Source organism: Winogradskyella ouciana (assembly GCF_965284585.1).
In the GTDB taxonomy this organism is placed as follows: Bacteria; Bacteroidota; Bacteroidia; order Flavobacteriales; family Flavobacteriaceae; genus Winogradskyella; species Winogradskyella ouciana.
Genome location: NZ_OZ260095.1, coordinates 3,114,256 through 3,171,926, shown reverse-complemented (window position 1 = coordinate 3,171,926; position 57,671 = coordinate 3,114,256). Strand labels below are relative to the sequence as shown.

General features: G+C 34.1%; 52 protein-coding genes (2 of these 52 only partly in view). 37 read left to right on the top strand and 15 right to left on the bottom strand.

Features of this window, described 5'->3' with window-relative positions; all coding sequences use genetic code 11:
• A protein-coding gene (locus ACQ65V_RS14135; RefSeq protein WP_430468419.1) for an aminotransferase class V-fold PLP-dependent enzyme crosses the window boundary here: on the top strand, window positions 1-1,147 show its 3' portion. 359 nt of this gene lie to the left of the window's left edge; only the last 1,147 of its 1,506 coding nucleotides appear in the window; the start codon falls outside the window, past its left edge; it ends in the stop codon at window positions 1,145-1,147.
• Between the two features lie 6 nt (window positions 1,148-1,153).
• On the opposite strand, the gene ACQ65V_RS14130 is transcribed toward ACQ65V_RS14135, so the two are convergent.
• Window positions 1,154-2,044: a lysophospholipid acyltransferase family protein gene (locus ACQ65V_RS14130; protein WP_430468418.1), complete on the bottom strand. Its 891-nt coding sequence runs from the start codon at window positions 2,042-2,044 to the stop codon at window positions 1,154-1,156.
• A gap of 58 nt (window positions 2,045-2,102) precedes the next feature.
• Between ACQ65V_RS14130 and ACQ65V_RS14125 the strand changes: the two genes are divergently transcribed.
• Window positions 2,103-2,756, top strand: a complete 654-nt coding sequence (locus tag ACQ65V_RS14125) for a rhomboid family intramembrane serine protease (RefSeq protein ID WP_430468417.1) — start codon at window positions 2,103-2,105, stop codon at window positions 2,754-2,756.
• Window positions 2,757-2,805: 49 nt separating this feature from the next.
• On the opposite strand, the gene ACQ65V_RS14120 is transcribed toward ACQ65V_RS14125, so the two are convergent.
• The gene (locus ACQ65V_RS14120; RefSeq protein ID WP_430468416.1) at window positions 2,806-3,960 is read right to left on the bottom strand and encodes a redoxin domain-containing protein; all 1,155 of its coding nucleotides are present in this window, start codon (window positions 3,958-3,960) and stop codon (window positions 2,806-2,808) included.
• 151 nt (window positions 3,961-4,111) lie between these two features.
• Here ACQ65V_RS14120 and mnmE point away from each other — a divergent pair, with 151 nt between their 5' ends.
• From mnmE to ACQ65V_RS13975, 29 genes are all read left to right on the top strand, one after another.
• Entirely contained in the window at window positions 4,112-5,521 is a 1,410-nt protein-coding gene (gene mnmE / locus ACQ65V_RS14115; RefSeq protein ID WP_430468415.1) for a tRNA uridine-5-carboxymethylaminomethyl(34) synthesis GTPase MnmE, read from the top strand.
• Window positions 5,522-5,642: 121 nt separating this feature from the next.
• The gene (locus ACQ65V_RS14110) at window positions 5,643-6,104 is read left to right on the top strand and encodes a helix-turn-helix domain-containing protein (RefSeq protein WP_430468414.1); all 462 of its coding nucleotides are present in this window, start codon (window positions 5,643-5,645) and stop codon (window positions 6,102-6,104) included.
• Between the two features lie 6 nt (window positions 6,105-6,110).
• Window positions 6,111-7,205: a phage integrase SAM-like domain-containing protein gene (locus ACQ65V_RS14105; RefSeq protein ID WP_430468413.1), complete on the top strand. Its 1,095-nt coding sequence runs from the start codon at window positions 6,111-6,113 to the stop codon at window positions 7,203-7,205.
• Window positions 7,205-8,152: a DUF6617 family protein gene (locus tag ACQ65V_RS14100; protein WP_430468412.1), complete on the top strand. Its 948-nt coding sequence runs from the start codon at window positions 7,205-7,207 to the stop codon at window positions 8,150-8,152. Before ACQ65V_RS14105 ends, ACQ65V_RS14100 begins: the two co-directional genes overlap by 1 nt.
• 160 nt (window positions 8,153-8,312) lie before the next feature.
• Window positions 8,313-8,612 carry a helix-turn-helix domain-containing protein gene (locus ACQ65V_RS14095; RefSeq protein ID WP_155087805.1) on the top strand — a complete coding sequence of 100 codons (300 nt, stop codon included), beginning with the start codon at window positions 8,313-8,315 and terminating at the stop codon, window positions 8,610-8,612.
• Window positions 8,609-8,905, top strand: coding sequence for a helix-turn-helix domain-containing protein (locus ACQ65V_RS14090; RefSeq protein ID WP_430468411.1), 297 nt, complete (start codon window positions 8,609-8,611; stop codon window positions 8,903-8,905). The genes ACQ65V_RS14095 and ACQ65V_RS14090 overlap by 4 nt, the downstream gene beginning before the upstream one ends.
• Entirely contained in the window at window positions 8,892-9,800 is a 909-nt protein-coding gene (locus ACQ65V_RS14085; protein WP_430468410.1) for a BT4734/BF3469 family protein, read from the top strand. The genes ACQ65V_RS14090 and ACQ65V_RS14085 overlap by 14 nt, the downstream gene beginning before the upstream one ends.
• Window positions 9,797-11,548, top strand: a complete 1,752-nt coding sequence (locus ACQ65V_RS14080; RefSeq protein ID WP_430468409.1) for a DUF3987 domain-containing protein — start codon at window positions 9,797-9,799, stop codon at window positions 11,546-11,548. The genes ACQ65V_RS14085 and ACQ65V_RS14080 overlap by 4 nt, the downstream gene beginning before the upstream one ends.
• Window positions 11,549-11,678: 130 nt before the next feature.
• The gene (locus tag ACQ65V_RS14075) at window positions 11,679-11,993 is read left to right on the top strand and encodes a helix-turn-helix domain-containing protein (protein WP_430468408.1); all 315 of its coding nucleotides are present in this window, start codon (window positions 11,679-11,681) and stop codon (window positions 11,991-11,993) included.
• An 8-nt stretch (window positions 11,994-12,001) separates the two neighbouring features.
• A complete protein-coding gene (locus ACQ65V_RS14070) occupies window positions 12,002-12,325 on the top strand; it encodes a hypothetical protein (RefSeq protein WP_430468407.1) in 324 nt (107 codons plus the stop codon).
• A gap of 29 nt (window positions 12,326-12,354) precedes the next feature.
• On the top strand, window positions 12,355-14,466 hold the full coding sequence (locus tag ACQ65V_RS14065; protein ID WP_430468406.1) for a Piwi domain-containing protein: 2,112 nt from the start codon (window positions 12,355-12,357) through the stop codon (window positions 14,464-14,466).
• 63 nt (window positions 14,467-14,529) lie between these two features.
• Entirely contained in the window at window positions 14,530-14,925 is a 396-nt protein-coding gene (locus tag ACQ65V_RS14060; RefSeq protein ID WP_430468405.1) for a hypothetical protein, read from the top strand.
• Window positions 14,926-15,046: 121 nt separating this feature from the next.
• Window positions 15,047-19,381, top strand: a complete 4,335-nt coding sequence (locus tag ACQ65V_RS14055) for a CusA/CzcA family heavy metal efflux RND transporter (protein ID WP_430468404.1) — start codon at window positions 15,047-15,049, stop codon at window positions 19,379-19,381.
• 4 nt (window positions 19,382-19,385) lie between these two features.
• Window positions 19,386-20,591 carry an efflux RND transporter periplasmic adaptor subunit gene (locus ACQ65V_RS14050; RefSeq protein WP_430468403.1) on the top strand — a complete coding sequence of 402 codons (1,206 nt, stop codon included), beginning with the start codon at window positions 19,386-19,388 and terminating at the stop codon, window positions 20,589-20,591.
• Window positions 20,592-20,593: 2 nt separating this feature from the next.
• Window positions 20,594-21,232 carry a cation transporter gene (locus ACQ65V_RS14045; RefSeq protein WP_430468402.1) on the top strand — a complete coding sequence of 213 codons (639 nt, stop codon included), beginning with the start codon at window positions 20,594-20,596 and terminating at the stop codon, window positions 21,230-21,232.
• Window positions 21,229-21,642, top strand: a complete 414-nt coding sequence (locus ACQ65V_RS14040; protein ID WP_430468401.1) for a Fur family transcriptional regulator — start codon at window positions 21,229-21,231, stop codon at window positions 21,640-21,642. Before ACQ65V_RS14045 ends, ACQ65V_RS14040 begins: the two co-directional genes overlap by 4 nt.
• 65 nt (window positions 21,643-21,707) lie before the next feature.
• Window positions 21,708-22,064 (top strand): STAS/SEC14 domain-containing protein, encoded by a 357-nt coding sequence (locus tag ACQ65V_RS14035; RefSeq protein WP_430468400.1) that lies wholly within the window; start codon window positions 21,708-21,710, stop codon window positions 22,062-22,064.
• Window positions 22,065-22,097: 33 nt separating this feature from the next.
• Window positions 22,098-22,475, top strand: a complete 378-nt coding sequence (locus ACQ65V_RS14030; protein WP_430468399.1) for a DUF3703 domain-containing protein — start codon at window positions 22,098-22,100, stop codon at window positions 22,473-22,475.
• A complete protein-coding gene (locus ACQ65V_RS14025) occupies window positions 22,456-24,417 on the top strand; it encodes a heavy metal translocating P-type ATPase (protein WP_430468398.1) in 1,962 nt (653 codons plus the stop codon). The genes ACQ65V_RS14030 and ACQ65V_RS14025 overlap by 20 nt, the downstream gene beginning before the upstream one ends.
• Before the next feature lie 1,052 nt (window positions 24,418-25,469).
• Window positions 25,470-26,198, top strand: coding sequence for a hypothetical protein (locus ACQ65V_RS14020; protein WP_430468397.1), 729 nt, complete (start codon window positions 25,470-25,472; stop codon window positions 26,196-26,198).
• 360 nt (window positions 26,199-26,558) lie between these two features.
• Complete coding sequence (locus tag ACQ65V_RS14015; protein WP_155087789.1) at window positions 26,559-27,200, top strand: DUF6266 family protein; 642 nt, start codon at window positions 26,559-26,561, stop codon at window positions 27,198-27,200.
• Window positions 27,201-27,529: 329 nt separating this feature from the next.
• A complete protein-coding gene (locus ACQ65V_RS14010; protein ID WP_430468396.1) occupies window positions 27,530-29,581 on the top strand; it encodes a PAS domain-containing protein in 2,052 nt (683 codons plus the stop codon).
• A gap of 22 nt (window positions 29,582-29,603) precedes the next feature.
• Window positions 29,604-32,135: a PAS domain-containing protein gene (locus ACQ65V_RS14005; RefSeq protein WP_430468395.1), complete on the top strand. Its 2,532-nt coding sequence runs from the start codon at window positions 29,604-29,606 to the stop codon at window positions 32,133-32,135.
• A 66-nt stretch (window positions 32,136-32,201) separates the two neighbouring features.
• Window positions 32,202-32,573, top strand: a complete 372-nt coding sequence (locus tag ACQ65V_RS14000) for a response regulator (protein WP_430468394.1) — start codon at window positions 32,202-32,204, stop codon at window positions 32,571-32,573.
• Between the two features lie 15 nt (window positions 32,574-32,588).
• Window positions 32,589-36,308: a sigma 54-interacting transcriptional regulator gene (locus ACQ65V_RS13995; protein ID WP_430468393.1), complete on the top strand. Its 3,720-nt coding sequence runs from the start codon at window positions 32,589-32,591 to the stop codon at window positions 36,306-36,308.
• A gap of 183 nt (window positions 36,309-36,491) precedes the next feature.
• The gene (locus ACQ65V_RS13990; RefSeq protein WP_430468392.1) at window positions 36,492-36,905 is read left to right on the top strand and encodes a hypothetical protein; all 414 of its coding nucleotides are present in this window, start codon (window positions 36,492-36,494) and stop codon (window positions 36,903-36,905) included.
• A gap of 10 nt (window positions 36,906-36,915) precedes the next feature.
• Window positions 36,916-37,356, top strand: coding sequence for a hypothetical protein (locus ACQ65V_RS13985; protein WP_430468391.1), 441 nt, complete (start codon window positions 36,916-36,918; stop codon window positions 37,354-37,356).
• Between the two features lie 199 nt (window positions 37,357-37,555).
• Entirely contained in the window at window positions 37,556-37,918 is a 363-nt protein-coding gene (locus tag ACQ65V_RS13980; RefSeq protein ID WP_273291324.1) for a DUF4870 domain-containing protein, read from the top strand.
• A gap of 124 nt (window positions 37,919-38,042) precedes the next feature.
• The gene (locus tag ACQ65V_RS13975; protein WP_430468390.1) at window positions 38,043-38,822 is read left to right on the top strand and encodes a DUF547 domain-containing protein; all 780 of its coding nucleotides are present in this window, start codon (window positions 38,043-38,045) and stop codon (window positions 38,820-38,822) included.
• 2 nt (window positions 38,823-38,824) lie between these two features.
• Here the strand turns inward: ACQ65V_RS13975 and ACQ65V_RS13970 are convergent, their stop codons facing one another.
• The 9 genes from ACQ65V_RS13970 to ACQ65V_RS13930 form a co-directional block, all read right to left on the bottom strand.
• The gene (locus ACQ65V_RS13970) at window positions 38,825-39,574 is read right to left on the bottom strand and encodes a head GIN domain-containing protein (protein WP_430468389.1); all 750 of its coding nucleotides are present in this window, start codon (window positions 39,572-39,574) and stop codon (window positions 38,825-38,827) included.
• Entirely contained in the window at window positions 39,571-40,587 is a 1,017-nt protein-coding gene (locus ACQ65V_RS13965; protein WP_430468388.1) for an acyloxyacyl hydrolase, read from the bottom strand. Before ACQ65V_RS13965 ends, ACQ65V_RS13970 begins: the two co-directional genes overlap by 4 nt.
• Before the next feature lie 218 nt (window positions 40,588-40,805).
• Window positions 40,806-41,924, bottom strand: coding sequence for a DNA polymerase III subunit beta (gene dnaN / locus ACQ65V_RS13960; RefSeq protein WP_155087776.1), 1,119 nt, complete (start codon window positions 41,922-41,924; stop codon window positions 40,806-40,808).
• Between the two features lie 88 nt (window positions 41,925-42,012).
• Window positions 42,013-43,680: a gliding motility-associated ABC transporter substrate-binding protein GldG gene (gene gldG / locus ACQ65V_RS13955; RefSeq protein ID WP_430468387.1), complete on the bottom strand. Its 1,668-nt coding sequence runs from the start codon at window positions 43,678-43,680 to the stop codon at window positions 42,013-42,015.
• On the bottom strand, window positions 43,667-44,164 hold the full coding sequence (locus ACQ65V_RS13950; RefSeq protein WP_430468386.1) for a hypothetical protein: 498 nt from the start codon (window positions 44,162-44,164) through the stop codon (window positions 43,667-43,669). Before ACQ65V_RS13950 ends, gldG begins: the two co-directional genes overlap by 14 nt.
• A complete protein-coding gene (gene gldF / locus ACQ65V_RS13945; protein ID WP_430468385.1) occupies window positions 44,161-44,883 on the bottom strand; it encodes a gliding motility-associated ABC transporter permease subunit GldF in 723 nt (240 codons plus the stop codon). The genes ACQ65V_RS13950 and gldF overlap by 4 nt, the downstream gene beginning before the upstream one ends.
• Window positions 44,884-44,913: 30 nt before the next feature.
• Window positions 44,914-45,210, bottom strand: a complete 297-nt coding sequence (locus tag ACQ65V_RS13940) for a putative quinol monooxygenase (protein WP_430468384.1) — start codon at window positions 45,208-45,210, stop codon at window positions 44,914-44,916.
• A gap of 131 nt (window positions 45,211-45,341) precedes the next feature.
• Window positions 45,342-48,647 carry a reprolysin-like metallopeptidase gene (locus ACQ65V_RS13935; protein WP_430468383.1) on the bottom strand — a complete coding sequence of 1,102 codons (3,306 nt, stop codon included), beginning with the start codon at window positions 48,645-48,647 and terminating at the stop codon, window positions 45,342-45,344.
• Between the two features lie 614 nt (window positions 48,648-49,261).
• A complete protein-coding gene (locus ACQ65V_RS13930) occupies window positions 49,262-50,104 on the bottom strand; it encodes an SAM hydrolase/SAM-dependent halogenase family protein (RefSeq protein WP_430468382.1) in 843 nt (280 codons plus the stop codon).
• 121 nt (window positions 50,105-50,225) lie between these two features.
• On the opposite strand from ACQ65V_RS13930, the gene ACQ65V_RS13925 reads away from it, so the two are divergent.
• Window positions 50,226-51,179 carry a PhoH family protein gene (locus ACQ65V_RS13925; RefSeq protein ID WP_155087771.1) on the top strand — a complete coding sequence of 318 codons (954 nt, stop codon included), beginning with the start codon at window positions 50,226-50,228 and terminating at the stop codon, window positions 51,177-51,179.
• A gap of 113 nt (window positions 51,180-51,292) precedes the next feature.
• Window positions 51,293-52,246, top strand: a complete 954-nt coding sequence (locus ACQ65V_RS13920) for a phosphoribosylaminoimidazolesuccinocarboxamide synthase (protein ID WP_430468381.1) — start codon at window positions 51,293-51,295, stop codon at window positions 52,244-52,246.
• A gap of 135 nt (window positions 52,247-52,381) precedes the next feature.
• Here the strand turns inward: ACQ65V_RS13920 and ACQ65V_RS13915 are convergent, their stop codons facing one another.
• The 4 genes from ACQ65V_RS13915 to rlmD form a co-directional block, all read right to left on the bottom strand.
• Window positions 52,382-52,906: a DinB family protein gene (locus ACQ65V_RS13915; RefSeq protein WP_430468380.1), complete on the bottom strand. Its 525-nt coding sequence runs from the start codon at window positions 52,904-52,906 to the stop codon at window positions 52,382-52,384.
• Window positions 52,907-53,026: 120 nt separating this feature from the next.
• Window positions 53,027-53,770 carry a DUF6048 family protein gene (locus tag ACQ65V_RS13910; protein WP_430468379.1) on the bottom strand — a complete coding sequence of 248 codons (744 nt, stop codon included), beginning with the start codon at window positions 53,768-53,770 and terminating at the stop codon, window positions 53,027-53,029.
• Window positions 53,751-54,290, bottom strand: coding sequence for a DUF6452 family protein (locus tag ACQ65V_RS13905; RefSeq protein WP_430468378.1), 540 nt, complete (start codon window positions 54,288-54,290; stop codon window positions 53,751-53,753). Before ACQ65V_RS13905 ends, ACQ65V_RS13910 begins: the two co-directional genes overlap by 20 nt.
• A gap of 5 nt (window positions 54,291-54,295) precedes the next feature.
• Window positions 54,296-55,777 carry a 23S rRNA (uracil(1939)-C(5))-methyltransferase RlmD gene (gene rlmD, locus ACQ65V_RS13900; protein WP_430468377.1) on the bottom strand — a complete coding sequence of 494 codons (1,482 nt, stop codon included), beginning with the start codon at window positions 55,775-55,777 and terminating at the stop codon, window positions 54,296-54,298.
• A gap of 99 nt (window positions 55,778-55,876) precedes the next feature.
• Between rlmD and ACQ65V_RS13895 the strand changes: the two genes are divergently transcribed.
• The 4 genes from ACQ65V_RS13895 to rocD form a co-directional block, all read left to right on the top strand.
• Complete coding sequence (locus ACQ65V_RS13895; protein ID WP_430468376.1) at window positions 55,877-56,383, top strand: hypothetical protein; 507 nt, start codon at window positions 55,877-55,879, stop codon at window positions 56,381-56,383.
• Entirely contained in the window at window positions 56,384-56,935 is a 552-nt protein-coding gene (locus ACQ65V_RS13890; RefSeq protein ID WP_430468375.1) for an RNA polymerase sigma factor, read from the top strand.
• Window positions 56,925-57,311: a DUF6768 family protein gene (locus tag ACQ65V_RS13885; RefSeq protein ID WP_430468374.1), complete on the top strand. Its 387-nt coding sequence runs from the start codon at window positions 56,925-56,927 to the stop codon at window positions 57,309-57,311. The genes ACQ65V_RS13890 and ACQ65V_RS13885 overlap by 11 nt, the downstream gene beginning before the upstream one ends.
• A 172-nt stretch (window positions 57,312-57,483) precedes the next feature.
• Window positions 57,484-57,671 carry the start of an ornithine--oxo-acid transaminase gene (rocD, locus tag ACQ65V_RS13880; protein ID WP_430468373.1) on the top strand. The gene runs 1,093 nt beyond the window's last position, so only the first 188 of its 1,281 coding nucleotides appear in the window; it begins with the start codon at window positions 57,484-57,486; its stop codon lies off the right edge, out of view.

The window sequence follows — 57,671 nt, the reverse complement described above, 5'->3', positions numbered from 1 at the left end:
TATTCTTGGGCTTAAAGTTCCTGAAAACTTAAGGGAATATACTGATATTCCGGATGAGATTAGACCTGTGGTTTTTATATCGCATATGGAGCATCATTCCAATCAAACCTCTTGGTTAGAGACTATAGCTAAGGTTGAGGTGATTCCACCAGATGAGGATGGTTTGTTCAGTCTTCAAAATCTTGAAACGTTACTCAATCAATATAAAGATTGTACGCTTAAAATCTGTTCTATTGTTGGAGGTTCTAATGTGACAGGTATTCAAACACCACATCATGATGTTGCCAAATTAATGCACCAACATGGTGGAGTCTGTTTTGTAGATTTTGCCTGTTCTGCACCTTACGTCGATATGGATATGCATCCTAAAGAAAAAGATGCGTACTTAGATGCCATTTTCTTTTCGCCACATAAATTTTTGGGCGGACCAGGAACGTCTGGTGTATTGGTATTCAATAAAGAGTTGTATAAAAACATGGTGCCAGATTGCCCAGGTGGAGGTACTGTAAGTTGGACGAACCCTTGGGGCGAACATAAGTACATTGACAATATTGAAGATCGGGAAGATGGAGGTACGCCAGGCTTTCTTCAAACTATAAAAACAGCACTTTCCATAAAGCTTAAAGAGCAAATGGGAGTTGATAATATGCTGAAGCGTGAGCATGAATTGATTGATACTATCTTTAAAAAGTTAGAACCCGTTTCTAATATCAATATTCTTGCAGGTCAACATAAAGACAGATTAGGTGTGATTTCATTTTATATTGATGATTTACATTACAATCTCGGAGTGAAGTTATTGAATGATCGATTCGGCATTCAAACACGTGGTGGTTGTAGTTGTGCAGGTACTTATGGTCACTTTTTGTTACATGTAGATCAACAGACTTCAAAAGAATTGACTGATGAAATTTCCATAGGTGACTTGGTACGAAAACCAGGTTGGATACGTATGTCCATTCACCCAACGACCACCAATGAAGAGATAGAATTTGTTTGTGACAGCATTATTGCCTTAGCAGGGCAACATGAAGATTGGGCAAAGGATTATGAATATTCAAGGTTTAATAATGAGTTTATTCATAAAACACTTATAGACAAACCTTGTACAGCGACCAATGTTGATGATTGGTTTGATTTGGGTTAAAGAATTCTATTGGAATTCAGGCGGTACTTTATCCCGATGTTTCCAACGCTTGTGTGTCCAGAGATAATATTGCGGAGCTTCCAAGATTTGTTCTTCAACTAGTTTAAAGAAGATGTCCGTTATGTCGTAGTCTTTGTATTCCCTAGGGTTTTCGGTAATGGTTTTAAATGTGGTTTCGTAGTAACCGCGTTTTAAGCGCTTAACTCCAAAGAACACTACGGCCATGTCGAGTTTTTTTGCTAACATTTCAGCACCAGTGTACATTGGCACTTTTATGCCCATGAATTCATTCCAGTGGAATGCTTTATTGACTTTTGGAGATTGATCGGATACGAAACCATTAATGGTTAATTCGCCTTTACTTTTAGATTCGTTAAGTATAGCATAGGTTTCCTTGGTTGTAATTAAATGCGAATTGTATTTTGCCCTGATTCGTTTTACCAATCGATCAAAATATTTGTTCTCTAAGCGTTTATAAACCGCATACCCTTTATGTTTTACATAGGTCTGTAAAATAAAGATCCATTCCCAACTTCCATAATGTGCGCACATGAGTATAATGCTGCGTTGTTTTTCTTCAAGACCGTTAATCACCTCTACGTTACTGAATTTAAAACGCCTTTGCATTTCGGCTTCAGAAATTGTGAGCGATTTAATGGCTTCTACCATCATATCGCATAAATGGTGATAAAACTTGCCTGTGATATCCGTAATTTCCTTTTCGGATTTATCAGGAAATACCAATCTTAAATTTTCTTTTACCACAGATTTTCGATAACCAAAAACCTTGTAAACGAAAAAGTAAATAACGTCTGATAGACCATAGAGCAACCTAAACGGTAATATTGAGACCAACCAAAGTATGGGATAAACTAAAATGTAGGCAATAAGTTGCATAAAAGCATGTTCTTTCTGAAGCGCAAATATATTATATTTGATTCAATAGATATTTTTTATGTACAATTTAGATCCTGTAACCATTGCAATTATTGCTGCAAATGTTATTATGTCATTAAAAGGTTTTGATGATCGCTTATTTTTCGAGAAGTATAAATTCAATGTTGGTAGTATAAGACGAGGTGAACAAATCCGTATGTTTAGCTCTGGGTTTTTACATGTAGATACGACACATCTATTATTTAATATGTTGACCTTATATTTCTTCGCCGATACTGTAATTGTTGCGTTAGGCCAATTAAACTTTATAATTATTTACGTCGCAAGCTTGGTTTTTGGTAATTTGTTGTCACTCTATTTTCATAAAGAAGAGTTTTGGTATAGCGCTGTTGGTGCCAGTGGTGCTGTAACTGGTATTTTGTATGCAGCCATACTTTTACGACCAGATATGAGTTTGTATATGTTTTTTGTACCCATACCAATTCCTGGTTATGTTTTTGGGATTGGTTACTTGTTATATTCCATTTACGGGATGAAAAATCGCATAGGGAATATAGGCCACGATGCCCATTTTGGTGGCGCTGTTGGTGGCTATGCCGTAACTCTTATTCTCGTGCCCAGTTTGTTTAAAACGGATTTGGGTCATGTAGGACTTCTGGCCATACCCATTATCATTCTGTTTGTACTTTATAAAATGGGCAAACTGAATTAAAAAAAGCCTGCCAAAGGCAAGCTTTTAAGTTTTATTCTGTATTTTGTATTTATGCTTTTTCGAGCAACTCTTTAACTTTATTCTCTAGAGCTTTTCCTCTTAAGTTTTTGGCTACTATTTTTCCATCAGCATCTAGAATATAGGTTGCTGGAATTGACTGGATATTATAAAGTCTTGCCACAGGATCATTAAAATACTTTAAGTGAGACACTTGGTACCATTTTAGGCCGTCTTTTTCAATAGCATCTAACCAGGCCTTTTTAGGATCTTGTTGTCTGCTCTGACCATCTAGTGAAACTCCAATTATTTCAAGACCTTGGTCGTGATACATATCGTAGATTCTCACCACGTTTGGGTTTTCTCTTCTACATGGTCCACACCAAGCTGCCCAAAAGTCTATTACGGTTACTTTACCTTTGATATCATTCAAACTGATGATATCACCATCTGGAGTAGGAGCTTCAAAATTTGGAGCTATTTTACCTTCTTCTAAATGTGCGGTTTTTTGATACTCCTCATATAGTGCATCTAATTTTTTCTTTACTTCTTGTCCTTTGGCTGATTCCTTTAAATTAGAAGAAAGATTATCATAGGCTTCCATGAATTTAGCCACTTCAAACTTTGGTTTGTTAGCCTCTAAACCAATAAGGTTAAGGCTAAAATACATGTCATTATTTTCCTTTACAAAGTTTAAAGGGTGCTCTGCTAGTTTGATGCTTACCTTTTCGAGTTCTTTAGAGAGTGAATCGCGTTTGGCAGCTTCTTCGGGCAGTTTTACCTGTCTGTAATGCTTCATAACTTCTCTGCCTTCTTCCCTTATTTTTTTAATACCTTCTTCAAACGCGGCGTAGCCTTCATGAGATTCAGAACCGGATATTTTTGATTCCAAAAGATTCTGTTTGTTAATTTCTACGTCAATTTCGCTATTTTCCAGCATTAAGATAGCATTGCCTTGTGTACCATCAACTGAAATAAAGTGGATACTAGGTTCTTCAACCGAACCTTTTAGGGTAAACTTACCGTCCATTACAATTGCTGTATCTAAAAATATCTCACGTCCTTGCTCATCTAAATTTTTTAGATACACTCTAATGCCGTTGTAAACACCTTCGGCATTACCATTTATAACAAAATCTGTTCTATTCTCTTGTTTACAGCTCGCAAGCAATAATCCAATTAAAAGTATAGTCAGTATTCTTTTCATTTTTATAAGTTTTTCTATTTATAGCCGTACAAATATATAAACAATGGTGAATAATCGTTGTAAAAGCCTTGTGAATTAAATCTTAAAATACAAAGCCTTACATTTTAACCATCTTATATTTTGCAATACTTTTGCACCAAAGCACAGAACTATGCATAACGATACTATTGTAGCTTTAGCAACACCATCTGGAAGTGGTGCCATTGCGGTTATACGATTGTCTGGTAGAGATGCCATTGCCATTGCTGACAGAAATTTTAGGTCGGTCGTAGACCAAAAGTCCCTTGGCAATCAAAAGACGCACACCATACATTTAGGTCATATCATTGATGGTGATAAAACTTTGGATGAAGTTTTGGTATCGGTGTTTAAAAACCCCAATTCCTATACAGGTGAAGACGTTGTGGAAATATCTTGCCATGGCTCTCAATATATACAGCAGGAAATTATTCAGTTGTTCTTACGACAAGGCTGCAGAATGGCAACGGCGGGTGAATTTACCTTACGTGCGTTTTTAAATGGCAAGTTAGATTTGAGTCAGGCGGAAGCTGTGGCCGACTTAATCAGTAGTGATAATGAAGCATCGCACCAGATAGCCATGCAACAAATGCGAGGTGGTTTTTCTTCTGAAATTGCAAAGCTGCGTGAAGAACTTTTGAATTTTGCATCGTTGATTGAATTGGAACTCGATTTTGCCGAAGAAGATGTTGAGTTTGCAGATAGAACTCAATTTAAAGATTTAATTGAACGTATCAACTTTGTTTTGAAACGACTCATAGATTCGTTTGCAGTTGGCAACGTAATTAAGAATGGAATTCCGGTGGCCATTGTTGGTGAGCCCAATGTTGGAAAATCTACTTTGTTGAATGCTTTGCTGAATGAAGACCGAGCCATAGTTTCTGAAATTGCAGGAACGACGAGAGATACCATTGAGGATGAAATTTCCATTGGAGGTATTGGTTTTAGATTTATTGATACTGCAGGTATAAGAGACACTAAAGATGTGGTTGAAAGTATTGGTATTAAGAAGACCTTTGAAAAAATAGAACAGGCGCAAGTGGTGATGTTTTTAGTTGGCAGTCCTCAGTTGGCAGTTGGCAGTGAAGCTGTAGAAGCGTTTAAAATTGAAATTCAAAAAATTAAGAATAAGTTTCCGCAAAAACAGTTACTGGTGATATTGAATAAAATAGACCAGATTACAGATACGGATTTAGCGGAGCTTACCACAAGTCTTACACCTCACGTAAAAAACCTAATTCCTATTTCAGCTAAAACAGGCTTTGGTGTGGAACAATTGACAGATTCGTTACTCAATTTAATAAATACTGGTGCACTTAGAAATAATGAGACCATTGTGACTAATTCTCGTCATTATGATGCGCTATTGAAAGCCTTCGAGGAAATCCAGAAAGTGAAACATGGTCTAGAGACTGGTCTTTCAGGCGATTTATTGGCTATTGATATACGCCAGGCTTTATACCATTTTGGTGAGATTACAGGTGAGATTACCAATGATGATTTACTTGGGAACATTTTTGCTAATTTCTGTATCGGGAAGTAACTATCTTTCTTTTTGTTGTTAACTACCTGTTTTTCTTTACTTTATGTAATTTTATCTTCCTTTATTTGTTGCTTATTTGCTCTTTTTTAGTTAAATTTGTTGTATATCTGTTGCCTTAAATATGGATTTGTTGCCCAAATCTGTTGGCAGTGAGATTGGCGAAATGATGCACCATATTGCCCCACGTTGCACCATAACGCTACATAAAGCACCATATATGAGCAGTAATTTATACATCCCAAAAACTTGTAAGCATTGTGGTAATGCCTTTACAGCACGTACAACAGTTACTAAATACTGCGGTGATACTTGTGCTAAAAGAGCATATAAGGCACGAAAACGCAATGAGAAAGTACAGGCTACTCTTGAAGAAACTATACAAGAGAAAAAAGAAGTAGTAAATCACTATAACCCAGATGCAGTAAGTAACAAAGATTTTTTAAGCGTTACGGAAGCGTCTCAATTAATTGGTGTTAGTAGATGGACCATCCAAAGAATGATTAAGCAAGGGCGCTTAAAAGCAGTTCCTTTCGGCAGAAAACATATAGTTGCTCGTTGGCAAATTGAAAACCTCTTTAATTAATTTATTATGAAAGTAACTTTAAGACAACGTAAAAAGAACAACAAAATTAGCCTGTATTTAGATTACTATCATAAAGGTAAACGTAAATCTGAATATTTACGCTTATATCTTACGCCTAATCCAAGAACAAAAACAGAGCGTGATGTAAATAAGAAAACGAAGCAACTTGCAGAAACGATTTGCGCGCAACGTCAAATTGAAATTCAAAACGGTATTTATGGATTTCAAGACATAGAAAAATTAAAAGGTAGTTTCATTACATACATAACAACTCTTGCAGAGAAGAAGAATACAAGTGCAGGTAATTATGGAAATTGGAATAGTATGTTGAAACATTTAAAAACCTTTTGTCCAACGGATGTTAGTTTTCAAGATATTGATAAATCATTTGTAGAGAGGTTTAAAGATTATTTAGATAAGGATGCTATGGGAAGAGCAGGTAAAAAGTTATCCCAAAACTCTAAATATTCATATTACGGAAAATTCAACGCTGCATTAAAACAAGCGGTTAAAGATGGAATTTTAAAAGTAAATCCTGCAAATGGTGTTGAGTATTTTAAACAAGGTGAACCTCAACGAGAATTTTTAACACTTGATGAATTACAAAAAGCAGCAAATACAGAGTGTGAGTTACCTTTATTGAAAAAGGCTTTTATATTCTCGGCTCTTACAGGATTACGATGGTCAGATATTGAAAAATTAATCTGGTCAGAAATACAACATTCTAAAGAAATGGGATACTATATCAGATTTAGACAAAAGAAGACGAAAGGAGCTGAAACATTACCAATATCAGAACAAGCCAGAGATTTATTAGGTGAGGAAGGAGAGCCAACAGATAAAATATTCAAAGATTTACATTATAGTGCCTGGTCTAATTTAAAATTGCAAAAATGGATAATGAAAGCAGGTATTACAAAAGATATTACTTTTCACTGTGCGCGTCATACCTATGCAACTTTACAGTTAACTTTAGGAACTGATATTTATACAGTATCAAAATTATTAGGACATAAAGAATTAAGAACAACACAGATTTATGCTAAAGTAATCGACGATAAAAAGAAAGATGCTGCTAACCGTATTCAACTGGATTTATAATGAAAGGAAGTATATTTTCAAGTTTGGTTTCTATAACCAATGGCTTACATAGAGATAATAGACAAGAAAAGGATTTTAAATACTTACTGTCTGATTTTAAATTGAATCCAAGAGCCAATAACGCAGTTTTTAAAGTAAACTTTAAAAAGCCTTTAAATGCGAAAAAAGAATACTACCAAAAGGTAATATTTAATGAAACAGAAAATACAGTAGCTTCATTTGTAAAGGAATTTCCCAAAAATGCAACAACACCAGAAAATAAATACAGCTATACCATTCTACTTAATAAATTTGATAAGTACTTAAATGACATTGCAACTTATATCAATAAAAGAGGAATAACAGCAGATTTCAACAATGATGACAATTATATCATAAACTACTTAAAAGTATCTGTAATAAGGTTGTATGCTGAACTACAAGAGCAATACGGTCAGTTTTCCGAAAACACAAAATTCTCAATTGCTGAAATTGCAGAAAAATACTTTAATGATGAAACTTTTGATGTAAATCTAATAGAAAAGAACACCACTAAAAAAGTGGCTGCCAAAACAACATCGAAAACGAAAGCAAAACCAAAGACCTCTTTTGGATATAAAAGCAACGATACTTCAACTTTGCTAACTGTGCTCAAACAAATAAATCTAAAAATAGATTTGTTAGATAACCGTACAACTATTGAACAGTTGCACGCATTATTATTAGCAAAAGATTTTACCAATACAGAATCGCAAATTTATCTTCAATGCGAAACGACACAGTTTAGTTACCTCGTAACAAAACTTAAACCATTTTTCAATGGTTTCAATCCTACGGTAATAGAACGTTCTGGAAAATTTGTTACTAAAACCGGTACGCTATTAAAAGCGAATAATCTTCACAAAAACAAAGTTCACAACCCAAAAGAAAAGGAAGAAATAGATAAAATTATCCAACAACTGCAATAAAAAACAGTAAGAATAGTAAGAAATCTTACTGTTGTCTTACCCTTGTTTTACACTCTTACTAAAATCACGAAGCCAATTTTAAACCTTTGTCCTGTTCTTGAAAAACAAGAATGACATTTGGCCAGATGTCCATTTACTATAAACTAAAATTTTATTAGTTATGGACGAAATATTAGAACGTCTCAAAATTATCGAACAGCACGTTTTAGACAGAAACATTATTGTAAAAAACGTATTGAGTTTTAACGAAGCGTGTAAGTTTTTGGAATTATCACAATCCCATTTATATAAACTTACAAGCACAGGAACCATTCCACATTATAAACCGAATGGTAAGAAAATTTATTTTAACAGAGTTGAATTAGAACAATGGTTATTAAGTAACCGTGTAGATTCACAAGACGAAATCGAACAGCAAGCTGCCGATTACCTCATTAAGAAAGGAGCGGTGAAGTTATGACGGAAATAATCGATTTAATCTTGGCGCTCTCGCAAGATGTTAAGGACTTAAAAGCACGTATCGAATTGTTGCGACAATCGAGAGCAGAAGTATTAAAAGATACGTGGATAGACAATCAAGATGTATTGCAGACCTTACATATAAGTAAGCGAACGCTACAAACTTTAAGAACCAATGGCACTTTGCCTTACAGCAAAGTAAAAGGTAAATTTTACTATAAAGTTGCTGACATTGAGCAGTTGCTTCAAGACAACTACTACAACCATAATTTCAAGCGATATGGAAATAAGTAGAGAAGCAATATTAGACAAAACACATAATGGTTTAAAAATCTATGCCTATGTGTTGAGACAGTATTATCCTAATCAAACAGTCCTTTCTGTAAAAGGAAGGGACTGTGGGATAACTCGAAACCCTTTTAATGGTGGTAAAGAAACCTTACGGATTCATATTGATGGTATTATAGCAACACATCGAGATACAGAATTAGAAGCCTTTAAAGGTGATGTATTCGATTTTGCACAATATCATTTTAGAATAACCGATGAAGAAGATTTGTACCAGAAGATAAATCAAGAGTTACATCTAAATTTAGAAGTCAAGGAAAAAGACGAATTAGAATGGCTTAATGAACCAGACGACACCTGGTATGCCAACTGTAGCTTTTTTAAAGCACCTGTTCGCAATGTGTTTCCTTCGGAAACCTTGCGACTACATCAAGTATTTGCATTAATCACAAGTAATAAATACAAAAAGATTACTGAAGAATTAAGAGCAATTACCAATGTAAAAGAAGCACGTAAACTCAAAGCGAATCGCTTTGATTACGTAACACTTTCAGGAACATTTGAAAAACGAAGCGATAAAAATTTGCTAAAGCATTCTAATTTATTAACCATTGATTTTGACCATTTAGAAAATCTACAAGAGTTAAGAACACAGCTCTTAAATGATGAATATTTTGAAACCGAAATGCTATTCATATCACCATCTGGCGATGGTTTAAAATGGATTATTAGAATAGATATTTCAGAAGTATCACATTCAGAATATTTCACAGCAGTAGCAAATTATATAAAACACAATTATAACATTGAGGTTGACCAGTCAGGTAAAGACGTTTCCAGAGCTTGTTTTTTACCATACGACCCAACAGCCTTCTTACATAAAAGAAATCAAGCATTATGACTAAAATATTTAACCCAAAAGATTGGTTAGAAGTTCCTAAAGAGCCAACAAAACCAAAAAGCAACACAGCAACAACTAATGTTGTTGCAGTTGCTGATAACGACATTGAATCCTACATTTCAGCAATCGAGCAATCAGGTACAGACATAACAGGAAGTTATGCCACTTGGAGAGATTTAGGCTTTGCTTTAGCAGAAGAATACAGAGAAACAGGAAGAGATTATTTCCACCGAATAAGTAAAAATTATGCAGGTTACGATGCTAAAGAGTGTGATGCACAATTCGATAAATGCTTAAACGCAAAAGGACACGGAATTACAATTGCTACCTTTTATCACTATGCACATCAGTCAGGTATAAAACCGACTAAACAACAAAACAACAACGAAGTTGCAACAAATGTTGCAACGGTTGTTGATACAAAAGAGCAAGCAATGCCAACGATACCAGAAACGGTATATGAGAATTTGCCACAGTTTTTACAACAAGTTGTAAATCCTGCTAATGGACAGGAAGAAAAAGACATTTTATTATTAGGCGCATTAACAGCATTTAGTGCGTGTTTTCCTAAACTCTTCGGAATCTATGACCAACGTAGAGTATTCAGCAACTTATATCTATTTGTAACCGCACCTGCATCTGCAGGTAAAGGAAGGCTTAACCAAATTAAAAATTTGGTAGAGCCTGTTCACAAATTAAAACGAGAACAAGCCAAAGTGCTAAAACAGCAATTTCAAGCAGAAACCGCTACTTACAATATGAACAAAGGCAAAGATGAAAACTTGGAAAAACCGAGTAAACCACCAGAACGAATGCTGTTCATTCCTGCTAACAATAGTGTAACAGGCGTATATCAATTAATTTCTGATAATGATGGTAGAGGATTAATTTTTGAAACTGAAGGCGATACATTAGCACAAGCATTTAAAAGCGATTATGGTAATTATTCTGATGGTTTTCGTAAAGCCTTTCATCACGAAACCATAAGTTATTATCGTAGAACCGATAGAGAATATGTAGATATTGAGAAACCGTGCTTGTCAACAGTATTATCAGGCACACCTAAACAAGTGGCAACCTTAATACCCAACGCAGAAAATGGTTTGTTTAGTCGCTTTATGTTCTACTATATGAATATAAAACCAACTTGGAAAAACGTGTTTCAAAATAGCAATAAAGTGGGTTTAGATGATTACTATAATCAATTAGGTGGTGAGTTTTTAGAATTGTACAAAACGCTAAAAAACAACCCAGAGATTGAAATACGATTAACCACAACCCAACAACAGCAATTCAATACCTTTTTTGAATCCTTACAGACCAAATACATCAACCTACAACCCGAAGAATACATTGCAACAATAAGGCGATTAGGCTTAATTGCGTTTAGGATAATGATGCTATTCACAGCTTTCCGCATTATGGAAGATGGTGATGTAAACGCAACTAAAGAATGTGAGGATATAGATTTTGAAAATGCACTAACTATTATTTCAATTTTAGTAAAACACAGTAGTAAAGTGTTTAACGACTTACCTATTGAGCAAAAAGCAACAAAACGCTTAAATAGAAAAGAACGCTTTTTAGAAAGTTTGCCAAACCAATTTAGCAGACAAGATTATTTAGATTTAGCCACAAAGCAGAGCATCCCACATAAAACCGCAGAAGGTTATATTACTAAATTTGTTGAAGCAGGTTTAATACATAGAATAGCGCACAACAACTATTCAAATCCTGCAAAGACATAGTTAAGGATTTCGAGGATTTAAGGATGCGTTTAAATGACTTCCTCAAATCCTTAATGTCCTCATTATCTGTTAATAACTACTAATATCTTTTTCTTTTCTTTTGGTTTCCTTTAATTAAATTAGACAAAATTTGACAAGTCTAAATAATTCTATTATGGAGTTTGGAGAGTATATACGCTCATTGCGTGAAAAACGCAATTTGCTATTAAGGGAAATGGCTGCAAACCTAAATATGGATGTTGCCTATTTAAGTAAAATAGAACGAGGAAATCGTATGGCAAGGCGCGAACAAGTAGTTGCTTTTGCCAAAACATTAAAAGAAGACGAAAACGAATTAATTAAGCTATGGATGTCCGAACAAATTGTATTAATGCTCAAAAATGAAAAAGAGCGTACGGAAATCCTCAAAATAGCTGAAGAAAATTTGAATAGATTAACAAAATAATAATAATTATGAAATATTTATATAACTCAAATGGTGATTGGATTGCATTTAAAATTGGTGCCTATTTATATAATTCCGATGCTGATTGGATAGGTTGGTTTCCTTGGGAAGATGAACACGCTGTCGATACTGAAGGTGAGTATTTAGGCAGCATATTCGATAACGATAGATTTTATAAAGTATCAAATTTTCCGTATCGAGGTTATCCAGGTTATCCAGGTTATCCGGGTTATCCAGGCTACCCAGGTTACCCAGGCTTTGCAGGATATTCTTCAAAGCCAAGTGGTACAAAAGATTACAAACCAAAAGATTTACTTGATAAAGCAGATTAATAAGAGGATTAAATTAAAATCAATAGTTTATGCAAGAACACCTCAAAACCAACATACTTAACTTTAAATGGCCAAATAGTGCGCCTACCATTTATTTAACTTTAGAAGATATAGAAGGTAGTCATCCTATACATAAATCTAAATTTTCAAGGCAGATTAAAGAGGTGTTTCCAGACGCAGACTTATCTAATATAGACCAAATATTTACAACATTTACAACAGAAATACCAGATGCACCAAGCATTAAGCTAAATTTAGTAGATGGTAGAGAGTTGAGAATTTACAAGCAATTCCTTAAACATCAATTAAGAAGCTATTTTAAATCTAAAGACTATATAGTAGTAAAAAACTTCGTTGGCGATGTACAAGTGTGGATGCCTTCCAAAAAAGGGAATACAGCAGACTATAACCTCTACTATAAATTTTCATTTAAAATACAGTTTGCAAAACTCACAGACTTACCCGAGTTAATTGTCTCTTACGATGGTACTTCAAAAGTCCTTACAAAGTCAGTTAAGGATATTGAGGATTCAGAGTTAATAAAGCGTTGTGTATATGGTCAAAAAACGTTCAATTACCAAATGGACCTCGATACAGAGGAAAAAGAAGAATTTTACAATGCTATTCATTTTGAGCAAGCATACCCAATTTTTAATTTGCCATTAGCACGAGCATTAGATATACCTATTGAGGAACCTGTAAGACCAGCCAACAAATACCAAAAGTATGTAGCACTTATTAATAATTTTGCTACCAATTATCTATTTACAGAAGATTTTAAAGCCATATTTCCGTTTAAGACTGATGCGTTTATTGATGTGCCACTTAATCGTATTAATCATATCGACCCACAAGTAGGTTTATTGGAATTTGGCAAAGACCAATACGGTAACAAGAAAACCCATTTAGTGCCTAAATTGGCAATGAATAACCTCAACCCTTACAAAAGACCAAACAACCAAAACATTAAGTTTTTCTTTGTGTACCATACCTCACATAAAGAAGCAATTAAAACCTTCTATAATAACCTTAAAACTGGTGTTACTGCGGATAAAAAGTATTTTAAAGGGATTGAGGCTTATGTAAACATCAAGGCTTCAACGTCTAAAGAACATTTTATTGAGTTTACAAACGAAAATAACCCAATACCAGAAATAGTTGAAAAGTTAGAGAGCTTAACCTTCGACCACGATAATGTACGTTATGCGGCATTCTATATAAGTCCTTTCGATAAGTTCACACCAAATCCCGAAGACCGAGACATCTATATTCAAATCAAAGAATTGTTTTTAAATGAAGGCATTGTTACACAGGTTGTAGATTATGAAAAAATGGTGGTCAATATCGAGAATCAATACAACTTCCAATTCTCATTACAGAATATGGCATTGGCAATTCACGCCAAATTAGGTGGTGCACCTTGGAAACTTGCAGTAACCGATAAAAAAGAATTAGTAATTGGTGTTGGTGCATTTACCAATCAAGGCGAAAACAGGCGGTATATAGCAAGTGCCTTTAGTTTTCAAAACAATGGCTTATTTAGAAAGTTCGAGTATTTTGACCAAAGCGAAACAGATCTATTGGCAGGAAGTATATGTAAAGCCATTAGAGATTTTACATCGGTTGCAGAAGCAGATAAAGTAGTCATTCACTTTTATAAGGAAATGAGTTACGAGGAACTAAAACCAATTATTAGAGGGATGCATACATTAGGGTTAAAAATTCCGCTTTACATTCTAAATATCAATAAAACAGAAGCAGAAGATATTATTGCTTACGACCTCAATTGGGGTAAAAAGTTAATGCCTGTAAGTGGTACATACATACGTATTAGCGAAAATCAATTCCTACTGTTTAATAATGCGCGTTACCCTAATTCACAGAGATATGCAGATACAGATGGTTATCCGTTTCCAATAAAAATTAAGGTAAGCAGTCCAGATGAAGATGCTTTTGAAGATGCAGACGTAGTGTTAGAATTATTAACACAAGTATATCAGTTTAGCAGATTGTATTGGAAATCACTTCGACAACAAAATGTACCAATCACAATTAAATATCCTGAAATGGTAGCACAAATAGCACCACGATTTAATAATGGCGTTCCAGATGATGCTAAAGATGCGTTATGGTTTTTATAATTTACCAATCAATTTATTTGCACAACTTGTGCATTGATTAATTTGTATATTTGTCTAAATTTTATGAAAATATTTGTTTCCATATCAATGTCTATTTTATTCTTTTTTCAAGGGATAAGCATAGATATGGACTTTTGTGGTCCAATTAAAGAAATTTCAAATCTCATTACCCATTATCAAGACCATAAAGTTTATGGAGACTCTTTCCTTGATTATGTAGTTGAAGATTACATTGACAACGATGCTAAAAATGAAGAGCATCATCATAACCCAGATAAGGAGAATACACCAGTCCATTCCCATAATCAATGTTGTCACCCTTTGGTATTAATTATTGCGAACAATAATTTGGCTTTAACCAATCAACTAAAATTTGAAGAGAAAAAACAATATAATTTACATAAAGTAAACTTCACTTCCAGATATTTGGAATCACTTTTCCAACCACCTAAAGTATAATTCAGTTTTTAATGGATAACTATATCCAATTTTGAGCCTAAAGGGTTCTTTTCATTTCGTGTAATTCTATTTCTTATATCAGAATTGTATCGAATAGTTTAACTGAATTAATACATTTTCTATGATTAATAAAATCATTGATTTTTCAATCAATAACAAATTCATTATTGGTTTGCTTACGCTTACCATCATTGGAGCAGGTATTTGGAGTATGACCAAAGTGCCAATCGATGCTGTTCCAGACATTACCAACAACCAAGTACAGGTTATTACGCAAGCACCCAATTTAGGCACAGAAGATATTGAACAGATTGTTACCTATCCTATCGAGGTAGCAATGAGTAATCTTCCCGATGTACAGGAAATTAGGTCAATCTCTCGTTTTGGCTTATCGGTGGTTACCATTGTATTTGACGATGATATGGGTACGTATCTACCTCGCCAATTAGTAGCTGAAAAACTAAATGAAGTCAAAGAACAAATTCCAGCTGGTTTTGGAGAACCTACTATGGGACCTATTTCAACAGGATTAGGGGAAATTTACCAATACACCTTAAAAGTAGCACCAGAGTATAAAGACAAATACGACATTGCAGATTTACGCTCAATGCAGGATTGGATTGTACAACGTCAAATGGCAATGGTAGAAGGTGTGGTTGAGGTTAACGCCATAGGCGGTAAAATTAAACAATACGAAGTCGCGGTTGACCCAAACGATTTAAACGCAATTGGATTGACCATTACAGATGTCTTTAATGCACTTGAAGCCAATAATCAAAATACAGGTGGTGCATATATTGAAAAGAACCATCAGGCTAATTTTATTCGTGGAGAAGGCTTGGTACGGAGTTTAGAAGACATTAAAAAAATTACGGTAAAAACCGTTAATAATATTCCTGTAACTATTAATGATATTGCAACTGTGCAATTCGGTTCTGCCATACGGTACGGTGCATTAACCCAAGATGGTGAAGGTGAAGTTGTAGGTGGATTGGTGATGATGCTAAAAGGTGCAAATTCCAATGATGTTATTGCCAATGTAAAAGAGCGAATGGCTCAAATTGAAAAGTCATTACCTGAAGGTGTAATTATTGAACCCTTATTAGACCGAAGTAAATTAATTGGAGAAACAACTTCTACTGTAACCACAAATCTTATTGAAGGTGCATTGATAGTTATTTTTGTGCTTATCTTCTTATTGGGTAATTGGCGAGGTGGTTTAATCGTTGCTTCAACAATACCATTATCCTTATTATTCGCTTTTATTTTAATGAACGTGTTCGATGTTTGGGTAAACTTAATGAGTTTGGGAGCAATAGATTTCGGTATTATAGTTGATGGCGCTGTAATTATTGTAGAAAGTACAGTATTTCTCATTGCATCACAAGTACTAAAAAAGAAACAGCTTACATCCAAAGAGCGAGATAAAGTGGCGTCTAATGCTTCAAAAAAGATGATGAACGCTGCGTTTTTCGGTCAGTTGATTATCCTTATCGTTTTTCTACCCATTTTAGCCTTACAAGGTATTGAAGGAAAGATGTTTAAACCAATGGCATTGACCTTTATTTTTGCTATGATTGGTGCAATGGTACTGTGTTTAACCTATGTGCCAATGATGTCTGCTTTAGTGTTAAGAGCACCAAAAAATGATAAAAAATCTTATGGAGATAGATTTGTACATTGGGTTGAAGACAAATATCAACCTTTATTGGTTAGAGCCTTGCGAAAAGGTAAATGGGTAATTGGTATTGCAGTAGTGTTGTTCGGAATTACAGTCTTTATGTTTACTCGAATGGGTGGCGAGTTCATTCCACAACTCGATGAAGGTGATATTGCATTTCACGCAATATTAAAACCAGGTAGCTCACTTACAGAAACTATTGAAACTACGACCAAAATAGAGCAAATTGTAAAAGCAAAATTTCCAGAAGTTGAAAAAATTGTGAGTCGTATAGGTGTTGCCGAAATCCCAACAGACCCAATGCCAATGGATTTAGCTGATGTTTTTGTAATTCTGAAACCTAAAAGTGAATGGACAACAGCAGAAACAAAAGATGAATTGATTGAGGAAATGAAAGAAGCGGTTGAAATCGTTCCTGGTGTTAATTATGAATTTACCCAACCTATAGAAATGCGTTTTAATGAATTGCTTGAAGGTGTACGTGAAGATATTGCTATAAAACTCTATGGTGAAGACATTGACATACTATCCCAAAAAGCTGAAGAAATATCTAAAATTATTGCAGGTACTGAAGGTATCGGAGATATGAAAGCGGAAGCCACAACGGGTTTACCACAAATGACCATCAATTACAACCGGAATAAATTAGCACAATACGGACTTCAAATAAATACGCTTAATCAAACCGTACAATCTGCATTTGCAGGTGGTACAGCAGGTGTGATTTTTGAAGGTGAAAAACGCTTCGATTTAGTGGTGCGTTTAAGTTCTCAAAACCGAAAGGATATAACAGATGTTCAAAACCTGTACATCAATTTACCTTCAGGTGCTCAAATTCCTTTACGTGAAATTGCAGATGTAAGCTACAAAGCAGGACCAATGCAAATAAGTAGAGACAATACCAACAGAAGAACCTATGTAGGTATCAATGTCAGAGGTCGAGATGTAAAATCTTTAGTAACTGAAATAAAATCAAAATTAGATGCACAATTGGAACTACCATCGGGTTATTTTATTCGCTATGGTGGTGCATTTGAAAATCTGGAACGTGCCAGCAACCGATTACAAACCGTTGTTCCTATCGCCTTATTACTCATATTTATACTAATATACTTTGCATTAAAATCACTACCTCAAACCTTAATGATTTACATAGCAATTCCAATGGCAACCATTGGTGGTGTAGTAGCCTTGTGGTTGCGTGATATGCCATTTAGTATTTCGGCAGGTGTTGGTTTTATTGTGTTGTTTGGTGTTGCGGTATTAAATGGATTGGTAATGATAAGTGGACTCAACGAATTAAAAGACGAAGGTGTAACCAATCTAAAGGATAGAATTGTTGAAGGTACTAAACGAAGAATCAGACCTATTATGCTAACTGCTTTTACAGATGTATTAGGCTTTTTACCAATGGCGATTTCATCATCAGCAGGTGCAGAAGTACAACGTCCATTGGCAACGGTTGTTATTGGTGGATTATTAACTTCAACTTTGCTTACCTTATTTGTTTTACCAATTTTATATCATTGGGTAGAAAACAAATCTTTTAGGTTTAAGCCTAACAAAAAGTTAGTTACTGCAACAGCTGTGGTATTATTACTATTTGGTTTTTCAACTGAAAGTAATGCGCAAGAGTTGAATGATACAATTCCAGAAATTTCATTAAAGGAAGCTGTTAAACTCGCAAAAAGTAATTATCCATTATTGAAGCAAAAGCAATTGGAAATTACAAAACAAGAGCAATTAAAAGCGACTGCCTATGATTTCGGTACGACTCAAATTTTCACAGGTGGCGAAGAAGTTAATAATGGTAGTGGCATCTATACAACCATAGGTGTTGGTCAATCAAATATCGATGTATTTGGCATTGGTGCAAAAAGAAAATTGCAAGAACAACGCATTCAATTGGCGCAAAAAGCCTTTCAACTTTCCGAATTGGAATTAGAATTGGAAGTTAAAAAAGCGTGGTCAAAATGCTATCAAATGAAACGGAACTATGAATTGTATAAGGAATTGGATTCCATTTATTCCAAATTCGAACAAGCAGTAGCTTTAAATTATGAAGTGGAGGCCATTTCTAAATTAGAATATTCGGCAGCAAAAAATCAAGCGTTTCAAATTCAGAATAAAAAAGCGCAAGCCTATAGTGATTATCTTATTGCTTTACAGCAATTCAATTTGTGGTTGGTTTCAGAAGAAATTTTTACGGTTTCAGATGAATTTGATGTAGCTATGGACAATGATATGGAAATGTCCAATATTGAAAGCCATCCATTGTACAGTATGTCGCAGAACATTGTAGATGAAGCAGAAGCCAAATATAAAGCTGCAAAATCAGATAATTTGCCAAAGTTCAATCTTCAAGGTGGCTTACAGCGTGTCAATGGCAATTCAGGATTTTACACCTATCAGGCAGGTATTTCCATTCCGTTTTTATCAGGTTCTAACAAAGCACAAATTAGAAGTTCCAAAATTGATAAAGAAATAGCGGAAACCAATGTAGCGTTCAAAAAACAGGAAGTACAATCAAGGTTTGTTCAGGCTAAAGAAAATTATATGAAATGGAAAACATCTTGGGAGTTTTACAAAGACCAAGTTTTACCATTAACAAAAGAGCAAAAATCAGGTGCATTACTGGCATACAGAGAAGGCGAAATAGATTATACTGCATTTACACAGTTAATTAAAGAAGCTATTCAATCGGAACTTGAAGCACAGACTGCATTAGTAAACTATTTAGAAAGCACATTTCAATTACAATATTTTAATCAATAAGACAATGAAAAATAAAATATATAAAATTCTTACCGTAATGGTGTTAACCATTTTTGTTTCAGCTTGCGGAAATAAAGAAAATCATAACGAGAATGATGGTCATTCCCACGATGAGGAAGAAAACACAGAAGTTAACGAAGCACATAATGAAAGCGAAGAAGTAATGCTTTCACAACAACAATTCGATGCTTTAAAAATGAAAATCGACACTTTAGCATTACGTAATATGAGCGGTTATGTTGAGGCAAATGGAACGTTAGAAGTGCCACCACAAAACGAAGCAGCCATTACCACAGTCATTGGTGCAAATGTTGTTTCAATTGAAGTGATTGAAGGTGATAAAGTCAATAAAGGTGAAGTTGTGGCTTATCTCTCGCATCCCAATATTATACAAGCTCAAACTGATTACTTAAACGCATATAGCAATAGTAATTTTCTGAAAAAGAATTACGAACGTCAACAAAAGCTATATGAAGCAGGTGTTGGTTCTGGTGCTAATTTTCAAAAGGCAGAAGCAGAGTATGATGCATCAAAAGCTATGGTTAATGGTTTAGAAGCACAATTAAAAATATTAAATATCAATACAGCTTCTGTTCGTAATGGTACAATTGCACAACGTATTGCCTTGCGAAGTCCAATAGAGGGTTTTGTGCAAAAAGTTGAAGTAAAAACAGGTCAATATGTAGAACCACAAACCGAATTATTTGAAATTGTAAATACGCATCACGTTCACGCCGATTTAATGGTTTTTGAAAAAGATGTCTATAAAGTACAGAAAGGTCAAAAAGTTAACTTTACGGTACAATCCATACCAGATGCAGAGCTTATCGCAGAAATCTATTCCGTAAGCAAAACCTTTGAGGACAACCCAAAATCAGTCCACGTTCACGCAGAAATAGAAAATAAAAAAGGCAACTTAATTCCTGGTATGTATATTCAAGGTAAAATTCAAGTAGATAATACCCAAACAAAAGCATTACCAGAAAGTGCAATTATAAAAGAAGGCGATAGATATTATGTGTTTTCAGTAGAAAAAGAAAATGACGATTGGAGCTTTAAACCTATCGAAGTTGTTTTAGGCACTAAAGATGGTGATTGGGTATCGGTTCAATTTACTGATAACATAGACAGTAATACACAGTTTGCTTATAACAATGCTTATTACCTTAACGCAGAAATGAAAAAAGGGGAAGCAGAACACGCACATTAATTATGGATGCAACAAGACAACAAGATTTAAAAAAGGCAAGAGTACTTCAAATATGGAATGTCATTTATGATGTTATTGAAGTGGTCGTATCTCTTATTGCAGGATTTGCTTCAAACAGTTCAGCTTTGATAGGCTGGGGATTGGACAGCACTATCGAGGTGATAAGCGCAGCAACTTTAGGTTGGCGATTACACGGAGAGATTAAAGGTATTGATAAAGAAAAAGTAAAAAAACGAAAGAAAATTACACTCTACGTCATTGCAGCATCTTTCACATTAGTCTGTATTTTTATTACTTATGATTCTGTTACAAAACTTATAAATCAAGAAACTGCGACCTGGAGCACTATGGGATTAATTATTTTATTGGTTTCATTGGTAGTAAACCCTATCCTTATTTATTTCAAAAGAAAATACGGTAAAAAACTTGATAGTCCAGCAATGTTAGCAGATGCAAAGGACACATTTATTTGCCTATACCAAACCGTTGTTGTACTCATAGGTTTGCTTTTGGTCAATCAGTTCGGTTGGTGGATGGCAGACCCTATTGCAGCACTTCTTATTGTTCCTTATGCACTAAAAGAAGGATGGGAAGCATTTAGTAAAGCGAGAAATATTAATCTTAATGAAACTGTAAAATGAAAGAAGTAGAACAGTTATTAGAGTCAAAACAAATTCGTATTACAGCAATGCGTTTGCTTATATATAAGTTTCTTGCAGAAAAAGAGGTCGCTGTTACTTTAAGTGACATAGAAAATGCGTTTGCAAAAGCAGACAGAACTACTTTATACAGAACCGTAAAAACATTTGAAGATAAAGGGATAGTCCATCAAATAGACGATGGTACGGGAATTACAAAATATGCGCTCTGTGAAAAAGGATGTAATTGTGAAATTGAAACCGATTTACACTTGCATTTCCATTGTAATAATTGCAATGAAACTGTTTGTTTAACAGAGCATAAAATACCTCAAATAAAAGTGCCAAATGGTTTTGTGTCTGAAAACGTCAACTTGGTGGTTAAAGGTATATGCGATAAGTGTAGTACCTAAAAATGCACTTCCATTGCACTTAATTTATTAATATTTTTAAATTCAATAAATAAAATTAAGAAACAATGATACAATTAATCAATACAGAAAAAAACAATTTAATATCAGCAAAAATTAGTGGTAACATATCAAAAAGTGATGTAGAAAAGATACATCCACTTATCCATAATATTATTGAAAAAGGTAAAAAGGTAGATTTCTATTTTGAAATGGAAGATTTTACAGGTTATACATTAAAAGGGTTTTGGGAAGATATAAAGGTAGATAGCGCACACATTTCCGATTATGGAAAAATGGCTTTTGTAGGTGAAAAAAAATGGCAGGAATTTGCAGCGAAAGTTACTGATTTTTTTACAAGTTCAGAGGTAAAGTATTTTGATTTAAAAGATAAAGAACAGGCTAAAAACTGGATTATGTCTTAATGTCAAGTCTTAATATTTATATTCGATAAGCAAATGAAATTCAATACAGTAATTCCTAAATACTTAAAACGATTCTATAATAATGAGTTGCTATGCTATAAAAAAGCATTGAAAGAACAAGATTTTGATACAGCTTGGTATCATTTAGAACGTAGTCATATTATAGGCCAATCCTATCCAATTGAGCACACGTATTCGCATTGGTTGATGTTACAGTTCGGATTGATGCAAAAAAACACCAAAGAGGTCTTTGGTCAATTATTACGTTTAGTAGTTGGTGGTTGGAAATCATTTATAAATAACATTCCTGTTGGTAATACGGGAGGAGCAGATGTACCACCATTAAAACGGATGCCTATTCCAAATGATATTAAAGAAATATTTAAAATAAATGAAAAAAAAGAAAGTTAATTTAAAAGATTTAAAGCCAGATTCAGAAAACCAACATAGTCACGATGATGGTCATAATCATAACAATCCTAAAAGGGTTTCAAATTTAAAAACCTATTTACCAGCTATTTTTAGTTTTGTAATGTTAATAGTAGGTATTGCTGTAGATTATTTTGAAGCATTTCCTCATTTTTCTGGCTGGATTCGTATTCTTTGGTATGTAGTAGCCTATATTCCTGTTGGTTTTCCTGTGGTAAAAGAAGGATGGAAAAGTCTTATAAAAGGCGATGTTTTTACCGAGTTCTTTTTAATGTCTATTGCCACAATTGGTGCGTTTATTATTGGTGAATATCCTGAAGGTGTTGCAGTAATGCTATTTTATGCAGTAGGAGAATTATTTCAAAACGCAGCAGTTAATAGAGCAAAAGGAAATATTAAAGCCTTATTAGATGTTCGACCAAAAGAAGCTAATGTATTTCGTGATGGTGATTATATAAGTGTGTCGCCAGAAGCTGTAAATATTGGCGAGAAAATACAAATTCGAGTAGGTGAAAAAATTCCATTGGATGGTATTTTATTATCCGAAAAAGCATCTCTAAACACCGCAGCATTAACAGGCGAAAGCAAACCAACTTCCATCTTAACAAGAGAAAAAGTGTATGCAGGCACAATCAATTTAGAAAGTGTTATTGAAGTTGAGGTAACCAACAAGTTTGAAGATAGTTCTATTGCGAGAATATTAGACTTGGTTCAAAATGCTACAGCTCGTAAGTCTAAAACAGAATTGTTTATCAGACAGTTTGCTCGTATCTACACACCAATTGTAGTGTTTTTAGCTATTGGTGTTACTTTTATACCTTACTTTTTTGTAGATGATTATGTATTTAGAGATTGGTTATACAGAGCATTAATTTTCTTGGTAATATCTTGTCCTTGTGCGTTAGTGATTTCAATACCATTAGGTTATTTCGGTGGTTTGGGAGCAGCTTCAAAAAATGGAATTTTATTTAAAGGTGCTTCATTTTTAGATGCAATGACCAAGATAAATACTTTGGTAATGGACAAAACAGGAACCGTTTCCAAAGGTGTTTTTAAAATCAAAGAAGTAAAAGCAATCGGTTGGAATGAAACCGAATTTATGCAATACCTAATGGCGATGGAAGAACAATCCACACATCCAATTGCAAAAGCAATTTTAGAGTATAAAGCAGAAGGAGAAGATTTTGAAGCTACCGAAGTGTCTGAAATTGCAGGTAAAGGTTTAAAAGGGATTGTAAACGGTAAAACAGTTTTAGTAGGAAATAAAGCCTTAATGACTACTAATAATATTGATGTTCCATCTGAAACGGAATCTATTGTAGAATCGATAGTATTAGTTGCAATCGATAATCAATTTGCAGGTTATGTAGTCATAGCAGATGAATTAAAGGAAGATGCAAAAGAAACTATTACAGCATTACACAAAGTAGGCATTAAAAATATTATGATGCTTTCCGGTGATAAAGATTCCATTACGCAACAAGTCGCTAAAGAGTTGAACATCGAAAATGCAAAAGGTGGTTTGCTTCCAGAAGATAAATTAAACGAAGTTGAAATTTTAAAGAAAAATCCTGAAAACAAAATAGCCTTTATAGGTGATGGTATTAACGATGCACCAGTTTTAGCAGCGAGTAACGTTGGTATTGCAATGGGTGGTTTAGGTAGTGATGTAGCTATTGAAACAGCAGACGTTATCATTCAAACAGACCAACCTTCAAAAGTTGTTAGAGCCATTAAAATAAGTCGTTCCACACGAAAAATTGTTTGGCAAAATATTATTTTAGCGTTTGGTGTTAAAGTTATTGTATTGATATTAGGAGCAGGTGGTTTAGCCACAATGTGGGAAGCAGTTTTTGCAGATGTAGGAGTAGCATTATTAGCAATTTTGAATGCAGTTAGATTGCAACGAATGAGTTGGAAATAGCACATCAAATTTAATATTAGTGCTAACATCATAATCCGTGAGCAGGTAATAAGGTGTTCGTCAGTCGTTCCATTTTGTTTCATAAAACATATCTGCAAGCCAATTATCGATTTTATTGTCATTGCGAGCAGAGCGAAGCAATCTTATAATCAACCACATTCTTTCAGTCAAAAGGCTTGCATATACCACAAATAGTACCATTGCGGCGACACGTCCTCATTGGCACTATTTGTTTGTTTTATTTCACACATTCTCTTCTTCCTCACCCGCAGCTACTCTTGTACCCTTACCTGCGAAAAGCAGGTACCCAATATGGAGCCTGCTATTGCAGGCGGAATATTTATAAGGGTACAACCGCTGCTTAATGTTATGCGAGCCTGCGGGTCGCTTCAAGCAAAACCCACATATAGTTGAATTTCACTTATCTTTTATATTTTAATAAATTCCTGTGTTTGCTATAATTTTGAGTTTAATAAAATATGTGGGTTTACGGGTGTCACATTTTTTGAACATTCCAAGTATGCAAATAAGATAACCGCAGTTCTAAAGAACATATTTGAGATTTCAATTAAAAGTATGTAATATGTGATAAATTGAACTTTTATGCATACTGCGGTTTATCCTATTTTGCAAGCAGTACACAAGAGCAACTCATTCAGTCAGCAATTCCATCCACCGTATAATAGTTTTTACATTACGGTTTGCCTTTAGTAAAATTAAAAGAAGTAATTTCTTGTAAATACTTCACTTCCTCAACATCCTTATATCATAATAAGTAAGGCAAACCTTAAATGAAAACTATTCCCAAGCCTTACATTGCTTCCTTCAATCCTTGCACTTGCCTAAACGTTAATATTTTGTACTACTAATAAAAATCTATCTTAAACACAATTTGAATCAAAAAACTGCGCCACCCTTGCGGTAAACCGTTGCTGTGGTACGCACTTTTGCAAAATTGCAACGTGCTATTACCACACCACTTTTGCTCATCTCGCAGTCGGCTCGCGCCTTTTAGATTACCTGCTCGAAAGGATAAATAGTAACTTTGTAAAATGATTGAAGATTTAAAAAAGCTTTTTTTACGTTTTAATTATTCTGATGAAAATGGTTTTATCGTTAATGCACCCACTTTGAATGAAGGAGAACATCTTTCAATTGGTTTTGATAATAAAAGAAAAGAGTTCAATATTCATTTTACGGATGATAATATTAATGAATCTGGTGCAAAAAGAAGAAACTTCATTTTTACGATGTCTGCATTCCGATTTTTTCTTTTCTTAAATCGTTTTGATACATTTTATAAGCATAGTATTGTTAATCTAATCCTATCTTCAAAAACCAATCTGGGTAAATTAAAAAAACATAAGTTTATAGTTAATACGTTTGTCACATCTGATGAAGCAGAAGATAAATTGATTCATAAGAGAAAAAACGGTAGGCATTGGAAGTTCAGAAAAAATTTTGATTTTGACTTAATAGTAGATAATTTCAAATATCTTGAACAAGAAGATTTGTCCTCGAATAAAATACTATTAGCATATAAGTACTCAAAAGGTAACTTATCGCTTCAAGGTTTTATTTACAATTTTGAGCATTTAACAGGTATTTATTTTGTTCCAATTAAAAAGTACAATCGTTTTGCAAAAAACATTGCTATAGCTATGTACAACTATTTAAATACCTATCCAACGGAAGAAACTTTACCATTCAGACAACAAATGTATGAGCGTCTTAAACATCCATATTTAAGTAAGGAAGAAGCAAAAAGGATGCAAAGATAGATGCCTTCCTTCATCCACCGCTATCATACTATAAAGTTCAAGCCCTACGGGTTTTGAAAAAAATATTGCACCTATCGCAGGTGCTTATTTTCAAAACCCTTTAATTAAGCAATATTTTTCCCAAAAAACTTGACAGTATGTCCACGTCATCAATTGTACTGCTTTCTTTTTTCTCTTTTTCTTTGTAAAAAAAATGTTTATTTTTTTATTTCTGATGCAAAAGGAAGCAATCTAAAGCAACAAAACCCTTATCCAAATAATTGCATAATAGTTGACTTATATTTCATCGGAAGGTACAACTTCGTGTTAAGTCCGTACCAAGTCCGAAGAAAAGTAAGTTTCATTTAAATTATTTATGTTATGGGTAAAATTGCTCAAGGTATTTTAGGAGGGCTTTCAGGTAAGGTTGGAAACGTTATCGGTGGAAGCTGGAAAGGAATTGATTACATTAGAATTAAACCTTCAAGTGTAGCAAATCCAAGAACTGTTGGTCAAGTAAACCAAAGAACCAAGTTTACTGCCACTTTAGAATTTTTACAGGCTGTAAAGCCTTTTATTAAGTTAGGATATAAAGGGTTAGCTGTTAAGAAAACAGAATTTAATGCTGCGATGTCGTATGTATTGAATAATGCGATTACAGGTACAGAACCTAACTTTGTTGTTGACTATCCAAACGCTTTAGTAAGTCGAGGAGGTTTATCTGGTGCGTTAAACCCAACGACTGATTTGGCAACTGCTGGAGAAGTAACTTTTGGATGGGATGATAACTCTGCTGAAGGTAATGCAAATGCTACTGACAAGGCAATGTTATTGATTTACAATCCCTCAAAAAAGGAATCTATTTCTTTACTTGATGGAGCAGACCGAACAGTAGGTTCTCAAATTGTTCCAATCCCAACAACTTATGCAGGAGATACAGTAGAGCTATTTATGGCGTTTATTACTGCTGATGGTAGTCAAGTATCAAACAGTATTTATTTAGGCTCTGGTACAGCTAATTAATTCTTGGTGTTTTTATTTGGAAACCGCTCTAACCGAGCGGTTTTTTTTATGCTATATTAGTAGCTTAATTTATTGATGTTTACTCTTTATTTACTCTTTTTATATGTTTTTTGTACCCTATTTGTTGCCCTAATGCACTAACATCAATAAACATAAGGGTAGTTAAATATTGCATCGGGAAGTAAAAGAATTCTTACCAAAAACTTAGTCGATTATAAGATATTTAATAATTTAGAAGCTTAACCTTAATCGAGGATTTTATTATATTAGTTTAAGGCAATTTAGAATTTAAGGACCTTATCCATATTTATAATTGATTATTACATGCAATGAATATATACTTAACCATACTACTGCAATTTTTACTTTTATCATCTAGTATTCTGTTGTTATTTAGATACAGAAATGTATTAGGCCTGGCTCCCCTTTATCTATTTTTGGGATCACTACAGTACTTACAAGTTTCGTCTGGGACAATGATTAGTTTTACGGTATTAGATGGTATCATTATCTATCCTGGATCTATTCTTATTTTTAGTGCCGCGTTATTTGCCTTATTATTAATTTACATTAAAGAAGGAGTCGCCAGTGCACGAGCACTAATTTTTGGTGTTGTAATAGCTAATTTACTGTTGTCCTTATTATTTAATGTGTCACACCTGCAAGAGGCTTCAGTACTAAATTCAGATGCACTTTCCACCTCATTATATGCTATAGATTATAAATACTTTATTACTGGGACTTCATTATTAATTATAGACTTTTTTCTTTTGGTTATTATCTATCAGTTTTTGGTTTTAAAAATTAGAAAAGAATACTTCTTTTTAACCTTGTTTATTTCGTTGCTCACCGTTTTGGTATTTGATGCCTTCTTATTTAATGTTCTATTAAAGTATGACAATTCAGAATTTATCACCCTATTGAGCGGACAGATAATAGGTAAGTCAATTTCAGCATTTATTTTTGCAGGTCTTTTATATGTGTATTTAAAATATTTAGATGCGGACACCAGTGAATCTACTTTCATTGCTAATAAAGATCGTGATATTCTATCTATATTTTTATATAAGAAGCAATACCAGGATTTAAAAAGTGAAAAAAAGGAAATTGAACAAAAATTAACGTCCCAGATTGAAACCACTTTAAACAATGTTTCTGATGGCTTTATATCGCTTGATACGGATTGGAGATATACTTTTTTAAATAAGCAAGCAGCTCAATTTTTAGATAAAACACCAGAAGAATTAATAGGAAAACATATCTGGACCGAATTTCCGGATGGAGTAGGTAAACCATTTTACAAAGCCTATTATAAAGCTTTTAAAACACAAAAAGCAATTTATTTAGAAGATTACTATGAGCCATTAGATAAATGGTTTGAAAGCAGAATATACCCAACTAAAGATGGTCTAACTGTGTATTACACAGATATAACAGATAAGAAAAAAGCGGAGAAAATATCAGAAGATAATAAAGTGTATTTAGAAAATATTATTAATACTATAGCTGATCCTGTTTTTGTAAAAGATGATCAGAGTAGGTTTTTATTGGCGAATACAGCATTTTATAAGTTTTTTAGTCGCACAAAAGAAGAAATTATTGGAAAAAAATTTGGACGTGATGTGTCTTTAGAAGAAAGAGAACGCTATTTAAAGGCTGATAAACATGTTATCTCCAAAGGGACTGAGCATACAGATATTATTGAATTTAAACGTGAGAATGGAGAAAAGCGATATATATCGACAAAAAAAACCAGGTTTACCGATAATGAGGACAATATATTTCTTGTTGGTGTAATCAGAGACATTACCGAACAAAAACTAGCCGAAGCGCGAATTATTAAAAGCGAGCAATATTTAAATAGTATTATTAATAACATTGGAGATCCACTATTTGTTAAGGATGAAAATAGCAGATTATTGCTAGTCAATGACGCGTTTTGCACCATCTTTAACCTATCTAGGGTTGAAATTATAGGAAAAACATTAGCAGAACATGTATCTAAGGAAGAGCAAGAAATTTTTCTAAAAGTTGATAAAGAGGTTTTAAACACAGGAGTGGAAAATATAAACGAAGAGACTTTGAGTATAGATGGAAAAGAAAAGAAAATCATATCCACTAAAAAAACACGATTTATCGATGAGAATGGTAATAAAATTTTAATTGGTATTATAAGAGATGTAACTCAACGCAGACTAGCAGAGGAAGAGCTTGAAAATTATAAGACCCAATTAGAAGAATTAGTTGAGGCACGTACACAAGAGGTAATTTCTAAAAATGAAGAATTATTACGAATGAACAAATTATTTGTGGGTAGAGAATTAAAAATGAAAGATCTAAAAACTAAAATTAAAAGACTACTCGAAAATAAAGACAAGTAACTTTATTTCTAATGACCAGTTTATGAAAAGTAATGCGCTTTATCTCTTTTTTAAAAAACCAATAGTAGCTGGTGTAACTACCTTCATAATATTACTTTCTATTGCACAGTACATAGCCTATCAAAAATATTATATAAATAAAAGCGAGCAACAAAAGGAAATAAATACGCGCGTTAAATTAATAAACGAAAAGTTACAGGCATTAGTTATAAATAGTTATTCGGCAACAAAAACCCTAGCCTATTTAGTAGAAAAAAATGGAATACCTGAAGACTTTAATAATATTGCCAGAGATTTTTTAAAAAAGCAAGAGTATTTTGATGTAGTGCAGCTTGTGGATGGAGATGGATTTATAACTCACGTTTACCCATTAGAAGGAAATGACGTTATTGGTTTTAATATTATTACAAGTAATACGGCAAGAAGTGGTGCGTTAGCAACTATAGAAAGAAAAGATTTTTTTATTGCGGGACCCGTAAATTTAAAACAAGGAGGCGTGGGCATTATAAGCAGACATCCAATTTATGATGCTAATGAAGATTTTAATGGTTTTTCGGCGGTTATTACCACCATGACCAATTTTTTTCAAGATCTAAACATAGACACCTTTGGCGATAATAAGTATGTCTACCAATTATCTAGAGTAAATACTGAAACTGGTGAAGAAGCATTTTTTTTAGAAAATGACATGACCAATTTACAGGAGTTTGCTGTACCAATAGAAATGTCTTATGGAGAATGGAAACTCTATGTCGTCCCAGCAAGGACCGTAATTAATTCGGCTTTGTGGTATTCAATTTTTGGCCTTGTTCTGGCTGTTATATTTGCAAGAGGCATGTGGTATTTTGCAGGGCAAGCAGAACGAATAAATAAGTTAATAACACTAAAACTAAACCAACAAGAAATTGAATTAAATACAGTTTATAAAAGTACCAAGGCTAAAATTGAAGAAAGTAAAGCTAATTTAACGAAAGCACAACAAATTTCTAAGCTTGGGAGTTGGGAAATAAACTTAGCGACCAATAAATTTTCTTGGTCTAATGAAATGTTTAATATTTATGAGAAAAACCCTAAAAGTTTTAAGCCGTTTATAGACGCTCATTTAAGCGATGTCCATCCAGAAGACTTAGATTTAGTAAAACAAGCCTATAAGGATTTAAAAGAAAAAAATAAACCGTACCAAATCGTTTATCGTTTAAATTTAGGTGATGGAAGAATTAAGTATTTAGAAGAGCAATGTGAGGTAGTAAACGATGAAAGTAATCGCCCCATAAAAGTTATTTGCACGACTCAAGATATAACTGAGAGAAAAGAAATAGAACAGGTGTTAAAAAACAGTGAGCTACTGTATCGTAGTCTAACTTCTAATGCACCGGTTGCTATTTTTACAACTAATGATGCCGGTGAATGCAATTATGTTAATGAGGAATGGATTAAATATGCAGGTATAAGCTTTGACGAAGCCATGGGATTTGGATGGGCAAATGCTATACACATAGAAGATAGAGCGCGTGTACTGTTAGAGTGGCAAAAAGCTATTGCCTCAGATGAGGAGTTTAAAACAGAATTTAGATTTCAGGATTCTAAAGGAAAGATTACATATTTAGATGCAAAGGCCATAAAATTAATAGATAACGATAATAATTCTCTAGGTTACATTGGTATTGCTGTTGATATCACAGAGCGGGTTAATAATGAAAATGAAATGCTTAAGTATAGAGATAATCTTGAGCAAAAGGTAGAATTAAGAACCAAAGAGCTTAACGACAGTAAGGAGGCACTATTAAATCTTTTAGAAGACATTAATGCGCAATCCGAGGAGTTAAAAAAAGAAAAGGTAAAAGCCCAGTCTGCTGATCTCATGAAATCTGCTTTTTTAGCTACCATGTCTCATGAGTTAAGAACACCTATGAATTCTATTATAGGGTTTACAGGGATTTTACTTAAAGAACTAGCAGGACCATTAAACGAGGAGCAAAAAAAGCAACTTAACATGGTAAAAAATAGTGGTGCTCATTTACTAGGCTTAATTAACGATATTTTAGACATTTCTAAAATAGAGGCAGGAAAATTAAAGGTGTCATTTTTTCCATTTAATTACTTAGAAACCCTAGAGAAAACGATTGACTTTTTAAAACCGCAAGCCAAAGCAAAAGGTCTTAAAATACATACAGAATTGTCTGAATTAGACATTACTCTTAATAGTGATATTAGACGCGTTGAGCAAGTTCTCTTAAATTTGCTTTCTAATGCAATTAAATTCTCTACAGATGGTATTATAACTGTAAAAGTTTCGGTAGAGGACGATTATCTTATTACTGAAGTTATAGATCAAGGCATTGGTATAAGTAAGGATGATATTGTAAAATTATTTATGCCTTTTATACAGCTCGAAGCCGGACTTAATAGAAATCATGACGGTACAGGTTTAGGTTTAGCGATTAGTAAAAGTCTAATCGAAAAACTAGGCGGTACAATCCAAGTTGAAAGTGAAAAAGGTAAGGGTAGCAATTTTATTTTTAAACTACCACTAGAACATCTGGATAATAATTAATTAATAATTAATTAAAAAGTAATATATTTAATGGAAAGAAAAATTTAATTGTTTTTAAAATATGCTATGAAGCCTACAATTCTTATTATAGAAGATAATGAGCAAAATATGTATATGCTTAATTACCTTCTCAAAAATAGTGGTTATAATATTCTGCAGGCTTTTAACGGACAAGACGGATTACAACTAGCGCACGATCATCATCCAGAAATTATTTTGTTAGACATACAGCTTCCAGATATGGATGGTTATGAGATTTGTTTAAAATTACGCTATAATGGACTGCCAAAAGACACATCAATAATAGCAGTAACTTCGTATGCCATGGGCGGTGACAAAGAGAAGGCAATTGAGTCTGGAGCCGATGGTTATATCGAGAAACCTATAAATCCAGAAACTTTTGTAAATCAAATGAAATCAATCATTAATTCTAAATAAAGACATAAGGCTCAAATGCAAACCGTTTTAATAGTAGATGATACCTATGAGAATTTATATTTACTAAGAGTAATATTAAGTGAGGCAGGTTATAATGTCATTGAAGCTAAAGACGGTAAGGAAGGACTTTCTCAATTAAATGAGCATTCAGTGCATGCTATAATCTCAGATATCTTAATGCCAGTAATGGATGGCTATATGTTTTGTCAGGCTTGTAAGAAAGAAGAGCGGTTTAAAGATATTCCATTTTTATTTTATACATCTACCTATACTGAAAAGTTAGATGAAGATTTTGCTATAAAACTCGGTGCAGACTATTTTCTAAGAAAACCTCAAGATCAAGAAAAAATTCCATCCCTTATTGAAGAGCTCTTGGCTAAAAAACCTTCAAAAAAAAATTCTGTAAAGGAAGAGGATTTTACAGAACAAGAAGTTCTGCGCCTCTATAGTAAGCGTCTTATAAGTAAGCTTGAGCAAAAAAATTTAGATCTTGAAAATGAAATATTAGAACGCAAAAAAGCAGAGCAACAGCTAATAGATAAAAACGAAATTTTAGACTTAATTGCTGTAAATACACCTCTAGATAAAATTTTTGAGCGTATAATTGTAAATTACGAATCACTTCACCCAGATGACTATGGGGCAATAAGTTTATTAGATAATGACGGTAAGCATCTTAATCTCATATCGGCTCCGTCAATGCCAAATGCCTATAACGCAATTGTTAAACGAGGCTTAATAGGGGAAAATGCAGGGTCTTGTGGCACAGCTGCCTATCTAAAAAAACCGATAATTGTTACAGATATAAGTAAGAGTAAACTATGGTTAGACTATAAAGATGCAGCACTTAAATACAACTTAAAGTCTTGCTGGTCTTTACCAATTTTATCAGAAAATAATAATGTTCTGGGTACTTTTGCCATATATAGCGAGTCCGTAAATTCGCCTTCTTTTGATGAAATAAAAGAACTAAAACTTACCGTAAGTCTAACCAAAATTGCAATAGAAAAATATAAAATTGCAGAAGAAGTCAAAAAGAAAGATGCCTCTTATAAATCATTAATAGATCAGGCTAGTGATGCCATCGTTACATTTTCTGTAGATGGCACAATTTACGAATTTAATAGAGCCGCACATGTAAGTTTTGGCTATACCCGAGAGGAATTTTCTAAGCTAAAACTTCAGGATATAAACGAAGGAGAGATAATTCAGGATAAAGACAATTACCAAAAATTATTAGATGGTGATGCCATTCTGTTTGATAGAAAATTTAGATGTAAAGATAATTCACTCGTAGATGTTGAGATTTCGGCAAAATTACAGAATGATGGGAAGGTATTGGGCATCGCTAGGGACGTTACAGAATGGAAAAAGAACCTAAAAGAAATACAAAGAGTAAAAGAGTTTTCTTCTGGTTTGTTAAGTTCGATGCGCGAAGGTTTGGTTGTAATAGATTTAAACTCTAAAATTATTAGTGTAAATCCATCATTTTGTGAAATGATAGGTTTTTCAGAAGAGGAGCTATTAGGTCTTAAACGACCTTACCCATTTTTGCCACCTGAATTTAAAAAAGAAAATGATGAGCGTTATCAATTGTTTTTACAAGACAAAGCAAAAAATGATTTTGAGTCTACCTATATGCACAAAGATGGTAGACGTTTCCCGGTACAGATCTTGGTATCTAGCTTGTATGACGATAACGGTGAAAAGTTCGCAAATTTTGCAACCGTACAGGATATATCAGAGCGTAAAAAGGCGGAGATAGATCTAAAACTGGCAAAAGAGTTTTCGGACAAGCTTATAATGTCCATGCAAGAAGGATTGTTAATTGTAAGTGTTGAAGCAGAAATAATAATGGTAAACGCATCATTATGTAATATGTTAGGCTATAATGAAGAAGAATTAATTGGACTTAAATTACCTTATCCATTTGCTAAAACTGAGGATTTTGAAGAAATGTCAGAAACTCGCAAAAAAGTTGCGAAAGGCGAAGCACAGTCCTTTCAATTTGAATTTATTAGAAAAAATGGCGAAAAATTTATAGCCTCGTTCTTAGCTGGGAATATTAAGAATAATGATGGGGAAATTATTGCTTTATTTGGGACTGTTAAAGATGCTTCGGAGGAAGAAAAAGCTAAAAAATTGCTCGAGTCAATCGCAATTAGATCTAATAAAAAGAAAGAAGTAATCTTAGAACTGGCTAATCTTGTTGGAGAGGATTATAACATTTCATTTAATAGAATAACAAAATTATCTGCAGAAACTTTAAATGTTGCGCGTGTTAGCATATGGTGTTTTAACAATGATAAAACTGAAATTTTTTGCGAAAAATTGTATGTCTTAAAAAATGATACATACGAGAGTAATTACGTAATAACCTACGATGATAATCCTAATTATTTTGATGAGTTAAATAAAAAGCACACCATTAAAATTCAGGATGCCCAAAATGATAGTGTCACAAAAAAATTTACCAAAGATTATTTAGCCCCAAATAATATTAGATCTCTAATGGATGTTTTTATAAACAGCGTTAATGGGCATTATGGCATTATATGTTTTGAGCATGTTGGTGATGAGCTTAGAGAATGGACAGAAGAGGAGCAAGAGTTTGCTACCTCAATCTCAAATATTGTTTCTCTTATGGTAGAGAGTACAGAGCGTAAGTTAGCAGAACAAATGTTGGTTTCCACCAATGAGCAATTATCTAAAGCTAATATAGAATTAAATGCACTGCGTAATCAACTAGAACGAGAAAACGTCTATCTTAGAAATGAGCTAGACCTTGTTTTCAACTTTGAAGAAATGGTATATGGCAGTGCCGAGTTTAGTAATGTGCTCTCCGAAATAGAAAAAGTAGCACCAACCGATGCTACAGTCTTGTTACAAGGGGAGTCTGGTACTGGCAAAGAGTTGCTAGCTCGAGCGATACATAATATAAGTGGTCGAAATAACAAACCATTAATTAAGGTTAATTGCTCAGCGATACCCAGAGAATTAATAGAAAGCGAATTATTTGGTCATAAAAAAGGTTCTTTTACCGGCGCTCATAATGATAAAATAGGAAAATTTGAATTAGCAGATAATGGCACTTTGTTTTTAGACGAAATTGGTGAGCTACCCTTAGATATGCAACCTAAATTATTGAGATTTTTGCAAGAAGGAGAAATTGAAGTTGTAGGAGGGGTAAACATCAAAAAATTAGATGTAAGAGTTATAGCTGCAACTAATAGGGATCTTAAACAAGAGATTGAGAGTAAAAAATTTAGAGAAGATCTGTACTTTAGGTTAAACGTGTTTCCGATTATTGTCCCTTCATTAAGAGAACGTAAGAACGATATACCTATTTTAGTAGAGCACTTTGTTGATAAATTTAATCGTAGATATGGAAAGACGATAAAATTTATCGCAGATGAAGCCATGTATAAACTCAAAGACTACGATTGGCCAGGTAATATAAGAGAATTAGAAAATTTAATAGAACGAGCGTTTATATTGTCAAGTACAGAAACTTTACAAATCCCTGGTTTTGAATCATCTAGTCAAAAGGCAAAAATTATTAACGAGAAGGACCTTTCGTTAGATACAGCGCAGCGAAATCATATTCTTCAGGTTTTAGAACAGTGTAACTGGAAAATAAGTGGTACAAACGGAGCTTCCGAAGTCTTAGATATAAAACCTAGTACCTTACGAGATCGTATGCAAAAACTAGGCATAAAAAAGCCTACAAAATAATAACGGTATTCCGTTTTTATCTACAAATCCGTAATAAAATTCATGATATACCGTTAGATCTTTTGATGTCATGGAAACCTATTTATTTTTTATTATACTGATAATCAGTATTTTAATTATTTTTTTTTTGCTTTTGTATGGTTTGGTATATTAATTGGCATTTATTTTTCAAACCTAGCGAAGATGAAAGATGAAATTCAATTAGATGGGATTAAATTTTGGGTGGAAGAGGATATCATATTTTGTAAAATCAAATCAAATTTTTTTGAGAGTTACAACAAAACAGATGTTCAGGATATCTTCTATAATACTATATCTATCCTTTCCCCAGGAAAATACATGCCCTTTTTAATAGACCTTAAAGGCGTTAGTTGTTTCAACGCAATTAAATTATTTAAAAATTTAGCATTTAATGGTGAAGTACGTCGCCTAATACTATCTCAAATATTTTTGGTGCGTTCAATGGGAGTAAAAGTGATTCTTTTATTTTTTAGTCTCATAAAAAAACCCTTTTTCTATAATAAAATTTGTAGCAATCGAGAATTTGCAATTAAGTTTTGCATTAAGGATAATATGGTTTTTTACCCAAGTAAATAAATAATGATATATGAGTAATATAATAGGGTTTAACAACGCCATTTTTTGGACAGACGACACGGAGATTCTGTACTGCGAATTTAGTAATACTGATCCTAATGCTAAATTAGAATCTACCAAGGCAAAATTATACATTAAGGCTATCACGACCTTATGCAAGGGTAAAGCAATGCCTTTTGTAATAGATTTAACAGAAACTTGCGGCACGTTTACAACGTCAGTGGCTAAATTTATTGTTAGAAATTCTGAGCTAAAAAAATTAAGAATTTCAGAATCCTTTATTATAGGTACGACAGGGGTAAAACTTCTAATTACACTTTACAAAAAGTTTTACGATCCAGCTACACCATTTAGAATTTTTGCTGATCAGAATCTGGCTCAAGCCTACAGCTTAGAAACAAAACAGAAGTATCACAATTCTATAAAAAAAGTTGTTGAGGATTACAAGTAGTTGCTTTAAATTTACATTGATATCAAGTTTAATATAATCTTAATATCAATTTTTTAAAAGACATCCTTAAATCGTTTTTTGCCTACTAATTCTATCCTTACCATATAAATATTTTCCGTCTCGGTATAAAATGTTTAGATCAAATTCTGTAACATTTCCACCCAATTTACGTCCTATAGGTGTTAATCAAAATAAAATCATGGAATCAAATTATCACACATTAAAGCGTAACGATAATCAACTTATAGTAATTACGCATTTAACCCAGTTATTGACGTATATCACAGGTTTTGGTGGATTAGTAGTTCCGCTTATTATCTGGGCCACCCAAAAAGACAGAGTGGAAGAAATGGATGCGCATGGTAAGTCTATATTAAACTTTCAGTTGAGTATTTTAATATATAGCATCATTAGTATTCCGTTAATCCTTGTATTCGGTTTAGGGATTATAACATTAATATTAATTGCAATATTGGCGTTTGTAATGCCAATTGTAAACGCTATAAAAGCTAGTAATGGAGAATTACCTAGCTATCCATTATCTCTTAATTTTGTTAGTTAGTTATTAAAGAAATGGAATTAAAAAGACTCATCTTGCGATGGGTCTTTTTTGTGCTCTAATAAAGTTATTTTTTCATTTATAAAATCTATAACAGTCTTAATCATCTATTTTTCTATATTTAGGTATGAAAAAGACACTAATTTATTCCGGTTTAATTATTTTATTTACACTCAGCTCTTGTATATCTACAAAAGGCGTTCCCTATAAAAAGAATTCTGACCAAGCTTATTCTGATACTATAAAAAATTCACTAGACCATAGTGTTTGGGACAAGCTTTTAAAACAAAATGTAAGAGAAGATGGCCTTGTGGCCTATGAAGGTTTTAAGGCTGACCAAAAAATACTTAATGACTATGTGCAATATCTCAGTGAACAAATGCCAGATAAAAGCTGGAGCTATGAAGAACAATTGGCTTATTTCATCAATGTTTATAATGCCAATACCATAAAACTTATAGTAGATAATTATCCTGTAGAGAGCATTAAAAAAGTCGATGCTACGATTTCTCCATTTCTTAAAAACTTCATCTTTATAGGTGAGAAAGAATTTTCACTTGCGGATATTGAAAAAGGATTTTTACAGAAAATGAACGAACCACGCATTCATTTTGCTATTAATTGCGCTTCAATTTCTTGTCCGAAGTTATTACGAGAAGCCTACACGGCGGAAAATGTGAATGAACTGATGGATAGAGCTGCCAAGGAATTTATAAATTCTGATAAAAACAATATTTCAGAAAACAGTGCCAAAGTGTCCGAAATTTTTAAATGGTATAAAAAGGATTTTTTATTGCAATCGGAATCTATTATCGATTACATTAATCAATATGCCGACACCAAGATTAATCCTAATGTAGAATTAAGCTATATCGAATACAATTGGGATTTGAATGATGTGGAGTAGTGCTAATCTTCAATGATTAATTGGCCAGTATAGAGCTCATCAACATCTAGAATTGGAGGTGTATTTACGACGATGACATCACCAGTACTTAATATGCTTCCTGTGAGTTGTTGTTGTGGATTGATAATAATATCGTTAGTGCCACGATGGTAAACATCGGCATTTTCAACCGTTAAATTTCTACCTTCAAAACGTGCATCACCCATTAAAAAGTTTAAGTTTAAATTGGTGACGTTACCTGTTAAGAAAAAATTGCTCAATCCGTTTTGGGTAATGGTGAGGTTGGCAACATTAAGGTCCAGTTGAAAATCACCATCGATGTGGAAAGCATCTTCCTCTTCCAAATCTTCAGAAAGCAAGGTAAGGTTAGGGTAGGTCAACGTATTTTCGCTAATAACGGTTAAACCTGAGCTGTTTCTAATTTCGGTTATGTTAGGTGCAGTGACAAATACCTTGGTGACACCGTAATCTCGAGTGATATTACAAGCGTTTTCGTTTTCTATGACCAATCGTCCTTCAAATACGCGTATATCTATGTCATTTAGTAAATTTTCACCAGTTTCTAGAACTACAGCAAAGTCTCCTTCGGAAATAAAAAGTTGGCTGCGTTGCATTACTGTGATCTTATCAAATCCATCAAGATCGTATTCCTTTTGAATTATATTCCCAGAGGTTTGAAAACAATCCAATGTATTTTCCGTATCGCAAGCGATCAATAATAGTCCGAACGTAAATAGTATTAGCTTTTTCATAATCGTATTCCAATTCCAAATTCAACAGCTTCAGCTTTCGCACCATGCGAATGCACGTTTATAACACCAAAAAGGGTATCAGAAAAATAGCGTTTTAAGCCCAAGCGATTATACAATCGATTTTCAAATTCTACAGGCCAATACACATAATAACCCAAGTGCGTTATAAAAGCTACCTTGTTAAAGCGCAACTCATGACCTGCAAAAATACCTACGCGTTTAAAATCCGTATCAGCCTCAATTCCGTTTTCAGGAAAAGCAATGGATTGGTGCTTTATATATTCCTTTAAAAAATTAGAGACGAAAAGTTCCGTACCCAATAAAAATGTACTCTTATGATTGATACGTTTATCCACAAATGCCGTAAACACGTAAAAAGGAAATCTGCCACTACCATTAACGTCACTCTCGTTGATACCACTTCTAAACACAAAGTTGTATTTAAACTGCTCAGAATATTTGGTGCGTTCTCCTTCTGGAATATAATCCGGGAATTCCTCCGCATCGAACAAATAATTCAGTCCTGCGGAAAATGCAAAGGTGTTGGTACTGTTATTTGGTGCTTTAACATTAGCATTAGAGTAATGGATAATTGTAAACCCAGCATTTAGGCCCAAGCCTTTGAAGAGGTTTTCTTTTATGTAATCGAATTTTAGGTAAGTTGTACTTAACAAATGCGATCCATAGGCATTGTTTATGAAGTTGTTCGTTTTGTCGTAAGGTTTGTTGGCATAGGCAATCCCTTGACCAATTCTGAATACCAAATTCCGATTGAGGAAATAAAAATTAAAATGACCATATAGACCAATGTTTTCACCCAAGTGTTCATTCTTCATATCTTGGTAAGTCAATGAAAAACCCCAATCTGGGTAGTTGTAACGACGCTCCCATTCATTAAAACCATAGGTTTTTCTATTATAACTAAGAACAAAACCTGTTGGATGATGTGTTATTAAATGTGAAATATCTGGATTGTGTTCTAGAATAGTGCCATAAAAAGGACTAAAATCCAATGAAAAAGGTTTCTTCTCCTCGTTTTGTGAGAAACTAGTCAGATATAGAAAACAAAATAGAACCAAAAAATGGTTTTTCATAAAATAGTAATTCTATAAGGGGAAGTTGTTAGCGCAGATAAAAATAGGATAATTTTTATACTACTACAGAAATTAAGCATAAAAAAAGACTCACCATATTAGTGAGCCTTTTTTCAACTGTTGAGTTAGCAAAATTTTTAATTGTTTAGCATCACTGGCATTACCAGCATGGTGACATGTTCACCTTCATCTAAACCATCAATTGGTGTTAAGATACCGGCTCTATTTGGTAAACTCATTTCCAATTGTACATCATCAGAGCTTAAGTTATTGATCATCTCAGTTAAAAAACGCGAATTGAAACCAATTTGCATATCGTCCCCTTGGTAATCACAGGTTAAACGCTCTTCAGCTTTGTTGCTGTAATCAATATCTTCAGCAGAAATATTTAATTCTGCTCCTGCGATTTTCAATCGGATTTGATGTGTGGTTTTATTAGAGAAAATACTAACACGACGCACAGAATTTAAAAACTGAGTTCTTGCAATCACCAATTTATTAGGATTCTCCTTTGGAATAACCGCTTCGTAATTAGGATACTTACCATCGATTAAACGACAGATCAGTACAGAGTTTTCAAAAGTAAACTTGGCATTAGATTCGTTGTACTCTACCAAAACATCATCATCGCTACCAGCTAAAATTCCTTTTAAAAGTGTCAAAGGTTTTTTCGGCATGATGAATTCTGCAGATTCAGTTGCAGTAACATCATCTCTAGTATATTTAACCAGTTTGTGAGCATCTGTTGCTACAAAGGTTAAGTTGTCTTGAGAAAACTGAAAGAAGACTCCACTCATCACAGGTCTTAGATCATCGTTACCAGCTGCAAAAATAGTTTTGCTAATTGCGGTAGCTAAGATATCTCCCATTATCGTTGTTTTACTGGCATCTTCTAGAGATACAGCATTTGGGAATTCAGCACCATCAGCATAGGCCAAGGCATACTTACCATGGTTAGAACTTATCTCAACCGTATTGTTGTCCTCAACCACAAATGTTAAGGGTTGCTCTGGAAACGTTTTTAAAGTGTCTAACAAGAGACGTGCTGGTAAAGCAATACTGCCTTCAGAATCACTTTCCACATCAATTGTAGAAGACATAGTGGTTTCTAAATCACTTGCCGAAATCGTCAATGAGGATTTACTAAGCTCAAAAAGGAAATTATCTAAAATAGGTAATGTATTACTATTATTAATAACACCTCCCAATACTTGAAGTTGCTTTAATAAATAAGTACTTGAAACAATAAATTTCATGCGTTATAAGTGTATTTTTAACTTTTGAATTTGTCATACAAATATATCCCAATCAATGGGTTTTATAAAACAAACTTATTAACAAATTCTAAGTGTATTTTTTCTTTCTAAAGTAGTTGAAAGCAAATCCAAATAATGCAAGTAACACCAATGGCAAAGCAATATTAATCAATTGCCATTTACCTTTACTCTCTTTAACCTTATCTGAATCTAAATAGGCGATACTAATTTCTTTGGCTCTAATGTTTATAAGTCCTGTATCATCCAATAAGTAATTCACGGTGTTAAGAAGAAATTCTTTATTCCCGAAAGCCTTTCCGGTAAGTTGGTCAAAACCTAATTCTTGTGGTCTGTTTCTAATCACCTCGTTTTTTATAACATCTCCATCTGATATTACCACCATTTTGGTATCAGGGCTGTTGGATTTAAAACTCTTGACTTTGAAGGGTAGAACGCGCTTGTCATAAACGGAGGTAAACTCACCTTCTAACAACACCGCTAAGTTTTGTGGTCCTGCATTGTATGTGCTTTCATCTGGTGATTTAGTAACATCAGCTAAAGAAATATTAGTAGGAGCACCTTCTAGCTTAGACTTCGGTGAACTTTGAAGCAATATGGTTTTTTTAACCTGATTTTTCAATGTGTCCATAGGACTCGCAAAATCATACTTTACCAAATTTAAATTCTTAGAGATGGGATGATTTGGGTTGGAGGCCGCCAATGGTGAATACTGCCACTGAATAGGTTGCAACTGCGCTTGGCTTCCTTCACCAATCGCTAACATTATTGGAGCAGAGAAGAGGTCCTTTACCAAGCTTGGGTTTACTCTAACTCCATATTTAAAAAAGAAATCGTTGAGGTTTAAATCGCGCATGATGGAAACAGCAGAACCCGAATCATTATACAGACTATCCTTGTCCATAATGATAGATTCAGTTAGCCAAAGGCTTTTACCACCATGCATGGTGTATTGATCTAAAACCAATTTCTCGTTTTCCGTAAATGCTTCGCTGGGTTTAGCTGCTACGATTAAATCATACTGTCTTAAATTGTCTAGCGTACCTTGTGGGTTTGAAGCGACACTATCTAAAGTAAAAGGCGCAATATTGTAGTAGGGCTGGATGGTTTTTAAGAAATTGGCTATATAAATATCTCCAAGTTCACCATTGCCTTTTAGTATTGCAATTTTTTGGGATTTAGGGTTTACCAGTTTACTAAAACCATCAGCAAAGGCATATTCCAAAGCTTGTACAGAATTGTTGATTTGTTCTTGTAAACCTTGGGTGATACTCTTTTTCAGTAAGGGAATCTTAATCGTTTGATCTTTATAACTCGCAAAAGCCCATGGGAAAATAATCTCTTGTGTGACTTTGCCTGTGCTGTTATCTGTATTTATATAAGGTTCTAAGCCTGATTTGGTCAATTCCTCAATATTGCGTTCGCGTGTGGCTTCATCTGCAATAGGGTCGATATAATTAACTCTAATATTGTTGGTTTCCAATTGAAACTCTTCAATGATTTGTCGTACTTCGGTTTGAAGTACCCTAAATTCCGAAGGAAACTCTCCTTCCAAAAACACGTCAATGATTAATGGAGAATCTATATCTGTAATCAGGTTTTTTGAAGCATCAGAAAGTGTGTAACGTTTATCTTTAGTTAAATCGAAACGTCCATAAACTTTGCTTGAAATAGCATTTATGGCAATTAAGCCAACGATAACACCGAGTATGTAAATTAGGGCTTTATTCTTCTTCATTCTCGTATGTAATTTCTTCTTGATAATGTTTTACTTCTGAAACCTTATCGTTTGTAAATGTAAGCTCTACACATTCCTTTTCACCGTTGAAAGCACCAGGTTCTATGCCTAATCCGTAATTCCATTTATCGTTATCATGTGCTTGTTTTTTATCATTCCAACTTAGCCACTCATACTTTCCAAGTTGATTTTCAATTTCGGATTTTGACAAGCCAATTAAGGTGTCAGACTCTATGGTATTGTCAATCATCTCGTAGCGTAAAGCTGGTTTTTCTACCCAAGTTTCGCTATTGAAATATTTTTGATGATGATAGCTGCTTACGATATTCACAAAGGGATAAAACATATAGAAATAGACAAATGGAGTTAAGATTAAACTGATCAAACCCGTTAACCATTTGCGCCTGTCCACTGTATTCAAAAACAAAAAGAGCAGCACAAACACTACAATCATAAATATGACTAAGAATGGTGTAATGATCATTGCTTTTGAATTCTAAGTTTGGTGAATATTAAAAACGCAAGAGCGATACTTATAAAATAGATTAAATCGCGTGTATCAATCACGCCTCGACTCATACTGTTGTAGTGTGCTGACATCCCAAGGTTTTCCATATAAACGAGATCTCCAAAGACGTTGTAATTAGAAAGCCCTTCGAAGCCAAAATACATAAAGAAACAGATAAAAACCGCAATGATAAATGCCACAATTTGATTATCTGAAATGGTAGAGGCAAACACTCCGATAGCTGTATAAGCTGCAATAAGAAACAATAACCCAAAATAAGAACCAATGGTACTTCCCATATCTAGATTTCCTTCGGGATTTCCTAATTGTGAGACTGTGTAAACGTAAAGTAATGTTGGAAGCAATGCTAAAAGGATCAATGCAAAAGCACCAAAATATTTACCTAATACAATTTGAAAATGCGAAATGGGTTTGGTGACCAATAATTCTAAAGTGCCTTGTTTTTTTTCATCACTAAAGCTACGCATGGTCACTGCAGGAACAAGGAATATAAGAATCCAAGGTGCTAACAAAAAGAAGGACGATAAACTCGCCAAGCCATTATCTAAAATGTTAAACTCTCCTTTAAAGACCCAAAGAAATAAGCCGTTCAATAATAAAAACACACCAATGACCAAGTAGCCAATTGGTGAGGCGAAAAAGGTGTTTATTTCTTTTTTAAGTATTGCTAGCATTAATTTCAGTATTCAGTCATTCGTAATTCGTCAATCTAAACTCGCCAATTTATCCACACTCCATGCTTCAGGCTTAGCATTAAACAAAGGTTTTGTCTTAGACCAAACACTTTTAAACAAATCGGAATGTCTATAGTTGTTTAAATCGTCTTCAGAATCCCAATAACTATACGTAAAAAAGATATTGGTATTGTGCTTATCGCGATAAAGCTCTAAAAAATTGCAACCTTCAAAAGCTCTAATCTTTGTTTTATTGGCTTCAAAATTAGCTAAGAATTCTTCAATCTTAGAAGGATCAAAACTCATTTTTACAATTCTTACTAACATCTATTAAGATGGTTTTTTAGATTTATCACGTAAAAGTATTAAAATTAAGATGGATTTATCTTAATAGAAGCGCATAAAAAAATGCACCATAATTAAATGGTGCATTTTCCGCTATTAAATAATAACAAAGGTTACTTTATAATTAGTTTTTTCACAATGGTTTTGTTATTTTCCGTAGACATTTTTACTAAATAAGTTCCTGCGGATAACTTAGAAACATTGATCAAGCTATTTGACCTATAATCTGATATTTCAAAGACCTTTCTTCCCAGTAGGTCATGAAATTCAACATTTATAGAGTCAAAATGCGAAAACGATATACTGATACTTTCCTTTGTAGGGTTAGGGAACATAACCACACTCGTATCATCGAAAGTAGGTGTGGACAATGTCTCTTCTTGTACACCACAATACTCAATACTCCAAGAGTTCACTGTTCCGTCGTCACCAATTCCTGTATCGGTAATATTCAATGTCCAGGTTCCGGCACTACTTTCACCGTTGAAACCAGAAAGCGGTTGTGCAGGCTTTAAGGTTCCTGAAATTGATGGAGATGTTGCAGCACAAGAAATTGTTGGGCTTCCGTCATCATCAAATGTGGCTACCATATCTGGGTTGGCACCACATTGACTAGAAATTAAGACAACCGATGTACCAGATGGGCTCAATAATTCTAAAATAACATCACCAATATATGGGTGAAGTATATCTACGCTTACATTAATATCTGATATTGAAACATCATCACCTATTTCAATAGTACTAGTTGTTGTAAGCGTTGAAACAATAGGTGCCGGTGTGTTATTGGAAGCTGTAATACAAGAATTTGTCCCCGTTGTAAAAGCATTACCACTAGTAAATGAACCTTCACCACACTCGTTTTTAGGTTTTACTCTCCAAAAGTATTGCGTTTGCTCAGTGAGTTCTGTCGTTTGAGTGTAACCATTTGAAGATACAGTTGCAGATTCTATGATAGAACTAAAACCAGCATCGCTTGCAATCTCAATATCATATTCTTCTGTTACTCCACTTCCATCTGCAGACCAGTTATACACAGGATAGGTAGATTGATCAGTACTTGCATTCGCTGGACTTGTCAATGTTGGCGAAACAAAACTATCTGATTTTAAAGTTAACACAACATCTTGCGTTTTATTCTCTGTCGTTGATGCACCATCTATAACAATGGTGTAATCTTGAGCAGCGTCTGGAGCAAACCCACTTACAGTCATTGTCACAACGGTTTCTGTGTCACTTGCTGTTGCAGGACTAAAACTTACAGTTGAAGACGCTGGATTTCCAGAAGCAGTAAATGTTACGGTGTCTGTAAATCCTGTTGAAGGTGTATATCTAAAATCGAAAGTGGTACTATTTGTGTTTGCACATACTGTTTTTGCAAGTTCCAAACCAGTTAAAAAGTAGGTTGGTACAGTTACTTCCTCAATAATAATTGTAGAGTCATTAACGTCTAAAAACACATTATCAGCAGCTTTTACCATCAATCTACCGGAATTAGTTGTTGTAGCTGGAACGGTTATATCTTCACTACCATCATTTAATGTATTTGCTGCAAGAGTTACGGTGTCCGTAAAATCACCTGTTGCAGAAAAGTAGATATCTACTAATTGACAATTTACAGTTAAGATATTATCTGTATTTGCAACATCCCATGTAATGGTTTCAGTCTCACCTTGAATCCATGTGGTGTTTTCATTTTGACTTGTCACAACAAATGGACCAGCTAACTGATCGGTACTTAATTGCATTAAATCATCTGCCGTTTGTCCACCATAGATTACATTATCCCTAACCGTAAGCGCAAATTCAAAATCGCGCTGAACTTGTGGAATTACTTCCCAAGTTGGCGCTAAATTATTATCTAATATATCACTCAATTGCGGAAAATAACGACTTGGTGACGTTGTACCGCGTCTAGATCTAAACATAGGGCCTTCGGTAGCTGTAGGGCTTGGCAATAATGGAGTTTGCATATTTTCATTATCATTTTGCTCCCATGTGTATGTTAATACATCGCCATTTGTAACCGTATCAGGATCACTACCAGTACCTGTTAATTGAAATGCAGTACCAATAGGAATAATATAATCACTACCTGCATTGGCAGTTGGAGGTAGGTTAGATACAAGAATTTCATCAAAACACACAGAACTAACACCACCTTGTATGTTAGTACTAATATCTCTAATATTTACATAGTTAAAGTAATCATCAGAGTTGTTTTGAACATCTTGACCTGGGCAAATACCTGCATAGCCCATAATTGAAGAACCACTTCCTGGTTCAACCTCTGTGTTATTTCCACTTTTAAGACAAGTACCTGTACCATTGTGTGTATGGTAACCACCCATTTGGTGACCAATCTCGTGAGCAACATAATCCACATCGAAAGAATCTCCTGTAGGGTTTGACCTTCCTGTATAACCACTACCTTTATTACCTGAGTTACAAACACAACCTATACAACCTGCATTTCCACCACCATCGGTATTGAAATTATGACCGATATCATAATTGGCATCACCTATCGTAGCATCGATTACTTCTTGTGTCTTATCATTATATTCACCATCCCAAGGATCAGTTGCTGGATCGTAGAACATAATATCGAAATTGTCTGGGACAAACTGAAAGGTAACTCCCATTTCCTTTTCATAAATACCATTTACCCGCGTCATGGTAATTACCATTTGGGCCATAATGTTTGATTTTCTGTCAAAATCTGTAGTGGCACTTCCTATAAACAAAGCACCATACTCACCAGTACAAGACATCGCTAATTCGTAAAGACGAATTCTACTATCATCAGTCGCTCTTAATACATTATTTGGTGGAGCGTTCATAGCTTTCTCATACATTGTGTTATCAGTTTCACACAAAAAGATGTCGTCAGAGTTATCAACTAAATCCGCACGTCTATAAGCTATATAAACTGATTTGTCTTCGGTGTAGGGGTCAATGAAAAAGGTAGATTTCCCTGGTTCAAATACTTGTCCATGAAAGCCAGCTTGAGACACACTGAAACGTATAAACTTTCCAGGGTTTTCTATACTTCGACCTACATAACTTTTAATATTTGGAAGTTGTGCAGCGAGCGTAGGGTGAAGAATTTGAGCATCTAATACACGATAGGAATCTAAAGTTCCATCTACATTAGGAACGCTAATGATATTTTGGGATTTTCCAAAAAACTCACCTCTAATTGGTGCATTCTGTAACTTGTCCTTAACAGATTCAATATTTAAAGTATATAAATTGAATGCTGTGGGCATTTTATCTTTATTGAAACTAATATTTTGGACTTGGCTTTTTTTAGTTTCGGATAAAGGACTCCAATCGCTTTTGCCGTTCTGCGCTCCAATGGAACTTGTTAGTACACTAAGTAGTAATACTAAAATTAAAGTGTAATGGTTTTTCATAATTATTTGAATTTGGTTAAACGCTTGTTTACTATGTAAGAAAGTATTTTATCTTCTAAAACGTCATATTGGATGAGTTGATACGATCTCAATAGGAATTTGAATTGATTTTAAATTTTAGGTAAAGTGGATGTTGGATTTGGGGAATTGGAATTTGAGGAATTTTTCAGCTCTTCTTTCGAAAACATCCGATTTGTAAAAATCATAGATTATAGAGCAAGTGTCTAGAAGTAGAATTTTTCTCATAAGTCTTGGTTTTAGGATTAATTAGGTATCAACTTTTGATACTTAATTTATTTAAGAAGCCAAAAAACCAATTAACTTGAGGGATTGCTAGTTGTAAAATCTTGATTTATAGCTTTCTTAAAACAATAAGACACCTTAAACTTATTTTACCCTATGAGAAATTATTAAAAAATAAATTTAAGTGGGTCTAATAGATATACGTTAAAAAAATGTTAATGGTTTTTTGTTAAAAAAAGTTAAAGTGTAACTAATTGATTAACAAATTTTTGAAGGCTAAAATAATTTTGAATTGTAAGAATTTTGTAAATTTTGTTAGTCTAAAATATTCTACAGAAAATTGGGAGAGAACTTCAGATATAAAATTTAGATCAACTTTTAGAAGATGTAAAGTTAACGGTCACTGTATCCATGGTTTTTAATCCCATAAGTGTAGAAGCACTACCTACAGTGGTACAATTGCTTTTGTAGACTGCTATTTCTAAATAACCCGAAGAATTAAAAACAACCAAACCTTTGCCTTCATCGTTACGTTTGGATTCCTCAATTTCAAAATTTACAATATCACTGTATTTACTATATATTTTTTTAAACTTATGGTTACGTGCAGATATTTCAAAATCACGAGTTTTTTGGACCTCTTCAAAAAACTTCTGAGTAATATTGGTAATTACGTTTCCATAGTTATCAATATAAATTACACTGCCTATGATTTGATTTTTTTCGTCATTAACAAACGGAATTAAATTCTTAATGGGTTTAATAGTGTTAATAACTTTTCCTATAACCTCTAAAGTACCTCCTCGTGCAATATGGCATGCTACTTTTACAAAGACATCCAAAACAGGAAAACTGGTTTCTATTTTATCGTGGATATTAATTTCAACAATTTTCTCTGGTGCAATTTCAGCACAGATCATACTCATTATCCCGTTGTTGGCGCATATAAAGTAATGATCATCTAATTTAACTGCAATGTGCTTGTTTTCAGGATTTAACTCAGAATCAATTCCGATAATATGTATCGTCCCTTTTGGAAAACTACTGTATGCATTTAAGATAATATAAGCCGCTTCAGAAATATTAAAAGGGGACACAGAATGTGAAATATCTACAATCCTAACATCTAACAATTCACTATAAATAGCACCTTTTATTGCACCAGCAAAATGATCTTTTTCTCCAAAATCAGTTGTTAAAGTGATTATAGCCATGAATTAATTGTTGATATTTTTTTTAGAATTGAGGTCTTAAAATTATTAGATTTGTCTGTGTCTCAGTGATACACAAAACTAAGAAAAGAAAACAGATTAACATACTAAATTCAGTAGCCTTTTGAACGAACTTATCCTTGAACTCGAAGAAATAACTCCTAAAGAATTTTTCGGTGCGCAAAATGCCAATATAGAACTTCTAAAAAAATATTTCCCTAAACTAAAAATTGTAGCCAGAGGCAATAAAATTAAGGCCTATGGTGATGAGAGTTTGCTCGAAGAGTTTGATACCAGAATGATGATGTTGATGAAACATTTTGGCAAATATAACAAGCTCGATGAGAATGTTATTGAACGTATTTTAACTAGCAATAGTAGTGAAGATTACAATACCTCTGCTAAAAGTGGCGAGGTTATAGTTCACGGTGTTGGTGGTAAGCTGATTAAGGCACAAACCGTCAACCAAAGAAAACTTGTTGAAAGCATCCGTAAAAATGATATGGTATTTGCCATAGGTCCTGCTGGTACAGGGAAGACCTATACTGGTGTGGCTTTGGCAGTACAAGCCTTAAAAAGCAAGGAGGTGAAACGTATTATTTTAACACGTCCTGCGGTTGAAGCAGGTGAAAACCTTGGGTTCTTACCAGGTGATTTAAAGGAAAAATTAGATCCTTATATGCAACCTCTGTATGATGCCTTACGAGATATGATTCCGCATGAAAAATTAGAGAATTACATCGAGAAAGGAGTCATTCAAATTGCACCATTGGCATTTATGCGTGGACGTACTCTAGATAATGCTTTTGTAATTTTAGATGAAGGCCAAAACACCACACATGCACAGATGAAAATGTTCCTAACACGTATGGGTAAAAATGCCAAGTTCTTATTGACAGGAGATCCTGGTCAGGTGGATTTACCACGTCGTACCATATCTGGACTTAAGGAAGCCTTGCTTGTTCTTAAAAACGTGGATGGTATTGGTATGATTTATTTGGATGATAAGGATGTGATTCGTCATAAGTTGGTTAAGAAGGTTATAGCGGCTTATAAGAGTATTGAGAATCGAGATTAGTTTCAGTTTTAACAAACAGAATTCAGTAGATGGTTCTCGATACATTTCGACTAAAGTCGAAACACTCGAACTGACGGACAGATAAACAATTAAACGCATAAACGTTTAAAAAAATGAGCAACACAATAATAGATACCAACTTCAATTTCCCCAACCAGAAAAGTGTGTACAAAGGCAAGGTAAGGGAGGTGTACAACATCAACGATGAGCAATTGGTGATGGTTGCCACAGATAGATTGTCTGCTTTTGATGTGGTAATGCCAAAAGGTATTCCATATAAAGGACAAATTCTCAATCAGATTGCAACCAAGATGATGAAGGACACAGAGGACTTGGTACCAAATTGGCTGGTGGCTACGCCAGACCCGAATGTAGCTGTGGGTCATTTATGTGAGCCATTTAAAGTAGAAATGGTGATTAGAGGTTATATGTCTGGCCATGCAGCTCGTGAATATAAAGCAGGAAAACGCATGCTTTGCGGAGTCCCTATGCCAGAAGGCATGCAGGAAAATGACAAGTTTCCAGAGCCCATCATCACACCAGCTACAAAGGCTGAAATGGGAGACCATGATGAAGATATTTCTAGAGAAGATATTCTGAAACGCGGTATAGTCTCTGAGGAGGATTATGCAGTGCTTGAAGATTACACACGCAAACTATTTCAGCGTGGTACAGAAATAGCAGCTTCGAGAGGATTGATTTTAGTGGACACCAAATATGAATTCGGGAAAACAAAAGATGGACAAATCGTATTGATTGATGAAATCCACACACCAGATTCCTCACGTTATTTTTATGCAGAAGGTTACCAAGAACGACAAGATAGAGGAGAGGCTCAAAAGCAACTCTCTAAAGAGTTTGTGCGACAATGGTTGATATCTAATGGATTTCAAGGATTAGAAGGACAATATGTACCTCACATGAGCGATGAATATATTAAAACCGTTAGCGACCGTTACATTGAACTTTATGAGAATATAACTGGTGAGACTTTTGTAAAGGCTGATGTTTCTGATATACAGAGTAGGATAGAAGCTAATGTATTGGAGTATTTGGGAGGTGTTTAGTTGTTGAGTTGTTGTCATTCTGAACTGTCACAATGAGCTTGTCGAAGTGATGTTTCAGAATCTAGTATCACTTCAGATTAGAGATGCTAAAATAAATTGACTACATCGAATCTTTGATTTCAGCATGACAAAATTTTAATATTTTTCTTTCAAAGTTCTAGTATGATGCTCCACATGGTGCGCTGTCCACATTATGATTTCGCGTACTGGCATTTTGCCCATTAATGGATGTGGAAGTATAACCGTGTCTAAATTCTTATCACTGATTTTTTTCGTTTTGTATTGCAGCTTCTTGCTTTCGGTTTGAAGTCTATTGAGTATGTACTTCTTATCTGCAATCGTTGGTACTTTCATGTTTTGAGAGCCTTTAAAGGTTTTGCCTTTAGCGTCTTCTAAACGTTCTTGGTAGCGCTTTACAATAGCGTTGTAGTCTCTAACTGGTCTGTTCGCTTTTCCAAACTTAAATCGTAATACATATTTAGGTAGGCTCAAAGCATCGTTAAGAGGTTTTATGCTTTGTAATAAGTGCAGTGCTTGTTGACCTTGCGTCCATTTGCCTTCTGGTCCTTGTGTCCAATGTTCGCTCGGTTGTTGCTCTAACCATGAGATTAATTCAGAATGCTTGGCATCAATTAAGTCCGCAATAGCTTCTTTATCCATAGAAGTGGTTTTGATAAAGAAAAGATAGGGAATATTTTGTTTAGTTGTGGATTTGTTTATTTAGCCATTAGCCATTAGCCATTAGCCATTAGCCATTAGCCATTAGCCATTAGCCATTAGCTATTCCTCTTCTTTTTCTTGAATAACAATTTTGTCTTTTTTAAAGATTGGCACTAGGTAAGAGAGATTAAACCCAAAGCCAACACCAAAACGACCACTGTCATAAGTACGATTAAAGCCAGGAATGTAAAGGTTTTCAAAATTATCTGGTGCAGTTTCTGTGACGAGTCCCTTTAGCTGCACGTTGATGCCAGCATAAAAATTATTGAACATTTCTGCTTTTATACCTATCTGTATTTCTGCCCAAATTGCCGTAAGCCCTTTGAATTCTTCACCTTCTTCAACAGAAAATAAATCGTCGTTCCAATATTGATGATTGACATCATATACTCTGTAACTATTTAAAGTTTGACTAAAGGTACTAGCTCCAGCACGGAAACCAACATAAATCATGTTTTCCATATCGAGCCAGTTCTTGTAAAAATTAAGATCTATTCCGCCTTTAAAATAGCTTCCTTTTGTGGTGTTATTTAGGACTTCGTTTTCTATGGTCCGTTCTTCATTACCAATTTCACCAGCCAAATAGATTTTTTTTGTCAGACGATAATCTCCCATAATCTCGAAGCCTGTGTAGTTATCGTCAAAAAACGTACGTCCCAGTTTGCTGATATCAGCACCTAGTCGTAAACCATACTTTTGCTTATAGACCAAAGTGTCCGTTACGGTTTTCTTTTCCTCTTGTGCAAAAGCTATTGTAGAGAACAACAGCAATATGGCCATGCTTTTAATGTAAAATGCGTACATGTACTGTATTTTCGTTTTCTACTTCCGTTACTATTGTTTCTACAGCACTTATCCAGCTGTCTTCCTCTAAATTAACATCTAGGTTATTAAATATACTTTTATAGCCACATGCTCTAGAGACATATACGAACTCTGTTGTATATGTAATTTCAATTATATCTACATCAGATTGTGTGGTGTCGTCTTCATCTAATCTTAGGTTTGTGTCCTTTTCTAGAATGAATCGTGCAGTTATAAGATCATCTTCAATACCAACAATTAAGGGTAATTCAACGGCTGTAGTATTCTCATTAAACAAAATCGTTTCATCAACATTTGCTACTGGAGGATTAGGGTCTGGTAAACCTTCACCATGAACTGTTAGTCTGGATACACTTTTTAAATCATCAGGATTGTTTATGTCGTAAAACTCTACTAAAAGACGAGGTGTAGTTGCAGTACCTTCGGCACAGATGTCGTCGCGTTCGCACGACAGTATCATTAGGAATGCAAAAAGAAGTAAAAATTGTTTTTTCTTCATTAAATTTAGTTTGAGCGATTTGCCAAAGGCCCATTATGGGCTTCAAATAAAACTACAGTTTCAATATGAGCCGTATGCGGAAATTGATCCACCAAACTCAGCTTTTTTACCTCATAACCAGAGCCCATTAATTGCTCAGTATCTCTCGCTTGTGTAGCAGGATTACAAGATACATAAACCAAACGTTCTGCATTAAGGTTTATTATTTTTTTAAGGGTTTTGGGTGCAATACCAGCTCGAGCAGGATCTAGGATAATTGTCCTGATTTTATTGGTGTACTCAGGATGTTCGGTTAAGAACTTCCCAACATCAGCTGCATAAAACTTTAAACCTTCAATAGCATTACGCTTCGCATTTTCCTTGGCATCTTCAATGGCCGAAGCCACAATGTCCACACCAACGATTTTTGTATTATTAGCCTTGCTAGCAATTATTTGTCCTATGGTGCCTGTGCCGCAGAACAAATCTAACACCACCGAATTATCCACTGCTTCTTTGTTTTCAAGTGCATACTCCACAACTTTACCATAGAGTTTCTCAGCACATTTAGGATTGGTCTGAAAAAAGCTTTTCATACTGATTTCAAAATTTAAGCCCAATAATTCTTCTACAATTTTGTCCTCACCATACACAAGATTAATGCTTCCGGAAGTAGCTATGGTACGGTCACCAATTTCATCGTTAATGGTATGTAATAAACCAGCAAGACGGTTACCAAACAATTCAACTAAGAAGTTAGCGAATTTTTTCAAGTTAAATTGCTCTAAATCATGAGAGGTCGTTACTAAATTAAATAACAACTTGTTGGTTTTGTACGATTTTCGGACTACGAAATACCTAAAAAAACCTTCTTTGCGTGGTGCATGCCAAGGTGCCAATCCTGTAGCTTTACAATATTCCCTAATGTCTTTTAAATGGTTTTCAACATCAGCATCAAATAAACCAGAATCTTTTTCCAAGTTTTCACCACACCACCAAAGTCCACGTCTTTTAAACCCTAATGTAAATTCATCTACATCGGTTTTTAGCTCTCTATCGTACCCAATCGCTGAAAAACCATATTCCATTTTATTACGATAATGAAAGGTGTTTGGTGAACTAACAAATTCATCAAGCTTATCTTCAATATCAGTAACCTTGCCTATACGCTTAAATAATTCTAAGGTACTTTGCTTTTTGTATTCGTGTTGTTTTTCAATAGGTAACTGAATGTATGGTGCACCAGGAATATCTTGATAAGGCATTTCAACTTCGTCCTCCGAAGGTTTTAAAACGTCGAGCAGTTTACATTCTGCGTATTTTTTGCTCGATTTTTTTACTTGAGCCTTAACCAGTTGGCCAGGCAAGGTATTGGGAACAAACACTACAAACTCACCATGTTCATTTCTAATGCGACCAATACCCTTGCCACCAAAGGCATAGTCTTCGATTAAAATCTCAATAATTTGTCCGCGTTTTACGAATTTGTTGCGTTCCCTTCTTGGCATGTATAGAAAAATTGAATGCAAATATAGTGGCATTTTGGACTATCTTTAAAAAGTTTGAAATAAAATTGAACCTTTTCAAATCTTTTACGTCTTTAGAATATGAAGGCTATAAATATACATTCGCGTACCATCGGTCAACCTAAGGCAAAGGTCTCGCAATTATTTAAAACATTGGCAACCCAAGATGATTTAATTTGGCCTTGTGAAAATTGGCCAGCTATTAGATTTAAAAATGGATTAAGAGTTGGGAGTCATGGAGGTCATGGTCGTGTACGTTACACTATTATCGATTTTAGAGAAGGTGATTATATTAAGTTTCAGTTTACAAAGCCTAAAGGTTTCAATGGTACGCACGAGCTAATGATTTCAGAAATTGATAAACACACCACTGAAATAACGCATGAAATACGAATGAAAACCAATTTTAAAGCTTCACTCTTATGGATTTTTGTGATTCGTTGGCTCCATGATGCTCTAATTGAAGAGGCTTTTGACAAGGTAGAAAACCATTTTCAAAACAATAAAAAGAAAACAACCTATAATTTTTGGGTTAAACAATTGAGAACGTATTACAAACGTAAAGCCTTTCAAACCAAACCAGCCTAATTGAAAACCGACCAAAATATAGATGCCGATTTAATAGAAGCTTATAAAGCAGGAAACAAAAGTGCGCTTGCTGCTTTAGTGAAACGATGGCATAAGGCATTTTGTAATAAGGCTTATTGGTTGGTAAAAGATAAGGATGTGGCAAAGGATATTGCGCAAGACAGTTGGACGACCATAATCCATAAAATTGATAAGCTAAAAAATCCAAATCAGTTTAAATATTGGGCTTATAGAATTGTATGTAATAAATCGACAGATTGGTTGCGGCAACAAACTAAAAATCAAAAACGAACTATTGGTTATAACAAGGAAATAGAAAGTAAGGAAGAGCATTATTCCGAAAATCAGATTCAGAAACAGATACTTTTAAAAGCCATAAATGCGCTACCAGTAAACCAAAATGAGGTTGTAAAACTTTTTTACCTTCAAAATTATAGCCTAAAACAAATAAGTGAACTATTGAATATATCTGTAGGAACAGCTAAATCGAGACTGTTTCATGCAAGAGAAAAATTAAAAAAAACTTTAAAACATAAAGATTATGAAAACTAATATGGAAGACATAGACAAATTAATAAAAGAGACATTAACAGCAGAAGAAGCTAAATTCTATGATGATTTAGACGAACAAAATGTTTGGCAAATGATATTTGGGATTTTTGAAGGAAAAAATAGCTGGATTGTTTATCTAATGAGTATTGTACAGGTCATTTTCTTCGGGTTGTTTATCTATTGTGCAATTCAGTTCTTCAATGCAGAAGCTACTAATGACCTCATTAAATGGGGGATTTTTGGAACCTTGGCTTTAATGGCTTCGAGTATGTTGAAGCTGTTTTCTTGGATGCAAATGGATAAAAAGGCCATTATCAGAGAAATTAAGCGATTAGAATTACAGGTTTCTTCGTTAAGTAGTAAAATCTCAGAATAGGATTTTATTTCAAATGGAATATTTAGTAACTTTACAGCCTCTAGGGATGATTTCTCTCCCACGCTGCTTTTTCAAGGCTTCACCATGACTTCAAAAATGGTACGCTAAGTCTTCGAAGGAATAAAGGTGATGAAGGAATGGACATTTTATTCACAATTAAAATTTTATTAAAATGGCTGTTTTAGACCAATTAACGTCGCAACAAGCGATCGATTTAGAAAACAAGTATGGTGCGCACAACTACCATCCGTTACCAGTAGTATTGAGTAGAGGAGAAGGCGTGTATGTGTGGGATGTAGAAGGTAAAAAGTATTACGATTTTCTTTCTGCTTATTCTGCAGTAAACCAAGGACATTGTCA

Coding starts and splice junctions, on each gene's coding strand:
- ACQ65V_RS14130 (WP_430468418.1), bottom strand. CDS start 2,044: ATGCAACTTATTGCCTACATTTTAGTTTATCCCATACTTTGGTTGGTC.
- ACQ65V_RS14125 (WP_430468417.1), top strand. CDS start 2,103: ATGTACAATTTAGATCCTGTAACCATTGCAATTATTGCTGCAAATGTT.
- ACQ65V_RS14120 (WP_430468416.1), bottom strand. CDS start 3,960: ATGAAAAGAATACTGACTATACTTTTAATTGGATTATTGCTTGCGAGC.
- mnmE (WP_430468415.1), top strand. CDS start 4,112: ATGCATAACGATACTATTGTAGCTTTAGCAACACCATCTGGAAGTGGT.
- ACQ65V_RS14110 (WP_430468414.1), top strand. CDS start 5,643: ATGGATTTGTTGCCCAAATCTGTTGGCAGTGAGATTGGCGAAATGATG.
- ACQ65V_RS14105 (WP_430468413.1), top strand. CDS start 6,111: ATGAAAGTAACTTTAAGACAACGTAAAAAGAACAACAAAATTAGCCTG.
- ACQ65V_RS14100 (WP_430468412.1), top strand. CDS start 7,205: ATGAAAGGAAGTATATTTTCAAGTTTGGTTTCTATAACCAATGGCTTA.
- ACQ65V_RS14095 (WP_155087805.1), top strand. CDS start 8,313: ATGGACGAAATATTAGAACGTCTCAAAATTATCGAACAGCACGTTTTA.
- ACQ65V_RS14090 (WP_430468411.1), top strand. CDS start 8,609: ATGACGGAAATAATCGATTTAATCTTGGCGCTCTCGCAAGATGTTAAG.
- ACQ65V_RS14085 (WP_430468410.1), top strand. CDS start 8,892: ATGGAAATAAGTAGAGAAGCAATATTAGACAAAACACATAATGGTTTA.
- ACQ65V_RS14080 (WP_430468409.1), top strand. CDS start 9,797: ATGACTAAAATATTTAACCCAAAAGATTGGTTAGAAGTTCCTAAAGAG.
- ACQ65V_RS14070 (WP_430468407.1), top strand. CDS start 12,002: ATGAAATATTTATATAACTCAAATGGTGATTGGATTGCATTTAAAATT.
- ACQ65V_RS14065 (WP_430468406.1), top strand. CDS start 12,355: ATGCAAGAACACCTCAAAACCAACATACTTAACTTTAAATGGCCAAAT.
- ACQ65V_RS14060 (WP_430468405.1), top strand. CDS start 14,530: ATGAAAATATTTGTTTCCATATCAATGTCTATTTTATTCTTTTTTCAA.
- ACQ65V_RS14055 (WP_430468404.1), top strand. CDS start 15,047: ATGATTAATAAAATCATTGATTTTTCAATCAATAACAAATTCATTATT.
- ACQ65V_RS14050 (WP_430468403.1), top strand. CDS start 19,386: ATGAAAAATAAAATATATAAAATTCTTACCGTAATGGTGTTAACCATT.
- ACQ65V_RS14045 (WP_430468402.1), top strand. CDS start 20,594: ATGGATGCAACAAGACAACAAGATTTAAAAAAGGCAAGAGTACTTCAA.
- ACQ65V_RS14040 (WP_430468401.1), top strand. CDS start 21,229: ATGAAAGAAGTAGAACAGTTATTAGAGTCAAAACAAATTCGTATTACA.
- ACQ65V_RS14035 (WP_430468400.1), top strand. CDS start 21,708: ATGATACAATTAATCAATACAGAAAAAAACAATTTAATATCAGCAAAA.
- ACQ65V_RS14030 (WP_430468399.1), top strand. CDS start 22,098: ATGAAATTCAATACAGTAATTCCTAAATACTTAAAACGATTCTATAAT.
- ACQ65V_RS14025 (WP_430468398.1), top strand. CDS start 22,456: ATGAAAAAAAAGAAAGTTAATTTAAAAGATTTAAAGCCAGATTCAGAA.
- ACQ65V_RS14020 (WP_430468397.1), top strand. CDS start 25,470: ATGATTGAAGATTTAAAAAAGCTTTTTTTACGTTTTAATTATTCTGAT.
- ACQ65V_RS14015 (WP_155087789.1), top strand. CDS start 26,559: ATGGGTAAAATTGCTCAAGGTATTTTAGGAGGGCTTTCAGGTAAGGTT.
- ACQ65V_RS14010 (WP_430468396.1), top strand. CDS start 27,530: ATGAATATATACTTAACCATACTACTGCAATTTTTACTTTTATCATCT.
- ACQ65V_RS14005 (WP_430468395.1), top strand. CDS start 29,604: ATGAAAAGTAATGCGCTTTATCTCTTTTTTAAAAAACCAATAGTAGCT.
- ACQ65V_RS14000 (WP_430468394.1), top strand. CDS start 32,202: ATGAAGCCTACAATTCTTATTATAGAAGATAATGAGCAAAATATGTAT.
- ACQ65V_RS13995 (WP_430468393.1), top strand. CDS start 32,589: ATGCAAACCGTTTTAATAGTAGATGATACCTATGAGAATTTATATTTA.
- ACQ65V_RS13990 (WP_430468392.1), top strand. CDS start 36,492: ATGAAAGATGAAATTCAATTAGATGGGATTAAATTTTGGGTGGAAGAG.
- ACQ65V_RS13985 (WP_430468391.1), top strand. CDS start 36,916: ATGAGTAATATAATAGGGTTTAACAACGCCATTTTTTGGACAGACGAC.
- ACQ65V_RS13980 (WP_273291324.1), top strand. CDS start 37,556: ATGGAATCAAATTATCACACATTAAAGCGTAACGATAATCAACTTATA.
- ACQ65V_RS13975 (WP_430468390.1), top strand. CDS start 38,043: ATGAAAAAGACACTAATTTATTCCGGTTTAATTATTTTATTTACACTC.
- ACQ65V_RS13970 (WP_430468389.1), bottom strand. CDS start 39,574: ATGAAAAAGCTAATACTATTTACGTTCGGACTATTATTGATCGCTTGC.
- dnaN (WP_155087776.1), bottom strand. CDS start 41,924: ATGAAATTTATTGTTTCAAGTACTTATTTATTAAAGCAACTTCAAGTA.
- gldG (WP_430468387.1), bottom strand. CDS start 43,680: ATGAAGAAGAATAAAGCCCTAATTTACATACTCGGTGTTATCGTTGGC.
- ACQ65V_RS13950 (WP_430468386.1), bottom strand. CDS start 44,164: ATGATCATTACACCATTCTTAGTCATATTTATGATTGTAGTGTTTGTG.
- gldF (WP_430468385.1), bottom strand. CDS start 44,883: ATGCTAGCAATACTTAAAAAAGAAATAAACACCTTTTTCGCCTCACCA.
- ACQ65V_RS13940 (WP_430468384.1), bottom strand. CDS start 45,210: ATGTTAGTAAGAATTGTAAAAATGAGTTTTGATCCTTCTAAGATTGAA.
- ACQ65V_RS13935 (WP_430468383.1), bottom strand. CDS start 48,647: ATGAAAAACCATTACACTTTAATTTTAGTATTACTACTTAGTGTACTA.
- ACQ65V_RS13930 (WP_430468382.1), bottom strand. CDS start 50,104: ATGGCTATAATCACTTTAACAACTGATTTTGGAGAAAAAGATCATTTT.
- ACQ65V_RS13920 (WP_430468381.1), top strand. CDS start 51,293: ATGAGCAACACAATAATAGATACCAACTTCAATTTCCCCAACCAGAAA.
- ACQ65V_RS13915 (WP_430468380.1), bottom strand. CDS start 52,906: ATGGATAAAGAAGCTATTGCGGACTTAATTGATGCCAAGCATTCTGAA.
- ACQ65V_RS13910 (WP_430468379.1), bottom strand. CDS start 53,770: ATGTACGCATTTTACATTAAAAGCATGGCCATATTGCTGTTGTTCTCT.
- ACQ65V_RS13905 (WP_430468378.1), bottom strand. CDS start 54,290: ATGAAGAAAAAACAATTTTTACTTCTTTTTGCATTCCTAATGATACTG.
- rlmD (WP_430468377.1), bottom strand. CDS start 55,777: ATGCCAAGAAGGGAACGCAACAAATTCGTAAAACGCGGACAAATTATT.
- ACQ65V_RS13895 (WP_430468376.1), top strand. CDS start 55,877: ATGAAGGCTATAAATATACATTCGCGTACCATCGGTCAACCTAAGGCA.
- ACQ65V_RS13885 (WP_430468374.1), top strand. CDS start 56,925: ATGAAAACTAATATGGAAGACATAGACAAATTAATAAAAGAGACATTA.